At 32.7% G+C, this 57,671-nt stretch carries 54 protein-coding genes and 4 pseudogenes (1 of these 58 running past the window's edge); 41 read left to right on the top strand and 17 right to left on the bottom strand.

Annotated elements, in window-relative coordinates:
- The 17 genes and pseudogenes from AX762_RS02095 to AX762_RS02020 form a co-directional block, all read left to right on the top strand.
- Nucleotides 1–2,221: the 3' portion of a sigma 54-interacting transcriptional regulator gene (locus tag AX762_RS02095; protein WP_071847507.1), read on the top strand. The gene continues 662 nt to the left of window position 1, outside the view; the window shows 2,221 of its 2,883 coding nt (coding positions 663–2,883); the start codon falls outside the window, past its left edge; it ends in the stop codon at nt 2,219–2,221.
- A gap of 54 nt (nt 2,222–2,275) precedes the next feature.
- Nucleotides 2,276–2,896, top strand: coding sequence for a bifunctional 4-hydroxy-2-oxoglutarate aldolase/2-dehydro-3-deoxy-phosphogluconate aldolase (locus tag AX762_RS02090; protein WP_071847506.1), 621 nt, complete (start codon nt 2,276–2,278; stop codon nt 2,894–2,896).
- 41 nt (nt 2,897–2,937) lie between these two features.
- Nucleotides 2,938–3,396 carry a PTS sugar transporter subunit IIA gene (locus AX762_RS02085; protein WP_071847505.1) on the top strand — a complete coding sequence of 153 codons (459 nt, stop codon included), beginning with the start codon at nt 2,938–2,940 and terminating at the stop codon, nt 3,394–3,396.
- A 21-nt stretch (nt 3,397–3,417) separates the two neighbouring features.
- A complete protein-coding gene (locus tag AX762_RS02080; protein ID WP_034549847.1) occupies nt 3,418–3,693 on the top strand; it encodes a PTS sugar transporter subunit IIB in 276 nt (91 codons plus the stop codon).
- 24 nt (nt 3,694–3,717) lie between these two features.
- Nucleotides 3,718–5,121 carry a PTS galactitol transporter subunit IIC gene (locus AX762_RS02075; protein WP_256244354.1) on the top strand — a complete coding sequence of 468 codons (1,404 nt, stop codon included), beginning with the start codon at nt 3,718–3,720 and terminating at the stop codon, nt 5,119–5,121.
- Nucleotides 5,122–5,142: 21 nt separating this feature from the next.
- Entirely contained in the window at nt 5,143–6,288 is a 1,146-nt protein-coding gene (gene dgoD, locus AX762_RS02070; RefSeq protein ID WP_071847504.1) for a galactonate dehydratase, read from the top strand.
- 633 nt (nt 6,289–6,921) lie between these two features.
- Nucleotides 6,922–7,098, top strand: a complete 177-nt coding sequence (locus AX762_RS12935) for a hypothetical protein (protein WP_371261622.1) — start codon at nt 6,922–6,924, stop codon at nt 7,096–7,098.
- Nucleotides 7,099–7,193: 95 nt separating this feature from the next.
- A pseudogene (locus tag AX762_RS12930) lies at nt 7,194–7,604 on the top strand (nucleoside hydrolase); the annotation flags it as partial.
- Between the two features lie 222 nt (nt 7,605–7,826).
- Entirely contained in the window at nt 7,827–8,396 is a 570-nt protein-coding gene (locus AX762_RS02055; RefSeq protein ID WP_071847502.1) for a hypothetical protein, read from the top strand.
- 173 nt (nt 8,397–8,569) lie between these two features.
- Nucleotides 8,570–9,190: a recombinase family protein gene (locus AX762_RS02050; protein ID WP_071847501.1), complete on the top strand. Its 621-nt coding sequence runs from the start codon at nt 8,570–8,572 to the stop codon at nt 9,188–9,190.
- Nucleotides 9,191–9,208: 18 nt separating this feature from the next.
- Nucleotides 9,209–10,831 carry a type I restriction-modification system subunit M gene (locus AX762_RS02045; protein WP_071847500.1) on the top strand — a complete coding sequence of 541 codons (1,623 nt, stop codon included), beginning with the start codon at nt 9,209–9,211 and terminating at the stop codon, nt 10,829–10,831.
- Complete coding sequence (locus tag AX762_RS02040; RefSeq protein ID WP_071847512.1) at nt 10,824–12,059, top strand: restriction endonuclease subunit S; 1,236 nt, start codon at nt 10,824–10,826, stop codon at nt 12,057–12,059. The genes AX762_RS02045 and AX762_RS02040 overlap by 8 nt, the downstream gene beginning before the upstream one ends.
- A gap of 23 nt (nt 12,060–12,082) precedes the next feature.
- The gene (locus AX762_RS02035; RefSeq protein ID WP_071847499.1) at nt 12,083–15,124 is read left to right on the top strand and encodes a type I restriction endonuclease subunit R; all 3,042 of its coding nucleotides are present in this window, start codon (nt 12,083–12,085) and stop codon (nt 15,122–15,124) included.
- A gap of 213 nt (nt 15,125–15,337) precedes the next feature.
- Nucleotides 15,338–16,054 carry a DNA/RNA non-specific endonuclease gene (locus AX762_RS02030; RefSeq protein ID WP_256244353.1) on the top strand — a complete coding sequence of 239 codons (717 nt, stop codon included), beginning with the start codon at nt 15,338–15,340 and terminating at the stop codon, nt 16,052–16,054.
- An 83-nt stretch (nt 16,055–16,137) separates the two neighbouring features.
- Entirely contained in the window at nt 16,138–16,272 is a 135-nt protein-coding gene (locus AX762_RS13055) for a hypothetical protein (protein WP_256244352.1), read from the top strand.
- Between the two features lie 188 nt (nt 16,273–16,460).
- Nucleotides 16,461–16,964 carry a hypothetical protein gene (locus AX762_RS02025; RefSeq protein WP_071847498.1) on the top strand — a complete coding sequence of 168 codons (504 nt, stop codon included), beginning with the start codon at nt 16,461–16,463 and terminating at the stop codon, nt 16,962–16,964.
- 301 nt (nt 16,965–17,265) lie between these two features.
- Nucleotides 17,266–17,598, top strand: a complete 333-nt coding sequence (locus AX762_RS02020) for a type II toxin-antitoxin system Phd/YefM family antitoxin (RefSeq protein ID WP_071847497.1) — start codon at nt 17,266–17,268, stop codon at nt 17,596–17,598.
- Nucleotides 17,599–17,641: 43 nt separating this feature from the next.
- On the opposite strand, the gene AX762_RS02015 is transcribed toward AX762_RS02020, so the two are convergent.
- The 9 genes and pseudogenes from AX762_RS02015 to AX762_RS01970 all read right to left on the bottom strand — a co-directional run bounded on the left by AX762_RS02015 (nt 17,642) and on the right by AX762_RS01970 (nt 26,106).
- Nucleotides 17,642–18,487 (bottom strand): hypothetical protein, encoded by an 846-nt coding sequence (locus tag AX762_RS02015; RefSeq protein WP_083432747.1) that lies wholly within the window; start codon nt 18,485–18,487, stop codon nt 17,642–17,644.
- A 230-nt stretch (nt 18,488–18,717) separates the two neighbouring features.
- Nucleotides 18,718–20,208, bottom strand: a complete 1,491-nt coding sequence (locus tag AX762_RS12515) for a DUF5067 domain-containing protein (RefSeq protein WP_143139258.1) — start codon at nt 20,206–20,208, stop codon at nt 18,718–18,720.
- Nucleotides 20,209–20,372: 164 nt separating this feature from the next.
- Nucleotides 20,373–20,618, bottom strand: a pseudogene (locus tag AX762_RS02005) (transposase); the annotation flags it as partial.
- A 26-nt stretch (nt 20,619–20,644) separates the two neighbouring features.
- A complete protein-coding gene (locus AX762_RS02000) occupies nt 20,645–21,079 on the bottom strand; it encodes a hypothetical protein (protein ID WP_071847496.1) in 435 nt (144 codons plus the stop codon).
- 168 nt (nt 21,080–21,247) lie between these two features.
- Nucleotides 21,248–21,676, bottom strand: a complete 429-nt coding sequence (locus AX762_RS13255) for a recombinase family protein (protein WP_083432746.1) — start codon at nt 21,674–21,676, stop codon at nt 21,248–21,250.
- Nucleotides 21,677–22,430: 754 nt separating this feature from the next.
- A complete protein-coding gene (locus AX762_RS01985) occupies nt 22,431–22,661 on the bottom strand; it encodes a hypothetical protein (protein ID WP_071847494.1) in 231 nt (76 codons plus the stop codon).
- 15 nt (nt 22,662–22,676) lie between these two features.
- Nucleotides 22,677–23,474, bottom strand: coding sequence for a ParA family protein (locus tag AX762_RS01980; protein WP_071847493.1), 798 nt, complete (start codon nt 23,472–23,474; stop codon nt 22,677–22,679).
- 388 nt (nt 23,475–23,862) lie between these two features.
- Nucleotides 23,863–25,020, bottom strand: coding sequence for a RepB family plasmid replication initiator protein (locus AX762_RS01975; protein ID WP_071847492.1), 1,158 nt, complete (start codon nt 25,018–25,020; stop codon nt 23,863–23,865).
- A gap of 798 nt (nt 25,021–25,818) precedes the next feature.
- Complete coding sequence (locus AX762_RS01970; protein ID WP_071847491.1) at nt 25,819–26,106, bottom strand: hypothetical protein; 288 nt, start codon at nt 26,104–26,106, stop codon at nt 25,819–25,821.
- Between the two features lie 1,004 nt (nt 26,107–27,110).
- Here AX762_RS01970 and AX762_RS01960 point away from each other — a divergent pair.
- From AX762_RS01960 to AX762_RS01860, 21 genes are all read left to right on the top strand, one after another.
- Nucleotides 27,111–27,533: a hypothetical protein gene (locus tag AX762_RS01960; RefSeq protein WP_071847489.1), complete on the top strand. Its 423-nt coding sequence runs from the start codon at nt 27,111–27,113 to the stop codon at nt 27,531–27,533.
- Nucleotides 27,534–27,817: 284 nt separating this feature from the next.
- On the top strand, nt 27,818–28,207 hold the full coding sequence (locus AX762_RS01955; RefSeq protein WP_071847488.1) for a hypothetical protein: 390 nt from the start codon (nt 27,818–27,820) through the stop codon (nt 28,205–28,207).
- A gap of 22 nt (nt 28,208–28,229) precedes the next feature.
- Complete coding sequence (locus tag AX762_RS01950) at nt 28,230–28,535, top strand: hypothetical protein (RefSeq protein WP_071847487.1); 306 nt, start codon at nt 28,230–28,232, stop codon at nt 28,533–28,535.
- 21 nt (nt 28,536–28,556) lie between these two features.
- The gene (locus tag AX762_RS01945; protein ID WP_071847486.1) at nt 28,557–28,859 is read left to right on the top strand and encodes a TrbC/VirB2 family protein; all 303 of its coding nucleotides are present in this window, start codon (nt 28,557–28,559) and stop codon (nt 28,857–28,859) included.
- Nucleotides 28,860–28,952: 93 nt separating this feature from the next.
- Nucleotides 28,953–30,977, top strand: a complete 2,025-nt coding sequence (locus AX762_RS01940; protein WP_071847485.1) for a hypothetical protein — start codon at nt 28,953–28,955, stop codon at nt 30,975–30,977.
- Between the two features lie 6 nt (nt 30,978–30,983).
- Nucleotides 30,984–33,953, top strand: a complete 2,970-nt coding sequence (locus AX762_RS01935) for a VirD4-like conjugal transfer protein, CD1115 family (RefSeq protein WP_071847484.1) — start codon at nt 30,984–30,986, stop codon at nt 33,951–33,953.
- 16 nt (nt 33,954–33,969) lie between these two features.
- A complete protein-coding gene (locus tag AX762_RS01930; protein ID WP_071847483.1) occupies nt 33,970–36,330 on the top strand; it encodes a pLS20_p028 family conjugation system transmembrane protein in 2,361 nt (786 codons plus the stop codon).
- A gap of 39 nt (nt 36,331–36,369) precedes the next feature.
- Nucleotides 36,370–36,684, top strand: coding sequence for a DUF5592 family protein (locus AX762_RS01925; protein WP_071847482.1), 315 nt, complete (start codon nt 36,370–36,372; stop codon nt 36,682–36,684).
- A gap of 2 nt (nt 36,685–36,686) precedes the next feature.
- Entirely contained in the window at nt 36,687–37,256 is a 570-nt protein-coding gene (locus tag AX762_RS01920; RefSeq protein WP_071847481.1) for a hypothetical protein, read from the top strand.
- Between the two features lie 17 nt (nt 37,257–37,273).
- Entirely contained in the window at nt 37,274–39,232 is a 1,959-nt protein-coding gene (locus AX762_RS01915; protein ID WP_083432744.1) for a VirB4 family type IV secretion system protein, read from the top strand.
- 17 nt (nt 39,233–39,249) lie between these two features.
- Nucleotides 39,250–40,329 carry a lysozyme family protein gene (locus AX762_RS01910; protein ID WP_071847480.1) on the top strand — a complete coding sequence of 360 codons (1,080 nt, stop codon included), beginning with the start codon at nt 39,250–39,252 and terminating at the stop codon, nt 40,327–40,329.
- 99 nt (nt 40,330–40,428) lie between these two features.
- Nucleotides 40,429–41,070, top strand: coding sequence for a hypothetical protein (locus AX762_RS01905; RefSeq protein WP_071847479.1), 642 nt, complete (start codon nt 40,429–40,431; stop codon nt 41,068–41,070).
- 21 nt (nt 41,071–41,091) lie between these two features.
- Complete coding sequence (locus AX762_RS01900; RefSeq protein ID WP_071847478.1) at nt 41,092–41,997, top strand: hypothetical protein; 906 nt, start codon at nt 41,092–41,094, stop codon at nt 41,995–41,997.
- A gap of 385 nt (nt 41,998–42,382) precedes the next feature.
- On the top strand, nt 42,383–42,643 hold the full coding sequence (locus AX762_RS01895) for a hypothetical protein (protein WP_071847477.1): 261 nt from the start codon (nt 42,383–42,385) through the stop codon (nt 42,641–42,643).
- A gap of 19 nt (nt 42,644–42,662) precedes the next feature.
- The gene (gene mobP2, locus AX762_RS01890) at nt 42,663–43,889 is read left to right on the top strand and encodes a MobP2 family relaxase (protein WP_071847476.1); all 1,227 of its coding nucleotides are present in this window, start codon (nt 42,663–42,665) and stop codon (nt 43,887–43,889) included.
- Nucleotides 43,890–43,902: 13 nt separating this feature from the next.
- Nucleotides 43,903–44,277, top strand: coding sequence for a hypothetical protein (locus AX762_RS01885; protein WP_143139256.1), 375 nt, complete (start codon nt 43,903–43,905; stop codon nt 44,275–44,277).
- A 14-nt stretch (nt 44,278–44,291) separates the two neighbouring features.
- On the top strand, nt 44,292–44,519 hold the full coding sequence (locus AX762_RS01880) for a hypothetical protein (protein ID WP_071847474.1): 228 nt from the start codon (nt 44,292–44,294) through the stop codon (nt 44,517–44,519).
- Nucleotides 44,520–46,166 carry an ArdC-like ssDNA-binding domain-containing protein gene (locus tag AX762_RS01875; RefSeq protein WP_071847473.1) on the top strand — a complete coding sequence of 549 codons (1,647 nt, stop codon included), beginning with the start codon at nt 44,520–44,522 and terminating at the stop codon, nt 46,164–46,166.
- Nucleotides 46,167–46,265: 99 nt separating this feature from the next.
- Entirely contained in the window at nt 46,266–48,395 is a 2,130-nt protein-coding gene (gene topB, locus AX762_RS01870) for a type IA DNA topoisomerase (protein WP_071847472.1), read from the top strand.
- A gap of 25 nt (nt 48,396–48,420) precedes the next feature.
- Complete coding sequence (locus tag AX762_RS13250; RefSeq protein ID WP_071847471.1) at nt 48,421–48,864, top strand: CPBP family intramembrane glutamic endopeptidase; 444 nt, start codon at nt 48,421–48,423, stop codon at nt 48,862–48,864.
- A 123-nt stretch (nt 48,865–48,987) separates the two neighbouring features.
- Nucleotides 48,988–49,188, top strand: a complete 201-nt coding sequence (locus tag AX762_RS01860) for a hypothetical protein (protein ID WP_071847470.1) — start codon at nt 48,988–48,990, stop codon at nt 49,186–49,188.
- Between the two features lie 528 nt (nt 49,189–49,716).
- On the opposite strand, the gene AX762_RS01855 is transcribed toward AX762_RS01860, so the two are convergent.
- The gene (locus AX762_RS01855) at nt 49,717–51,696 is read right to left on the bottom strand and encodes a hypothetical protein (RefSeq protein ID WP_071847469.1); all 1,980 of its coding nucleotides are present in this window, start codon (nt 51,694–51,696) and stop codon (nt 49,717–49,719) included.
- A 427-nt stretch (nt 51,697–52,123) separates the two neighbouring features.
- On the opposite strand from AX762_RS01855, the gene AX762_RS01850 reads away from it, so the two are divergent.
- Both AX762_RS01850 and AX762_RS01845 read left to right on the top strand, forming a co-directional pair.
- Nucleotides 52,124–52,861 carry a hypothetical protein gene (locus AX762_RS01850; protein WP_071847468.1) on the top strand — a complete coding sequence of 246 codons (738 nt, stop codon included), beginning with the start codon at nt 52,124–52,126 and terminating at the stop codon, nt 52,859–52,861.
- 39 nt (nt 52,862–52,900) lie between these two features.
- Nucleotides 52,901–53,137, top strand: coding sequence for a hypothetical protein (locus AX762_RS01845; protein ID WP_071847467.1), 237 nt, complete (start codon nt 52,901–52,903; stop codon nt 53,135–53,137).
- Nucleotides 53,138–53,150: 13 nt separating this feature from the next.
- On the opposite strand, the gene AX762_RS13050 is transcribed toward AX762_RS01845, so the two are convergent.
- The 7 genes and pseudogenes from AX762_RS13050 to spxA form a co-directional block, all read right to left on the bottom strand.
- Nucleotides 53,151–53,438, bottom strand: coding sequence for a hypothetical protein (locus tag AX762_RS13050; RefSeq protein ID WP_071847466.1), 288 nt, complete (start codon nt 53,436–53,438; stop codon nt 53,151–53,153).
- Between the two features lie 91 nt (nt 53,439–53,529).
- Nucleotides 53,530–53,927 (bottom strand): annotated as a pseudogene (locus AX762_RS13045) (tyrosine-type recombinase/integrase).
- Nucleotides 53,928–54,018: 91 nt separating this feature from the next.
- Nucleotides 54,019–54,243 carry a hypothetical protein gene (locus AX762_RS01830; protein ID WP_071847465.1) on the bottom strand — a complete coding sequence of 75 codons (225 nt, stop codon included), beginning with the start codon at nt 54,241–54,243 and terminating at the stop codon, nt 54,019–54,021.
- A 57-nt stretch (nt 54,244–54,300) separates the two neighbouring features.
- Nucleotides 54,301–54,936 carry a hypothetical protein gene (locus tag AX762_RS01825; RefSeq protein WP_071847464.1) on the bottom strand — a complete coding sequence of 212 codons (636 nt, stop codon included), beginning with the start codon at nt 54,934–54,936 and terminating at the stop codon, nt 54,301–54,303.
- A 208-nt stretch (nt 54,937–55,144) separates the two neighbouring features.
- On the bottom strand, nt 55,145–56,128 hold the full coding sequence (locus AX762_RS01820) for an exonuclease domain-containing protein (RefSeq protein ID WP_083432743.1): 984 nt from the start codon (nt 56,126–56,128) through the stop codon (nt 55,145–55,147).
- A 326-nt stretch (nt 56,129–56,454) separates the two neighbouring features.
- Nucleotides 56,455–56,581 (bottom strand): annotated as a pseudogene (locus AX762_RS12690) (integrase); the annotation flags it as partial.
- A gap of 263 nt (nt 56,582–56,844) precedes the next feature.
- Complete coding sequence (gene spxA / locus AX762_RS01810) at nt 56,845–57,243, bottom strand: transcriptional regulator SpxA (RefSeq protein WP_071847462.1); 399 nt, start codon at nt 57,241–57,243, stop codon at nt 56,845–56,847.
- A gap of 222 nt (nt 57,244–57,465) precedes the next feature.
- On the opposite strand from spxA, the gene AX762_RS01805 reads away from it, so the two are divergent.
- Nucleotides 57,466–57,671, top strand: a 206-nt coding sequence (locus AX762_RS01805) for a transposase (RefSeq protein ID WP_177244015.1), incomplete at its 3' end; no start/stop codon positions are given.

The raw sequence follows: 57,671 nt of genomic DNA, 5'->3' as shown, positions 1-57,671 counted from the left end.
TGGAATCTTATTCTTGGATGAAATTCATCGTTTGCCACCTGAAGGACAAGAAATTTTATTTTATCTCTTAGATCAAAATTTATACAGAAGATTAGGAGAAACTGAATTGACAAGAAAAAGTAAGTTGCTTTTAATCGGAGCAACTACAGAAGATCCGGCCAGAACTTTATTGCTAACATTTAGAAGAAGGATCCCTATAAATATAGAAATGCCAAGTTATCACGAGAGAACCATCAGTGAAAAATTCGACTTTATAAAAGTGTTTTTTAAAAATGAAAGTAAGCGTGTAAATAAACCGTTTAGGATAAAAAGGGATGTCATAAAATCTCTGCTATCTTATTCATGTAAAGGAAATATAGGACAGTTAAAAAGTGATATACAAGCAACTTCTGCAAAAGGATTTCTTCATGCAACAATAAATCAACAAAGTAAAATTAGTATCCATTTTCAAGATTTACCTAAGCCAATCATTGAAGAAATCATTGTAAAAAATGATTTTAATGAAGAAGTTTATTCTTTTAGTCAAAACGATTTAATTGTCAATGAGAGTGATAGTAAGAAAAGCGAAGAACTGAAAGTAGCTTCAGCATCGATACAAACTGAGACGATTTATGATTTCATTGAGAACACGTATCAGACAATGAAACTAGAGGATTATGAAGAAAATAAAATAAGCTCCATTTTAAGTGAAAGAATTGAAGGGGAGATGGAACGTCTTTCCACACTGAGCTATAAAAAAGAAAGCGATTATGAAATACTAAAAAACATTATTGGTTCTAGACTCTTAGAAACAACAAAGAAAGGCTTTAAAATTGCAACTGCTTATTTTGAAAATTTAGACAACAAGTTAATTTTCCCACTTTCTATTCACTTAAATTCTGCCATTAATAGATTTCTATCTAATAAAGAAACAATAAACCCAAATTTAGAAAAGATAAAAAATGAGTACAAGGAAGAATTTAAAGTGGGTACCCTTATTAAAGAACTTGTTGATAGAGAATACAATATAAGTTTGCCTCAAGATGAAATCGGGTTTATCGCGATGTATCTTAAGCATTTTAAAGGTCTATTACAAAGTGAAAATATAAAAATAGGCATTGTTGTACTTTCTCACGGAAACGTCGCAAAAGGCATGGTAGAGGTAGCGAATAAATTATTAGGTGTAAATCATGCCGTTGGATTAGAAATGGATTTAACAGATTCTCCGGACTTAATGTTAGAAAAAACAATACCAATAGTGAAAAATGCTGATCAAGGAAAAGGCGTTCTTATATTAGCTGATATGGGATCGTTAATACTATTTGGTGATATTATTGCAGCAAGAACAGGTGTCTCGGTTCGAGTAGTTGGAAGAGTCGATACACTAATGGTAATAGAATCTGTTAGGCGTTCTCTGCTACCTGAAGACACCTTGGATAAATTGGCTAATGAAATTGATTCAAAGCAATTTTTAACTGGAAGTACTATCATTTCGCCGATAGAAAGAGAAAAGATAATCGTAACCTTGTGTTTAACCGGCGAAGGAGCAGCCAAGGTACTGAAAAATTACATTGAAACATCAATTATTAATTATATAGATGAGATTAAGGTTCTTCCCATTGGTTTTTTAACTAAAGAAGAAACCTCTGTAACCTTAGACAAAATTAGGCATTCTAACGAAATTATAGCAATAGTAGGAACGATTAATCCAAATTATAATGATGTGCCTTTTGTATCAGCTGAAGAGCTCCTAAATAAAAGCAATAAGTTGCAACATATTATAAATAATAAAGGAAAAACTTACAGAGAGAACACACTGAAAAAATATATAGAGGTAGATTTAGTTCATATCGAGAATGAGTTTGTTACAAAGAATGACGTTCTTGATAAGATGACAAAAAAATTAATAAAAGAAGGAAAAGTAACAAACGATTATATTCTAAGTATCTACAAAAGAGAAACGATGGGTAACACTTTTTTGGAAGGTGGGGTAGCTATTCCACATGGTGAAAGTAAGTATATTACAAAACCAGCCATCTCAATCACAAAACTAGCCACACCTATTTTATGGGAAAGTAACCAATATGTGACTTTTGTTTTTCTTCTTGCTTTGACTGAAGATAATGGGAAAGAAATAGAAGATTTATACAAAATCCTCTATAAGGACAACGTTTTCCAACTGCTTGAAGAGGCTACTACAAAAGAAGAGGTTCATTCTATTTTAACCGATATAACACTATGAGCCAAAAGTTGGCACGGTACTTGCATGTATATAAGTAACAGAGGAGGCGGAAAAATGGAAAACAACTTTCCAAAAGTTACTATTATCTTACGTGGGTATAATTACGAACAGGTTAAAACGGTTATGGATGTTTTAAAAGGTAAGCATGATCACTATGCACTTGAAATTACATTGAATTCACCAGATGTTCTTACAACAATTAACAAGATATCAAAAGAGTATGGAAATAATTTTTATATAGGTGCTGGGACTGTATTGTCTTTAGAAGATGCAACTAATGCTATAGATGCCGGAGCTCAATTTATATTATCTCCTATCAAACTAAGTAAAGAGATTTTAGAAATGTGCAAACAAAAAAACATTTTAAGTATACCTGGAGCAATGACACCAACAGAAGTAATGGAACTTAAAATGAATGGTGCAGATATTATAAAAATCTTTCCAGCGAACACGGTTGGAAAGAAATTTTTCAACGATATTCAAGCTCCGTTGGGAAAACTTCCTTTAATGGCTGTTGGAGGAGTTACTTTAGATAATACGGTTAGCTTCTTTGAAAATGGTGCTGATTATGTAGGTATAGCTTCAGGGATTTTTAATAAAGAAGATGTTTTAACTCAAAACATTAAAGGACTAAAAGAATCTTTATTGTTATTTGAAAATAAAGTTTTTAAATAACAGCAAATTTTTAGAATTAAAGGAAAGGAGTGGAGGCACAGATGAAATTGAAGCTCGATAAAAATTTAGTCTTTATTGATTTAGACTTTGAAAAAAAAGAAGACATCTTGAATTTTTTGTCGAATAAGTTACTTGAACATGATTATGTTAAACCAGAATATCCAAAAGCCATTATAGAGAGAGAAAAAATATACCCTACTGGCTTGCCTTCCTTAGGTGTAAATATTGCTATTCCTCATGCAGATAATGAGTTAGTTCATAAAACATCTATTGCTATCGGTATGCTAAAAAATTCTGCGAAGTTTTGTTCAATGGAAAATATTGAAAAAGAGTTAGATGTAAAGATTGTTATGATGTTAGCCATAAAAGAAGCACATGGTCAGATAGAAATGTTGCAAAAAGTTGTCTCAATTATTCAAAATGATACATTAACAAGAGAAATTACGAAAATGACAGATAAAAATAAAGTATTAACTATGTTAGAACCATACTTAAATTAAAAATAGCAGGAGGAATTTATTATGAAAAGAGTATTAGTAGCTTGTGGAAACGGAATTGCAACATCAACTGTGGTAGCTTCAAAAATAAGAGATTATGCTGAAAAAGAAGGAGTAGATATTAAAACTGAACAATGTAAATTGATGGAGGTTCCTGGAAAAGGAGATAATTATGATTTAGTTGTAACAACTGGTCAATTTGGCGGACAGGTTAATACACCTGTTGTAGCCGGTTTATCTTTATTAACTGGGATTGGTAAAGAAGAGACTTTAAAAGAAATTATAAGTTATTTAAAATAAAAAATTGATTCAGGAGGAAATACTATGTGGAATGCAGTAATGTCAGGATTTGATTGGCTTATTGGAGCTGGGCCAACAGTAATGTTACCCGTTATTATTACCGTTATTGGGTTATTTTTTGGTTTAAAATTAGGAAAAGCATTTAAATCTGGTTTGACATTAGGAATTGGTTTTGCTGGGATCAGATTACTGCTAGATTACATGGCCGCAAACTTAGGTCCTGCTTCTCAAGCGATGGTAGATAATATTGGAATAAACTTAGATGTATTAGATGTAGGTTGGGGCTCTATTGCGGCTGTTACTTGGTCTTCTCCTATCATTGTGTTTCTTGTACTTTCAATATTTGCAGTTAATATCATTATGCTGTTGACTAAAACAACCAATACATTAGATGTTGATATCTGGAATTATCATCATATGGCAATTGTTGGAATAATGGTTCATTATGTTACAACAAACATTTGGCTTGGTATTGGAGCCTCAGTTGTAATGGCAATTACAACCTTTAAGATAGCAGATTGGTCTCAACCAATGATTGAAAAATTCTTTGGTATACCTGGAGTTTCATTACCAACAGTATCAGCAACTTCAACATTAGTGCTTGCTTGGCCTTTAAATTGGTTGTTAGATAGAATTCCTGGCATAAATAAAATTAATGTCACTCTTAAAGATGTTCAAAAATATCTTGGGTTTTTCGGAGATCAGATGGTTTTAGGTTTAATATTAGGTTCGGCTATTGGATTATTAGGTGGGTACGATATTACCACATCATTGCAATTAGGTGTAAGTATGGCTGCTGTATTGGTTATTATTCCTAAAATGACTTCTTTATTCGTTGAAGGATTAATGCCCATTTCAGAAGCGGCGCAAGACTGGTCTCAGAAGAAATTTAAAGACAGAAAATTATTTATCGGTTTAGATGCAGCGGTTGTAGTAGGAAATCAAGATGTAATTACTACTGCATTAATTTTAATTCCTTTAACTATTGGACTTGCATTTATTCTACCAGGGAATAGAATGTTACCTTTTGCTGACTTAGCGATTATTCCTTTTAGAATTGCTTTAGTCGTTGCTCTTACAAGAGGAAATTTCTTCAAAAATATCATTATTGGATTAACAACTAGTGCAGCTATTTTATATGCAGGTACAATTACAGCCCCTATTCTTACAGAGCTTGCAGGTTCAGTGGGTATTGAGGTAGCGGTTGCAGGTAGCGCTCTATTAATCTCATCATTTTCAGCAACTAGCTTAACGCATAGTTTCTTAGTATTCTTTGCTTTTGTTGGTCCATTACTAGTAACACTGCCTGTCATGATTTTTATCATAGCAATTTTCTGGTATTACTTTGAAGTTATGAAGCCTAACACGAGACAAGCTAGAGAACAGAGAGAAAAAAATGAAATGGAAATAGAAGAACAAGCTATATGATTATTAAATGGAGGGTGAACAATGAAAATTACAGATGTTAAAGTCTACAAAATTAAGCCACGCTGGATTTTTATAAAGATAAGTACAGATGAAGGTATCGAAGGTTGGGGAGAAATGATTTCTGGTACAAAAACAGAAACAGTTGTCTCTGGAGCATATGAAATGGGTAAAAGAATTATTGGTCGTAATCCGTTTGAGATTGAAAGATTGTGGCAAGAACTTCACCGCTCATTTTTTAGAGGCGGACCAATAAATGGAACGATTGTATCTGGTATAGAGATGGCTTTATGGGATATCAAGGGTAAGTATTTTAATGTTCCCGTTTACGAGTTATTAGGTGGGGCTGCACGTGACAACATTAAAGTGTATTCTTGGATCGGTGGCGATAGACCTGAAGATGTAGTTACTGAAGCAATGGATCGTTACGACAGAGGATTTAGAGCTGTGAAAATGAACGCAACTCAAGAATTACATTACATCGATTCATTTAAAGAAGTACAAAAAGTAGTAGATAGGGTTGCTTCAATACGCGAAAAATTAGGATATGAAATGGAAGTTGCTGTGGATTTTCATGGCAGAGTCCATAAAGGAATGGCAAAAGTATTAGCTAAAGAACTTGAACCATTGAAACCTATGTTTTTAGAAGAGGTTGTTTTGCCAGAAAACGAGGAAGCTTTCTCTGAGATTGCACGCCATGTAGCTACACCATTAGCAACTGGAGAACGGTTATATACTAGATGGGCATTTAAAAATATCTTCAAACAAGGAAGTATAGATATTATTCAACCAGATGTTGCTTTAGTTGGTGGTATTTTAGAAACTAAAAAAATAGCAGCAATGGCTGAAGCTTACGATGTAGCTGTTGCACCACATGCACCATATGGGCCGATTGCATTAGCTGCAACGTTACAAGTTGACGCTTGTACGCCAAATGTTTTTATTCAAGAGCAAAGTTTAGGAATTCATTATAATAAAGGATTTGATTTATTAGATTTCGTTCATAACAAAGAAGTTTTTCAATATAAAGATGGCTTCGTTGATCTTCCGTCTAAACCTGGTCTTGGTTTAGAATTAAATGAAGACCTGATTGAAGAAATTTCTCAAGAAGGACTAGTCTGGACAAATCCTCAATGGAAACACTATGATGGTACTATAGCTGAATGGTAGTCTAAAATATTTTAAAAAGAGACTGAGAAGTTTAGATTTCTCGGTCTCTTTTTGTAGATTACATTTATGATAACGCTTGCATAAAGAAGAGTATGATGATATTGTAAATTTTTTCATTGACTAAACTATAACCACATTAAAGACAGAAATGTGTTGAAAAAAATAAAGATCTTTCTAACTTATCAGTAATATCGGTACCTACTTTTCAGAGTTTCAATTTTTTGAAAAAAAGTAGAAAAAGATACCAAAAGATTAAAACAATTATTAAAGAATTAGATTCTCATCTTAATAAATTACATCGTTCTTTCTGTTAGTTACATACGATGCGGAAGATAAAGTGAATAATTCTTTTATATTATGATTTTAGGTAATATTCAAGAAAACCGTTCAAAAAAACAGAATATATAATTAATTTCCTAGAGGTTATAATTGTATGAAAACTATTTTACTAAAATAAGAAAGAGGAAATACATTCGACTTAAAAGCAGATTATTATTGATACCAATTTCACTTCTAATTCATTGCTATATAGCGCTAGCGATTGCGCTATATAGCAATGAATTAGAAGTAAAATTGATTACGACTGTCGCAGGAAATACTGGATTGGACTACGTCACCTAAAATGCGCTAAAGTTGCTTGGATTTTTTGGCAAAGATATTCCTGTGGCCAAGGGCTTAGATGCACCCTTAATTAGAGACATCAAGAATGCCAGTCGTGTTCATGGCGAAACAGGTATGGAAGGATATGATTTTAAAAAACCAACGAATCATTTCTTATTAAAAGAACATGCGAGAAATCATCTTAAATAGCGAAGACCCTATCACAATTGTAGCGATTGGGCCGCTGACCAATATCGCGATGCACTTAAAAATGTGTCCAGAAACGAAATCAAAGAAGTCATTTTTATGGGGGTTCTCTTACTAGAGGAAATAGCGGAATCTTGTCTGAATTCAATATTGGCTTTGATCCGGAAGCGGCCAAAACTATGTTTGATTCAGTTGAGCCGACTGTGATGGTAGGCTTAAAAGTCTTAGTTTACCCAGAAGATAGTCAAAAGATAAAAGCGATGAATAAAGTTGGAGAAATGTTTTATGGTTTATTTAAAAGATATCGAGGAGGGAGCACGGAGACTGGTTTAACTATGTACGACAGTACAGCGATTCATACAAATACAGACAACGTTCATGTTAATGTGGCTACAGTAGAAAAAAATAATACTTGTAAAAGAAAAATTTATCCTGTTTTAAAAAAGAGTAATCCTATAAAGAATCTATTACATTTATGTATATATACTCTTTTTTTACTTTTAAAATAGATTTTAAGAGAATCTATGAATTACCCGGATATTACTAAATATAAAGAGTTTAAACTGACAGTCTTTTATTATAAAATACTGTACGATTAGAGTATGGTTAAATAAAACGATTATAGCGGTTATTCCGACAAGCACGAACGAATACACCTGACGAGCCTTTATGAACTAGAAGTAAAGGAAATAATCTGCATACTTAAAAAAATTACAAAAGGAGAGGTTATTATGACAACATTTAAATTTGGAGCAATGCCTAAGAAGACAATTGATATTGATGAGGATGGCAATGTTAATGTAACGGGCAAAGTTTATGTTAATGGTGAATTCAATATTAGTGAGATTAAGGTTGTTTATGTAAAGAAGGCCAGTATTGCTGAACATGGAAATTGTTTTCTTTCATTCACTGGAGAACCTATAGCTAATCCTGTAATATTTTCAAATGGATTTATTTACACACGTAAACAGGAAGAAGACTTGAATAAATTTCTTGAACTACTTCAAGAAAAAAACGAAGAAATTACAGTTGATACAGTAAGTGGGTTTGGAGTACAGCAAGTACAGCAAGCACAGAAAGTCAAAAAAGAAAAAGTCAATAAACATGCTCTGAAGTGTCCTAAGTGCAAATCAACCAATGTAGTGTTTATGGATAACAACAAAAAAGGCTTCTCAGTTGGTAAAGCGGTTGTAGGTGGAGCCTTAACTGGTGGTATTGGTACACTTGCAGGTTTTGCAGGTAAAAAAGGCAAAGACAGATGGCACTGTAATGATTGCGGAAACGTATTTCAGAAGAAATAAAGGAGGTTAAATCATGATGAAACAAAAGTTACCATAAACTACTGTTATTGGTAACCTGGTTACGGTGTACGATTAGGGTGTACCCATAATCGACACATGACGTGTATTGATTTTACTGTGTTTATAGTGTAGATTATAAGTGTCGATTAAATGATTTCGGAATGAGGGATAATATGAAAGTTGGTTATGCACGAGTATCTACAACGGAACAAAATTTGGACCGACAATTAGAAGCACTAGAAAATGCTGGAGCAGAAAAATTATTTCAAGAAAAAATATCGGGGAAAAATACGATAGACAGAGTAGAGCTAAAAGAAGCGCTACAATTTCTACGAGAAAAAGATATACTAATAGTAGAATCATTGGATCGTTTAGGACGAAATTATGATGATATTATTCAAATAGTTCAAGAACTCGATCAGAAAGAAATTGGATTAATGGTTTTAAACTTACCAATTCTAAATCAAGAATTAGGAGATCCTAATTTACAAAAACTGATTCGCAATATGATTGTCCAGTTACTTTCTTGGACAGCAGAGAACGAGCGAGAAGAGATAAAGCGGAAGCAGCAACAAGGAATCGAAATTGCAAAGAAAAAAGGATATTATAAGGGAAGACCTTTGAAATATTCTGCGAACGCAATTAATCCTAAAGATCGAATGACCTATCAGGTGATTGTAAGTAAATTACAACTTGATGAACCAATTAAAAAAATTGCAGAAGAAACAGGTGTAACACGTGATACAGTCTATCGTATTAAGAAAGAACTGGAAATACAAAAGAAAATAGAGTAAAGAGGAGTAAATTACATAATGGCAGAAAAAATAGAAAAAAATTCGAAAACACTTTACCAAGCACTTTGGAATTCAGCAGATATTTTACGCTCAAAAATGGACGCAAATGAATATAAGAGTTATTTATTAGGATTGGTCTTTTATAAATACCTCTCTGATAATATGCTTCGCTATGTATCTGTTTTATTAGAAGAACCGACAGAAGATTTAGAAATAGCCCAAAATCTATATGTAAAAGCTTGTCAAGATAGTGATATCAAAGAAGATTTGTTAGATGAATTACAAGATGAGTTTTCTTATACGATTGAACCACAATTAACCTTCACGGCTCAAATTACTGCTATCCATGATGGCTCTTTTCAATTAGAGGACCTAGTTCAAGGTTTCCGTGATATTGAACAATCGAGTGAGATATTCGAGAATCTTTTTGAAGATATTGACTTATATTCTAAAAAATTAGGAACAACACCTCAAAAGCAAAATCAAACAATTTCTGATGTTATGAAAGAATTATCTATTTTAAATATGGCAGGACATGCAGGCGATGTATTAGGGGACGCTTATGAGTACTTAATCGGTCAATTTGCTTCTGAATCAGGTAAAAAAGCAGGAGAATTTTATACGCCACAACCGGTTGCAAAACTAATGACTCAAATTGTGCTTCAAGGAAAAGAAAATCAAAAAGGATTTTCTGTTTATGACCCAACAATGGGTTCAGGCTCTTTGTTGTTGAATGCAAAAAAATACTCTATTGAACCAGGTACGATTTCTTACTTTGGCCAAGAATTAAATACGTCTACGTATAACTTAGCTCGTATGAATATGATCCTTCATGGTGTATCAACTGCAAACCAACAATTGCATAATGCAGATACCTTAGATCAAGATTGGCCAACGGAAGAACCAACAAACTTTGACGCCGTTCTAATGAATCCCCCGTATTCTGCAAATTGGTCTGCTGATAAAGGATTCTTAGAAGATGTCCGCTATTCAACTTACGGCGTCTTAGCACCGAAATCAAAAGCAGACTTTGCATTCTTACTACACGGTTTCTATCACTTAAAAGATACAGGTGTCATGACTATTGTTTTACCTCATGGCGTTCTTTTTAGAGGAGGAGCTGAAGGTAAGATTAGAAAAAGTTTACTAGATAATGGTGCTATTGATACGGTCATTGGCTTACCGGCTAATATCTTTTTTAACACATCAATTCCAACTACGGTTATTGTTTTGAAAAAAGATCGTCCAACAAAAGACGTTTTATTTATCGACGCTTCTCAGGGATTTGAGAAAGCAAAAAACCAAAATACGTTAACAGATGAACACATCGATATTATATTAGAAGCTTTCAGTAAACGTGAAAATATAGAAAAGTATGCTTACGTAGCTCAATTTGAAGAGATGGTAGAAAATGACTACAACTTAAATATTCCGAGATACGTTGATACGTTTGAAGAAGAAGAAGAGATTCCATTAGAAACAATTTCTACAAACATTCAACAAACTAAAAAAGATTTAAATAATGCAGAAAATAAATTGCTTGGTATGCTAACAGAATTGCATGGAACAACAGAAGAAGCAGATAAAGAACTGCATGAATTTATTTCGCAATTGGTGAACAGTGGTGATAAAAATGAATAAAGAAAAGTTAACTCCTAATATTAGGTTTGGTGGATTTAATGCGGATTGGAAAAAATGTAATCTAGGAGATGGGGCAGTTAGAATTGGTGACGGACTTCACGGTACTCCTCAATATTCTGAGACAGGTAAGGTAGCATTTATAAACGGGAATAATCTAGTAAATGGAAAGATTATTATCACTAAAAAAACAAAATTTGTACAAGAAGAACAACAATCAAAAAAAGATAAATTATTGAATAATGATACAATATTAATATCAATAAACGGCACTATAGGTAATTTAGCTTATTATGCTGGCGAAAACGTTATGTTAGGAAAGAGTACTTCTTTTTTAGAAGTTACTAAATTTGATAAAAAATTTATGTATCAATTACTACAAACAAACAAAATCAAAAATTATTTTTTTAGTAACCTTACGGGTTCAACTATCAAGAATCTAGGATTGAATACCATAAGAGAAACACCTTGTTTTGTTCCATTATCAGAAGAACAAATAAAGCTAGGATTATTTTTCAGTAAAATGGATAATATTATCACGCTCGAGCAACAACTTCTCAAAGACCATAAGCAACTTAAAAAAGCTATGTTGCAAAAGATGTTTCCACAAAAAGGAGAAACCGTTCCAAGAGTAAGATTTGCTGGATTTACTGATAATTGGGAACAACGTAAGTTAAGTGAACTCGCATCTCATAGAGGTGGAACCGCTATCGAAAAACATTTTTCTGAATCAGGAAAGTACAAAGTGATTTCCATAGGAAGTTATGGAACTGAAAGTAAATATGTAGACCAAGGTATCCGTGTTATGTCAAATGAAGTTACAAGTAAAAGAATTGTTAGAAAAAATGAGCTAACCATGGTTTTAAATGACAAAACGGCAAATGGTACCATTATCGGAAGAAGCTTACTTATTGAATCGGATGATGAATTTATAATTAATCAAAGAACAGAAATAATTTCTCCAAAAAATTTATTTGACCCGAAATTCGCTTATGTAGTTTTAAATCACCCCTTCAGAGAAAAAGTTAAAAAAATTGTTCAAGGTGGTACTCAAATTTATGTAAACTATTCTGCAGTTGAAAATTTAACAATAACAATTCCTTTAAAAGAAGAGCAAGAAAAAATAGGAGATTTCTTCAAACAATTAGATGAGACTATTAATTTGCATCAAAAGAAACTAGAAACCTATCAAGAACTGAAGAAAGCTATGCTACAAAAGATGTTCGTTTAAGACTAAAGAAATGGGGGGAGTGTATGGCTATCACGTTTACTTCTGAATCAGAGTTGGAACAAAATCTCATTAACCAATTGATCAGCGGTGAGTCGCAATGGACCTATCGGAAAGATCTAAACACAGAAGATAAATTATGGGTAAACTTTCGAGAAAAACTCGAACGCAACAACAAAGATATCTTAAATGAAGTGAACCTGACGGAACAAGAATTCCGTCAGGTTCAAAACCAATTGAAATTTGCTAACTTCTACGAAGCGTCTAAATGGTTAGCGGGTGAAAATGGGATTGCAAAAGTCCAAGTGCAACGAGAAGATGCGTCGCTTGGAACGGTTCGTTTAAGAGTCTTAAATCGTGCTGATATTGCTGGAGGAATGTCTTCTTATGAAGTCATTAATCAATTTACAAGCTTTAAACAGAGCACAGATGATCGAGATCGCCGTTTTGATATCACGTTAATGATCAATGGGTTGCCATTGATTCATATTGAACTAAAAAATAGAGCCCATTCTTATATGGAAGCTTTTCGTCAAATTAAGAAATACCTCGTCCAAGGTAAATTTACCGGTATTTTTTCAGTACTTCAAATGTTTATTGTGTCGAACGGCAGTGACACACGCTACATAGCTGCAGCACAAGATACAAAGCTGAATGAACAATTTTTAACGACTTGGGTTGATTCAGAGAATGGGCCAGTCACCAGTTACTTAGAGTTTGCTCAACAGGTTTTATCTATTCCGCAAGCACATAAAATGATTACGCAATATACCGTCATTGACAGCAATAAAAAGGCGTTAATCTTATTAAGACCCTATCAAATTCATGCGATAGAAGCAGTTAAAGCCGCTTCTAAACGACAAGAGTCGGGTTATGTTTGGCATACAACCGGTTCAGGTAAAACATTAACGTCTTACAAGACAGCTCGTAACTTGCTTCAAATTCCTTCATTAGACAAAACGATTTTTGTTGTTGACCGGGTGGATTTGGACCAACAAACGACGTCTTCCTTTACCTCATATGCCGAACACGATGTGATTGAAATCGATGAGACAGACAACGTAAAAGATTTAATCAAGAAATTGCTTTCAGCTGACCGTACGGTTGTAGTCACGACGATCCAAAAATTAAACCACGTCATGAAACGCTTTGAAGGAAAAGAAGACACACCCAGATACAAAAAGTTAAAAAAACTGCGTCTCGCTTTTGTAGTAGATGAATGCCATCGGGCAGTATCGCCACAAAAGAAAAAAGAAATTGAACGCTTTTTCTCTCATCCTCTTTGGTATGGGTATACAGGAACGCCTATTTTTGCTGAAAACGCCAAACAAGCAGTGGGGAACTTAGCTCGTACAACGGAAGAACAATATGGTCACAGACTACATGAATACACGGTTAAAGAAGCCATTCATGATAAAGCGGTCCTTGGATTCCAAATTGAATACAAGAGTACGTTCTCAGACGATGAATTAGATGATATCGTCTTACAAGTAGACCCAGATGCAGAACTATCAGCGCTAACGGAACTAAAAAAGGAAGCTAAAATTCCGAAATCCGTTTATGAAGATGAAAAACATATGCTGGAAGTGATTCATTCTATTCTAAACAAATCTGGACGCAAATTAGGCTTTCAAAATGGTTCAGGGAAAACATATGATGCGATCCTAACCACGTCTTCTATTGCGCAAGCCCAACGGTATTATTCTTTATTTAAAGAAGTTGTTGCTGGAGAAAAAGCGATTAGTATTAGTGAGAAGACCAGAAGTAAACTACCCGACTTTCCAAAAATAGCGATCACCTATTCTATTTCTGAAAACGAGGAAACATCGGTTATCAACCAAGACATGATGGAAGAAGCCATTAAAGATTACAATGCTTTATTTGATACGAATTTCTCAGTTGAAACCATGCGTGCTTACAACAAGAACGTGAATGATCGTCTAGCACGTAAACAAGAAAAGTACCTCTTTAGAAAAGAACAACTGGATCTCGTCATTGTAGTCGATCGTTTATTGACGGGCTTTGACGCACCATGTTTGTCGACTTTATTTATTGACCGTGCACCCATGCAACCACATAATCTGATCCAAGCTTTTTCACGCACGAATCGTTTATTTGACCGTCCCAAACACTTCGGTCAAGTGGTCACGTTCCAAACACCTGCAACCTATGAAGAAAAAGTAACCGATGCCCTTGTCTTGTATTCTAATGGTGGTGAGAACGACTTGTTAGCACCTGTATTTGAAGAGGCTCAAAAGGACTTTAAGCAAGCTTTAGAGGCATTGAGACAATTAGCTGTTCATCCTGAATCAGTTGATGAATTAAATGACGGGCAGAAAAAGAAATTTGCAAAAGCGTATCAGAGTTTGGATAAGGCTTATGCGGCAATCCAGCTCTACACAGAATATGACGATTCTGAATTAGAAACAGACTATCAGATCACACATGATGAAATTGAAGAGTTTCATGGGAAATATATCAATGTCATAGAAGAGATCAAACCTGAGATAATTGAAGATGAGAAAATTGAAATGGATATTGAGTATGAACTAGAATCTGTCAAAACAGAGGATATCAATTACGAGTACATCTTACTCTTAATTCAGGCATTGGTTCCAGATTATATCGAATCAGAAGTTAGTCCAACATTAGAGTCGGATTCAGAAGAAATTGATACTTATATCAATGATTTGAAACGAATCAATCCTAAACTTGCGGAACTAATGGAGCAGTTATGGAACGATATACAAGAAGAACCAGAAAGTTATCGTGGCAAACAAGTCTCTAGTCTATTGGAAGAGATGATTCAAGAAGCCATAGCTTATCAAGTGAACCGCCTTTCAAAAGAGTGGGCTATAGAAGAAAGCTCATTAGCCTTTTACGTTAATCACTATAATATTAAAAAACAAAAACAAAATGGAGAGTCAGAACTGAAGCATACAAGCGATTATGAAAGCTATAAAACCAATACAGAAAACCCAGCCAGACGATTAACGTATTGGAAAGAAACAAAAGAAGCCATCACAGATATGATTCATGAAGATATTTTACCTTTACGTAGATCATAGAGGATGACTTAAGAATATATGAGAGGAACACGTCTGATTACAATTAAGTAAAAGTGTTCCTCAATCAATACAAAAGGTTTTTTAATGACAGAACGGTTGGAAATTTCAAAACTTATAAAGTTTAGGAGTAATAAAATGATATGTTAAAAACAACTGCTCTTCTTTTTACTTTCTACGTCACTATTGTTAGGAGCAGGTAGTTCCCAAACAGACGTGATTGAAACAACAGATACTTCAAGTATAGAGACAATGGCAGAAAGTATTCAGGTAGAAAAAAGTGTTGTATCAGAAGAGATAGAGAGTATAGAAGAAGTAGACTCTTCTACATCCTCCATATTTCCTTCGGAGAAAGCGGAAGAACCCATTGAGGAAGTTGTTCAGACTGAAGATGACAAGACTGATGATTCGATAGACGGTTACAAGATAATTATTGTCGACGGTGGCAGTTTGTCTGGATACAGGGAACCAAACGTACGTGTAAATATTGGTTTTGAAAACCGTGAGTATCGGGGTTTCACTAATGAATATGGACAACTTGTACGTGTTATAGCAGATGAGATTATCCTCCAAGATGATGATACAGAACCTGTTAAGTCCAATGGCCGGTATTACTGTGATGAAGCAAAAGTCCCTGGGGTCGAAAACTCTAATCTTGATGAAGGACACGTTATTGCGGATTCTTTGGGTGGGGTATCCAATGCCTACAATATTACTCCGCAAGATAGCGTGCTAAATAGGCACGGTGATCAAGCTTATAAGGAACGAAATATTCGTCAAGCAGTGGAGCAACAAACTTTGAGGCGATTATTACTTATCCTGACACCGAAACGCAGATACCAAGTAAATACAAATATACGATTCTCGGCAATGACGTTGTTGATGAATACGCGAATGGAAATCCTGATGAGTACAACAAAGAAGAAGGCTTAACAACAAGTAATTCAAACGAAGTTGTAACTTCTCCCGAAAGTTCCGTTGTAGAACCAGAAAAACCCGGTGAAGATCTTTCTGCAGTGGATACAAATAATAATGGAATGGTGACCATCAAAGAAGCCAGAGATGCTGGATTCTCTATGCCTATAAGAAGAGGGCATTGGCTTTATGAATACATGCGTGGCAACGATGGGGACGGAATGATCGGAGAATAATAAACAGATGTTTTTTTCTTAAACTCTGTTTAATAAAGAAAAAGATAGTAATTTTAAGTAACCAAGTAATTTTTTTATAGGCAGGCCTTTTATCCATTTATTAGTGGATAGAAGGCCTGCCTTATTTGTAAAGGTATTTGGTAATGATTTAGGAAATATGTTTTGGTAATATCTAGATAGTTGATTAGATGAGGTTTGTCATCTTACTTATTACATTCAGAAATCATTCCCAAAAACACTTTTTTTTGGGAACCTATTTATTTTTTTGGGTAAAAGGGTTCATTTCTATAGATTCAAGGTTTGTTAAAATTTCTGGAGCAAATACTATCTTAGGTATTATCCCAGCCGGTAGAGATAATCAATCAATACCATTGAAAAATATTAGTTCTGCTAGAATTTCTACGAGTTATGAGATGAAACCTATTCTTGCTGGGATTTTTCTTGGTTTTATCTCTCTTAATATGCTAGTGGATAGCTTTTTTGGAGCCTTAATTTTATTACTTATCAGTGTGGGTATCTTAGGTAGTGGAATATTATCTGTATTAATCATTCAAAGAGCTGGTAGTGATTTTTATATTTCAGTTCCTTTCTTTGATAAAGTTAAATTACTACAAGCTCAAGATATGATTGAAGAAGCGTTATCTAATGATACTGACAAAAGCGATTTAAATATGTTTTTTGATAAAAAATAATATTAGTACTATATTTATTCTTAAAAGTTAAATTAGAAACTAGATACACGGTGAAATATTAAGGCATTTACATAATTAATTTACTTCATCCCTAACGGGTAAGTGAATCAAGACATGATCTGTCAGTAAATAGAAAAACTAAAAAAGAGCGTATTAGAGTTTTAACTAATGCGCTCTTTTTAGTTTTCTTATTCCTTTAATTGTAGAAAAAATAAAAAAAAGAGCTTTATTAAGACTTTAATTAAGCTCTTTTATGTGTTGCAATAAGATAACAAATAACAAAAAAAATGAGGTGCTTCGTATGTTGAAAATGTTAGATGTAAAAACAAAATCGATCACAGAAGCTAAAAAAGACTTTTCAAAAATTATAAAAGACACGAGTAAAACAGGAGAACCAACCTTTATTTTTAACCATAATAAACCTGAAGCCGTTATTCTCAGTAATGCCGTGTATGAAAAATTAGTGAAAGATTACAACGAACTGGAAAACAAACTATTTTATAGTCAATTAAATGATCGAGTAACAGCCGGACCAGGCGAACTCATTTCAGCCACTGAAGTGATCGAATCAAATCAAGAGCACAGCCCATTTGCTGCTTTATCCGATAGGGATCTGCGTATCATTTATGAATGATATTTTTTGTTTAGTGAAAATCTTAAGCAATGCATCCTTTCATTCAATTCTTAGGAAATTTCTTTTTCTTTTTTTGATATACTTTTATCATCTTAGGAAATGTATGAACAAAGTGTAAATCTTGAGGTAAATCCCATTCTTTCAAGAAATGTCGTGTGTATTTTATCCTTTTATTATCATTTGAAATTTCAGCAAACCATTGTGTGTCTTTTATCCTGTTGACTATTAATTCAGCAACTTCAAGGTACTCTGCACTTTTGAAAATAGGCTTATCGAGTATGTTTCCTGGCACTTTATTGTATCCTAATGTAAAAGCCTCGTAAGCTCTTATTGCAATATCCTCTAATTCATTTAAAGATGAGCAATTTGTCTTTTCTAAAGGAATTAGATAGATAGTAAACTTATCTCCAGATGTGTAGTCATTGTACACAAGATTATTTCCTCTATTTTCTCGAAAATGCATAATTGCTCTAACGTATAATTTTTTTGCCTGCCCTACATAATATTTTTCTTTTTTGTGATTATGTATAACATAAATACCACGAATTCCATTTTTTTTACTGGATAGTTTACCCAATCCTTCCGGTGTCAATGGTCCCACTTTTTTTTGTAAGTTATCTAAATAACTTCTATAACATTCTCTATTTGCATCTCGCATATACTCCAATGATTTTTTGTAATAATAAGAAGGCGATACTTCTATTTCGTTAGAAAAAGTATAAGGAATAAGTGTTTTTTTTATAATGCCAAGCTCATTTTTAGTCAGTGTATACGCTCGATCAATTTTTTCAAACTTATTTGAATTTACTATAGATCGCGCTCTTTCTCCATTTATATACTCTATGTATATAAATTTTTCTTTTCTAAATACAATGAATTCTCTGTCCATTAATATGCCCTTCCCCTGTAAATAATTTATTCTATCTTTCCTTATATATAATCCAAGTTTTATCCATAAACATTTTTATTTTTCCTGAATGTGGAATTCCATATGGTTTTACTAAATAGCAATATTGTTTGTATTTTTCTTCTTCAAGTAAATTAACTAAAATCCAGCATGTGGTAAAAAAGACAATTATAAAATACGTGCTATTTCAATTTTTTTAAAATTGTAATCTACTATTGAATATCGTAGTCATGACTTCCTAATTGCTCATTTGTAAACAAGTTGCCAACAGCATTTAGGGTAACAGGAGTCTCCGAATCAGTTAGTTTATATGCTATGGCATTACTTACTGTTCCTCCCGGTCTTATGGTCACAAGTTGAGTATTCAAATAATTACTATCTGGAAGCGAGCTCACACGCAATTCATTTATAAAGTTTTCATCGTTATCCTGTATTGCTTTAAAAGTCATCATCCATGGCATGGTCGGATTATATTCAGTACTGGTAGCGTCTTCTGAAACAGTTATATCATACCAAAATGCAATGACTGAATCGCTCCCATACTCATTTCCTTGTTCACCAGGCTGTAGTACTTTATAGTCGGTAATAGTGATTGTATAATCTTCTTTGACTAAATCTGTACCATCGAAATAAGATTCTTCGGCTTCTTTTTCAGTGACTGCTTCTGATTCATCCGATATGGGACTATCAGAGTATACTATAGAGTTAAGTATGTTTTCAAAAACACTACTATAGTCTTCATCAGATTCAACAAATTCAACAAAAATCAACTCATGAAAAATAAATAATCCCTCAGAATCATTGAAAAGAACTAATGTAGATTCAATTTCATTGCCAGAATGTATTTGTTTCAAATCAAAACTATATGCATCTCTGCCATTAATTGTTATTTCTGATTCGGAAAGTACTTCGTATGATCCAGAGTCGGAGTGATATGCTTCTAAAAATACCTCTCTTGCTTCACTATCAAAAAGGTCTATATTATCATCTGTGAAATGAACCCTAAGCACACCGTAATCAGAATAGTATGATTTTAAATTTTCTCGAGAGACTTCTTTTCTCCAATCTTCAGGAACTTCATACTCAATACCAATCATAAAACTAGATTCAGTTACAATTGTATTGTCGCTTATTTCAGGTGTTTGAGAATCTATTTCCTCATCAGATACCACACTGTCAGAGATTACTATAGAATTAAGTGTTTCTTCAAAGTCGTTGGTATAATCCTTATTAGAATTCAGGTGATTCGCCATACTAAAAGTTATAAAACCTTCTGAAGTATTCATAAGAACCGCGTGAACTTCATATCGCTCGCCTAATATTATCTGTCTAGTTTGAAAAGTAAATGCTCTATTATCATTAATCATTGTTTCTGATTGAGATAGTAGCTCAGCATCTTCTGCTTCCTCAAACCACCCCTCAAGAAATTCCTCTTGTCTTTCGACTTCAAGAATGTCACCCGTAGTTTCTTCAAGAGAAACCATTAACATCGCATCTTCAGGGTAGTAATATTTTAAATTCTCATGGGCGACTTCCTTTGCCCAACTATCAGGAACTTCATATTGAACATTGTCCATAAAATTCGATTCAGTAACAATTGTATTGTCGCTTATCTCTGATGCTAAGGAATCTGCGTCTTCTGAAGAGCAAGCGCCCAGTACCAAGAAACTTCCAAACAATAAACCAATCATACTTTTTTTCATGACTATCCTCTTTTCCTAAAAGTATTTTTTTATTTTTTTTAGTTTGTCAAGTAAAGCTAGTCTACAGTTATTAGAATTTCTATTCACCGTTTTTCGCACATAATATATATTTTTACTTATAAAAAATCGATTCTTTTCAAATTCATTATATACCATTTAGTTTGTCAAATTAAGCTAGACGATTTCCAATCTGGTACATTTTCCAAAAATACTTCAATTGGCGTTCTGTAGTTTAAAGATTTTCTAGGGATTTTGTTTCTTTTAATAGCGATGGATGAAACGAACGCCTGGTTAATGGTGTTAAAATCCATTTGCTTATACAAACCATCTCGTCGAAGCAAACCATTAGATTGTTCATTCAGTCCACGCTGAGAAGGACAGCCAGGATCCGCAAAAAATATAGAAACGTCATATTTGTCAAGCTTAATTTTACAATTCAAGCCATTAATAAACCGCTAACAACATGTATTGTGATTATAATACAATTGTACCGTTTCAGACAAAACGAGAGAGTCAACAGCTTTTTATCGGCTGTTGACTCTCTCGTTTTGTGTTCGTTTAACCTATCTACAACTGACTGATTAAACGTCATGTAAATCATATAATCATCCTTTGAGTCTTTATCAAATGTAATTCGATCGACAAAGCTTTTCAAAATAGCTTTCACAATTGCTTTAGGTGTTGTGTCTTTGACTATACTATTTACTAGAAGTAGCACTTGAGTTGCATCTTTTTTACTTATTTTGTAACCTTCTGTGTCTAGTATTTGCATCAACTCTTGGTTCCGTTGGTTAAGTTCACTGTGTTCAATTTCTAATTTGTTTATCCTCTCTTTTAAGTCACTAGCTAGCTCCGGTGTCGTTTCTATCAAGCTCCTTCACTTCCATTTCCCAAGGCTTTCTTTGGATTTGAATTTGCTTATTAAGTTCATCAATTATTTCAGTTAGGTGCCCGGAGAACAGGATAACTTCTCGTAAACAATCTAGGATGAACTTTTCAGCATTATCTGCCCGGACACTGTTTGCATGACATACGCTGGCTACTTTATTCCGAAAGTTAGCACAACTGTAGTAGCGGATCTTCTTCTTAGTGCCATTTTTAGAACATTAGTCGTATTTGAGGCTGCCATAGAACCACCACATTCAGGACAACGTAGCAAGCCAGTTTCCCCCCGGTTATTTCTTTTCGGGTACTTACTTTCTACCTTTAATCGGTCCCTAACCTTCTCGTAAAGTTCTTCATCAATAATCGAATCATGGGAACCCTCCACCATGATATATTTTGGATTGTACCTTTTTCTCCGCTTCGTGTCCCATTCTTCGTAGCGATTGTAACGGAGAAATCCTGCATACGTAGGATTATATAAAATATCCTTCACCGTTTTCGTACTAAGGCTGTTTCCTCTAACTGTTTCCTTTCCTAGTTTGTTAAGGGAGTTGGCAATAGCCCGATAGCCATTGCTAGCCAGATACTATATAAAAATAAGCTTAACCACCTCAGCTTCTTTTGGTTCTACTAAAAGTATCTTTTTCCCTTCGTCATTCTTCCCGCTAAAATAGCTCAGCAAACAGTCTCTGATTTTTTACGAGAAAATGAATGTGACCTTCCTTTTGAGCTAACTACGATGGCCGGATCTGAAGCGTAAATAATAATGTTAAAAAAATTACTATTATAGCACCAAATAATATAACTTTATATTTTCCCTTCAATCTCTGCAATTTCTTCCTCTTTATATTATTAATTAAAGGATAGATCCCTCCGTATAATAAGTTTGTTGTTAATAAACTTAAATCTCGTTATTTATATGTATCATCAAAATAATATGTATGCCCATTAACACCTTAACAACATGTTAGTAAGTAATTATTGTCAAACCGGTAATGAAAGCCTTTCAAAAATCACTCATATTTCACTAAATACTTAATCTTTTTAAAAATTCAAATAAATGTAAAATTCCAACCACTTATTGACAAAATATAAATATAGAAAAAAGCATACTTCCATCTTTAGCAGATGACCTATCTGTTAAGGATGGAAGTGTGCTTTTTTTATACTTTTTTCAGAATTTTAGTTCGGTTTTTCAAGATATATGTTGCTTTCCTTTTTTTATCTTTTACACACTTGCAAGTGCACTTGTACTTGCACTTGCACTTGTACTTGCACTTGCACTTGTACTTGCACTTGCACTTGTACTTGTACTTGCACTTGTATTTAATTTCTATTTAACTGCTGTTTTCTATCCAATAAGCAATTAATTCAGAAGCGCTCATACCAGCGTTATCAGCAATTGCTCTTAATTGAATCTTGTTAGCAGGGGTTAAGACGATTGACATTTGTTCTTTTCTTTCTTTAATTTTTTTTTGAGGATTATTGAATTTCGTTTGCTTTTTTCTACTATTATTATGCTCTTCTTGGATTTTATCAAAACTATTTACCTTCATATTATTTTTCATTTTATTATCTCCTTTCTATGTTCGATCAGCTTTTTCTAAGATAGTATCAAAAACACTACTTATATTGTTAAAGAATGATTCGTGTTTCTCTTTTTCTTTTACTGACATTTTATTTTCTCTTTCAAAAATACTAATATCGTCTATTAAACTCTTAGCTAACATTTCTTTTTTTTGAATTATACCGATAAAGTTATTTTGTTTTTCAGCTACTTCTAAGAAATCCTTACTGCTGTTACCTATATGATCAACACGATTGCCTAAAAGATAAGGTTCAGCATTTACATATGTTTCTCTAGTTTTCAATTCTATTAATTCAGATTTCAAGTAGTTTATGGTGTCTTCTAGTTCTAACCATGCTCTAAGTCCGTTTCTAGATGGTTCTGAAACGCCTAAAACAATATCAGCTACCGCTAAGAAATTTGAAGTTACCAAACTATCGTCATTATGAGTATCAATAATCATGTAGTCGTAATCTTCTATTCTTTTGTAGTTATCTGAAATCCACATATACATTATCATACAATTATTCTGTTTAGATTTTAGGTCTAGCGAATGATCTTCTAATAATTCAGAGCCTTTTATAAATCCAAGATTTTTACTGACTGGATATATTTCTAATGGTTTTCTATCGAATATATCAACAATTGTGGATTTTCCTAAATTATCAAATGAATAACTTAAATTACATGAACGGTCTCCATCTACAAGCAGCACCTTCTGGTCTTTTTTTTCGCTTATATATTTAGCTAAGTTATATGATATAGTCGACTTCCCCGTACCACCTTTATTTATGTTAACCGTAATAATTTTCATATAATTTGTTCCTCCTTGTTATTTGCTAATTTTATAATAGCACAAGTACAAGTGCACTTGCAAGTGCACTTGTACTTGTGCTTGTAAGTGCACTTGTACTTGCAAGTGCACTTGTAACTCATTCGGAAATTCAATAGTAATTACATATAATTTTCCGATTTTCAAGCTTTTTTTGTATGTCTGTCTTTCGCCATTTTACGACCTATAATGAGGGATATCATCTGTAAAGAGCAAGTTACATTTATCATTTACTGGTCGTAGAATTTATGATAAAAATAGCTAAGAGAAAGTTGGAAATTAATTTTTTTGAGCTGTTTAGAAATATTTTCACTACAAAACAGAGAGTAAGCAGCAATCAAAAGATTGCTGCTTACTCTCTGTTAACTATTTATTTTATGTCGTTTATCTTTAAAAATCTGATGTATTCTTCTGCTGATTTTTTTAAATACCTAATAATATTTTTCTTATCTTCTTCATAATCAATCATATGTTCTTTAACGTAGGATATATGTGTTCCTACACCCTTTAATCCTTTTAAGTCTTTAATATCATCATATAAAGGAAAGACAAGTGTTGCTAATCTAACCATAAAAGTTGGGTCTAAGATATTTACAGATAGAATTAAATTATTATGGACTAGTTCTTTGGTATATTTACTGTTTAAAGCATTGTTGTAAATTTTTTTATTTTCATTTTGTTTTTGTTCTATGCTTTCGTTTGCTTTTTGACTACTTTCTTTATAAGGGAGACTGGCCTTTGCTAAATCTTTAGTAATATAGAATTGTATGCCTGCAATCGAACGTCCACTTTTTATTTTTTCATAAGTAACGTCAAAATGAGTATGTTCTGTAACTTCGTTAATTGCTGTTTGTAATACTCTTTTCTCGAAATTGGCGAATCGATCATATTCTTTTAATGTATTTGTCATTCTTCTAAGTTCCTGTAAATCAATGTATGGATTTTTCAATTGTTCTAATTGATCTTTTCTACGTTGTCCGTTTTCTTTATAATTTTCATATTGATTAAAGTTCATCGATAACCATTTGTATAAAATAATACTATATTTGCTGTTTAGATTCATTAAGTCTGTAATTAAGTATTGTGTAAAGTTTTTTCTTAAATTGATTAAATAGGGCATTATAGAATTTGTGAATTTAATTTTCACAGAATCATCGGAACTACTCCATTCTGTAGTTTCTAAAGGAGAGATAATTTTAAATTTCATTTTTCCTTTTTCGTCTTCTTCTCTAACTTCAAAAATTGATTGCTGATGAAGGGTAGTTAATGAATTTTTGAAACGACTATGTTTATTGTTGTCTTCTACGTTAAAAAAAGAAAATAATATTGTTTTAGAGAGATAGACAGTATTATCTTCTGGTGGATTTTCGGTATCAATACAAGAAACAGCTAATTCAAATATTTTTAAGGGTATTTTATCCATTTTTGCTACGCTGGTAATTAAATCATTATGTTCAACTGCTCTCAGGAAATATACATCCTTCATATCTAATACCTTTCGTGGTATTATAGGGTAAGAATCTGACATAGAGTAAACCACCTTTTCTTTTATTTAGAGAAAGTATTCCTGCCGAATAGGTTTCTCCATGTTTATTTTAACACTTATATGACTACATAACAACTTTAAATGTAGTCATATACATAGTTTTTTGTAGTCATATCCATTTAAAGCCATGAGCAATGATCAACGTAATAATCTGAATATTTATATAATAAAATCCACATAGGTAAATAATAACTGATTTATAAACTTATTACATGGGTTATTAAGTTTATTTTAATACAGCTACACTTATTCCATACTTGTAGCTGTATGCATAGTTTTTTGTAGTCATATCAACATGTCTACATTGGAGATTTTTTGTAGTTGACTACATAGTTTTTTGTAGTCGTGTACATAGTTTTTTGTAGTTCTATAAATAGTTTTTTGTAGTCTTATATACTTAAAAATGCATGGTAATACTGATTTTGTTGGTTCGCAAAGGTTTAAAAGATTAAAGTATTAAAGTATAATAATAAATAAGGTTTACACTTATCTGTAAACTTTTTTTAAAAGATAAAATCAAGAAAATTCAAAAGATTAAAAACAAGAACAGAACATAAATCTGAATAATAACACATCGCCTATGAGCTAAAAATAACTATTCTAACCTTTTTTAAATTTCTTTAGTAGGTTTTACCGTTTTATTTATAAAAGACGCTCTAAAGTGATATTTGACAGGTGAAAAGAACCTTTATAACAAACAGAGGTGTTTTATAAGAGGTCTTAAAGAATAACTATATTATTCCAGCTCTTTACCTCACTTTCATGTTTTATAGATATAACTTAAATCTTTTTATAAATAACGGGGAATAAATCATCTTCTCCCATTTGCATTGGAACAAGAAAAGTAGATAGTTCTTGTAACCATATTTTATCTGGAACGGAATCTAAAAAGTAACCAATCGTTGTTAAAACTATTTCGTCAAAAGCATTTACTAATGTTAGTTTATCAATAGGGGAAACACTAGCAACTAAGTTAGCAATGATTTTTGTCTGTTCCTCTATTTTTCCAACAAAGACCCCGTTTTTATATACATTAAGATACTTTTTTTCTTCTCTTTTTTTTGTCATTTTAATTTCTCCTTTTCGTTTTATTAAGCCAAGAGTGTTAGCTCAAAAGCTGAATTTTTTCTGTTTTCTTGGCTAGCCTATAATCATGAGGTTAAAAGGAAATCAAGAAATTAGGAGATTCTTTTGCGTTAGCAAGTAGAATTCCTTTAGAAAAAAGTTTTTTTAATGAAAAGGAGAGGAATGTGGAAAAAGTTTTTCCGGTTCTTGAATTTCTTTTCTGTTCTTGGATATAAACGGTTGGGACTGAAAGCAGGCTCACGAGCGTTTATTGCCATAGAACAGCCTGTTATGATGAAGCCCTGCGTCAACTTCGTTGAGGCGTTCAGGGCGTTTGGCTTCAGAAAACGAAAAAAATCTTTATCAATGCAACTAAAAGAATTTCGGGAAATTCATCTGATGAAATAGGAAAAAACGACTGACTAATAGGCGTTCTTTCTTGCCTACGCTATTACTTTTCACTATATTTGAATATAAAAAAGCAAGCAGCTAAAGAGAATTACCTTTAGCTGCTTGCTTACGTTTAAAAATAAGAGGTTTATAAAGAAATTAAAAAGATAAATAAAGCAAAAATTGTATAAAGTGAAATTACACCGATCAACATATAAACAATCCATTTTATAGACTTTAATGCAATAATGAACAGAATAGAGAGTACTAGAAGCACCAACATGCTATTCATTGAAAATAATAAAAGATCTAATAATATATTTTGAAGTAAAAATAAGAAGGCAAATGTTAGAAAAGTAAGTAAAACTAGTTTATATTTTTTGGAAAAAAGCTTATTTCTTGAACTATAATTAGTTCGGTCCATATAAATGTCCCTTTCAGTAGTAATACTTGTGGCCTTAATTATACCATAAGTAATCAAACAACAAGTCAAACATCAAACTAAAGTTATTAGCAAATTAGAGTAAAAATACAGGAATTGTTTTATATATATATACTAAAACTATGTGGAATAATGTATGATAAAGAGAGTAGATAAAACAGAAGGGGTGTAAATTGTGCCATTAAATTTAGAAAATCATATGTCATTAGTGGTGATCTTAAATATATTACAAGAAGCAAATGTATCTAGTGAACGTATAGAAGAAACAATGAAAAAAAGAATTGCAAACGATTATGATTTTTCGCAACCTTTGACTAGTGAAAACATAATAAACTTTTTAAAAGAAGAAAAAATTAGTGAGAACATAATAGAAAAAATTGTTTTGAAAGTATTGTTAGAAAAGAAAGTTCTTTCAGCCAGTCAGGTTAGAGATGAATTGAAACTTACTACAGGAGCGTATCATTCACTATTGAAAGCTTCAAATCACTTGAATCCTTTTTACACGTTTTCCGCCTCTAACAATAGAAAGACCATGCTGTTTTTAAAAGAAGATGTTGAAGAATTAAAAAAAATAAGAAATAAAAAAAATAAGAAATAAGAAAAGAAGTCATAATATCAATAGAAATAACACCCTTAACATTTATTTAATGTTAAGGGTGTTGTTTTTTTATAACTAAACTTTAATGTAAACTTCAACTAGATGTTTGATTACAAACATTGCTAATAGTTTTGACTTACTGTATGGTATTAAATGTAGCAATGATGCATATTTTTTTAATTTGTATATCTCATAATTATGTATTCGAACTAATAATTATGAATGCTTACACCTTGTTCTTTTAGAGTATAAGGATGCTTATATACATAGGAATGGAGGAAATTATGAAGAAAAACAAGGTGTTACTCACGTGTTTTTTATTAATAGTATTGGCAGGTTGTTCTGAAAAAGCGATTAGTTTAAGTGAAAAAAATTATTTCGTGGAAGAAGGTCATAACAAGGGCGTAGCGGAATTTTCTGAAGACGGTCAGGCTACTTTAAGCTTAAATAATCAAACAAGTGTCACGGATTATGAAGTGTTTCCTGATCAGTATGAAGGGTACGACGGCATTGTTATTGATGGAGGATATTATTTAGCAGAACAACAAGATGATGTTATATATCTATGGGGCGTAACAGAAAACTTTTCGATTGATGGAGAAGACGATTATTTTTTCAAACAAGTAGGAAATTTTGAAGAAGTCGATATGAAGTTGACACTGACAAAAGATTAATAGAAATGGAGATTAGTTATATATGTTGAATCAACTAGAGTTAGATAAATTATCAAAAGCAATCTTAATAGAACAAGGAATTAAAGAAAATTTATGGAAGAAACAAATTATAAGGGAAGCAAAGGAAACATTGTTTATTTCTGAAAACACTGGAAAAGGAACGCCTTATTCCGAACTTACCACACTGATTATCAATGCTGAAAAAGAAAAATTAGTGAATAAAGCACTCGAAAACATTTACGGAAAAGAGAACTCTAAAACAAAAGAAGTACAAGAAAAAAGTACAGACACAGTAACTCATAATCCCGAAAATAAGCAATCATATTAATAAGCATGAAGGAGAATACTAATGATTAAAGAGAATTTAATGGCCATAAAAACTACAGCTGAACAAGAGGTTTTTAATCTGTATGCTAACAACTTAGAAAACAATTTAAATAGTGCTACAGGCGATATACTTTCTATATTACAAGGTGTAGGAGTAGGCGTTATTGCAATATTTGTTGTCATTATCGGATATAAAATCATTACTGGTGGACGTGAAGGGTTACGAGAAGCAAAATCGTCTGTGATGGGCCTAATTATTGGAGCTATTTTACTATTTGGTGCATTAGCAGTATCAGAATGGTTAAAAACAACCGCTTCTTTTTAACGAAAAATAATAATTTAAACTATTAAAGCTACAAAATAATGGCGTCATAACATTGCGTTATGACGCCATTATTTTGTAGATGGAGGAAAATATATGTTACAGATATCGTTTGATAATCTATCTAAGAAACAAAAAATCCTTGAAGAAGATACGCTTTACTCTTTATATCAAGCAAATCAGAAATACGAAGAACTAAAAAAACATATAGCTGCATTAAGTGAAAGAGAAAAAATAGAGTTACCAGATATCACTTTAGCAGATGAACATAATATAGGTTTGTTAGAAATAACTGATTTAACAAAAGAGTCTCTAACTGATAGTTTAGCTTCACTCTTAACAAGAGCGATCGTACTTGGAAATCAATTGGAAGAAGATAAAGAAAAAAGAGTAGCGTTTGAAAAACGTGTGACAACGGAGATTAATCATGAAGTTATAGATAAGGAAACAGGGATACCCGAACGTAAAGAGCGTAAAGAAACGGTCCTTAACAAAACTGCAAGAACCACTGGGAAAGGTAAAAAGTGGGTATTGGATATTTTTAATAAAGAAAAGATAACGCCAAAACTTCCAGAAGTAATAAATAATGAAAATAAGTCCAACATGGATACTGGAGATAGTAGTGGGGAAATAACTGAATCCACAATAGGCAGATTGTTAATTGAAGATGATCCGAATAATAACGCATTAGAAAAAGAGGATAACGCTTCTCAGGACGATATAAAAATAGTTTTAGAACCGAAAGACACAAGAGCGATAACGAGTGCTGCAACAAATGGACCGGAGGCTACTCAAACGGGCAATAGAGAAAAAGTAAGTAAAAATGAACGCGAGGATACTGTTACTTTAACTGAAAACAGAGCAGAACCAATTGTTGAAGATATGTTTGTTAGGAGTATTCGTGATTCATTAAGAGGTTTAAAAACAGCTTTAGAAAATTCTAATTTAACTACGACAGAAAGAGAATTGATATTATACAAAATAGATAAATTTAATTCATTGTCTATTGAATCTCAAACATTAGTAGCTAAACAGAGCGAGCATTACAACACAACATATACAGAAAAAGAAGCGGACATAGAGAAGAAATTAAAAGAAAAACTAAGCAAAATGTTAGAGACGCATAGTGATGAAAAAGCAGAACGAGAAAAAATAACTAATGAAAAGTATATTGAAATTGAAAAGAACGAAAAAAGTGAATACCTGAGTAGTAATCCTGAAAAAGAAGCTCAAATAATATCAGAAGAACAGTATGATCAAAAAGTAAGAGAAGCTAAAGAAGCTAAGGATAGACAAAATCAAATACGGACAAACGCTTTTTTTAGTGATATAAAAAATTCAGTTAAGGAAAGAAAGAAGACAGAACTAGAAAATATTCATTCTCACTATGAAAATCTCGTATCAGAAAAGAGCATAGGACTTAGAAATAAGTACGAAGCAAAATTCAATGCTGACATGGACAAATTGAACTTAGATATGCTCACTGAAAAGAAAGAGTTTTTAATAACAGAATTAAAAGGTATTGAAGATACTGTGTTAACTAATCTTTCCAACTGGCACGAACTGGCTACTAAAGAACTAAATGATAAGCACACTAACCTCATTTTAGAAAAAGAAAAAATAGAATTAGAAATTGAGAGAAGTCAATCTGTATTAAGAAACCAAAAAGAAAAAGAAGGCTATCAATTAGAAATCGTCAAATTAAAAAAAGAAATAGAAGAGAAAAGCTTGAAAGAAGCTCGATACGTCGCTAACGAAGAAACGCGGCTACAGCAAAACCAAGTCAGTCTTGATCTTCAAAATAAAATGATAGAAGAACTCGAAAATAAAAAATCCTTTATGTATGAAGTAGAGGTAAAAGTTGAAGAGAGAATAAATAAATCACTTCACGAAGAAAAAACAAAAAATGAAAAACTGAAATATGTTTTGTATTCAACGATCGGCTTAGCAATCGTAAGTTTAGGGTTAGCAGTTTACGGTTTATCTGATAGAGGATCAGCAGCGCTAAGCCTCCCCGTACAAGACCAATCCGTTGGGGAAATCGAGGTGCTTTCTACTGTAGAGGAAGATACAGAAAATGATGATGACGTGAATAAAGTTGAAGAACTATCAAAGGAGTAAATGCACATGGTATCTAATAATATGCGATTAAAATTAAGTCATAAATTGCAATTAAAATCTATGAAAAAGGAAACACAATCCTCAAAGTTTGCATTTCTAAGTTCGTGGTTTATATTCGTACTCAATGTAATGATTATCGTGCTACCTCTTTCTCTCTTATTTAACTACTTTATCAATGTAATACGTTCGTTTATTGAAAATGGGTTTGGGATAGGCTCGCTACTTCAAGGTAGAACGGGCTTTGAAAGTTATGAATTTGGTCTAAATCAACTAACAAACGTAAACGATTTAACACTTTTTCATATCATTTCCTTACTTGGAACAGTCGTTTTTTCGATAGTTTTTGCATTCAAAATTAGAAAAAAGTTCTTACCTTTAAATGTAACGGAACAAAAAGGAGATTCTCGATTTTCAACACTAAGTGAGATTCAACAAGCCTACAAAGAAGTAGACCAATTAAAATCTAAAATTAAAGGTCATGGGGGCATTCCGGTAGCGAGGTACAAAGATAAGCTCTACCTTGACGATCAACCGGTGAATACAGTCATTATAGGGACTTCCCGTTCAGGTAAAGGAGAAACCTTTGTCTTTCCTACTATAGATGTGACGTCAAGGGCAGAAGAACAATCTAGTTTAGTTATCAATGATCCTAAAGGGGAACTTTATACAGGGTCGTATGAGACGTTAAGGAAACGTGGGTATGATATTGAAGTGATAAATATGATTAGTCCCGAAAATTCACTATCATATAATCCTTTAGCTTTAATTATAGAAGCCTACACCAATGGAGATATGGAAACAGCCCAACAATTAACTGAAAGCTTGACCTTCTCGTTGTATATGACAGGAGATCCGGAAGCTGATTTTTGGAACTCGCTAGCTTCCTCTTTAGTGGGCGCCTCAATCTTAGCTTTATGCGGTATTTATTTAAGAGAAGATACATATAAACCCGAAAAAGTGACTATGAGAAATGTTCAAACCTTTATCACGACATTAGGAAAAGAAAAAACAGAAATTGACGGAGTAGAAAAAACTAAATTAGATTTATTTTTCAACTCATTAGATCACTCGGACGTTGCAAAAATGCAATTTTCTGCAACAGAGTTTGCAGAGGGCAAAACGAGGTCTTCAATATTCGTATCGGCCCTAGAAAAATTAAAATTATTCAATGCAGATTCTATGGCACGAATGACAAGTAAAAATACAATTGATTTCTCCTTGGTAGGCTTCCCAAAACAAATTAGATTGTTTACTGATTACAAATTAGTAGGGCAATCGGTTAAAGCAGAATTTTATAAGAAAAATGTAGATAGCCCTTTTGGAGAAGATGTCGGACAAGTGAAGCGATTGATTAAAAATAAAGAACCCTATGGTAGTTTGAAAATTTGTTTTAACGAGAAACTAGCAGATGGGGATATTATCCACTTGGTAGATGATGAAAATATTGATCTGTGGTATTCATTTAAGCGAATAGCCCAAAATGCGTTAAGTCCCATTAATGACTATGGTTTTATTGAATACAAAGAACAAGCAAGTACAAAAATCTTGAAAAATAAAGAGCAACAGGGTCTGGAACTTGTTCAATCTATGGAAACCTATTACATTGACAAACCTAAAGCAATCTTCTTGTTAGTCCCAGATTATGATAGAAGCAGAGCCATGTTGTCTAGTATTTTTATTAAACAGATGTACCAGACAATGGCTACCATGTGTCAAGACGTGCGAGGGAATAAGCTGCACCGCAGATTGAAATTCTTACTAGATGAATTCGGAAATATGACACCTATAAAAGAAATGGATTCTATTATGACTGTGTGCTTAGGACGTAACATACTATTTGACCTGGTCGTACAAGGCTACAATCAAATAACCGCACTCTATGGCGATGAGAAGGGTCAGTCAATTAAAGATAACTGTCAGAATCACTTATATATCCTATCCACTTCTTCAACGACCGCAAAAGAAATATCAGAGAAATTAGGTTACAGAACCATTGAATTAAATTCTAATTCAGGAGATTCAACAGAATTAGAACAAAAAAACTCTAAAAATATAGATAAACAACCCTTGATTGAACCCTTTAACTTATTAAGATTTGAAGAGGGAGAAATGCTGGTCTTAAGGTCTTTGAAACGTCAAACAAATAAACAAGAAAAAATAAAAGCATACCCTATTTATAATTCGGGGAAAAAAAGAAGAATGAAATACCGTTACGAATACCTATCAGAGTATTTCTTTACAGGAAAATCTACAGCTGATTTCCCGATAAAGTCTATTCATAAATATATGGATTTAGACTTAATTGCTCTCGATTTCCAAGAAATAGACAATGTAATGCATTTGAATGTACGTGATAAAGAACTAGAACCAGAAGCAAAAACAGAAGAAAAAAAGACTGCTTACGATAAATTTAATTCTATAGAATTGGCTAGCATTAACGAGGTATTAAGTAATGTCTTTACAACTATGACTACGGAAAACCTAAAGGAATTTGATTTTGAGAGTAGTAATGAAGACATTTGTAATCAGTTAATTAAACGAGTCACTGATCCCAAAGAATCAAAGGTCACTTATTCGTTGGTTACACATCAGTATAAAGATATGGCTTCAATTAAGTTTAGAAACCAATTCAAAAAAAGGTTTCATGACATATTTGTAGAAAAAGATACAGAAGAAATGAGTGCTGCAACAAGTGAAACGGTTGCTACACGAAGGGACGAACCTATCGAAATAGAAACTGAAAATGTAGAAGAAGCTAACGATTCAATCTTTTATATTACAACGGCTATTTTAGAAACGCGTTACTTCTCTAATTTCTTGAAGACATATAACTTATCTCTTGATCAAATCTTTTCAGGAAAAGAAAGATTAGAAGAAGCTGAAATGATTGAAGCTATTAGGAAGAATAAACCTCATTTAGTTAAATCTTTTGAGAACAACCTTATTGTCTACAAACAAAGTATCAACACAAAATGAATGTGTGGTGTAACGAATGTCAACACAAGATATATTAATCAGGTTTCAAGATTACTTCTCTATAAAAGAAATATTCAACGTGCCGTTTACCTATTTAGGGGAATTGCTACTCCGTTTGATTTATAGCATAGCTACTGTGGCTGAAAATTTGGTGACACAAGTTTATAGAGTAAGCGATTTTTATTCAACGGGACAAGTTGAAGAATTTTACACTGTCATTTTAGCAGTTAGTTGGGGATTCTTAGCAATTATAGTGGCCTGGATTGGGATAAAGAAAATTAGTGGGATCCCCGTTCCTAATCAGACTATTTTCAGAAATTTAGTGTTAGCTTTACTTTTTGTGATTATTCTACCAGATATGATGGTGAAATTTGACGATCTAGCGACTATAGGTAAAGACGGAGCTAGTGAAATTGCTGCTAATGAATCAGAATCAGATTCATTAGCCATGCTGGCTATATCTGATAACGTAACAGATTTGTTGATCCTAGATAATAACAATTTTGAAGGCACTGCTTCTGATACCTATGGAGTCAATAACATTACAGTTGATAACTTTAAATATACAAACTTTCAGGAAGCAATTGAAGCAAATCAAGAAGGTATAAATAATAATGAAGTCTTTGAAAACAGAATAACTGTGACAGAAAATGGAGATACAGAAGTAGAAGAACTGGAATCAGGGTGGTTATCTTGGAATCAAACCTATTATCGTTATTCGATTGATTATGTAACGGTAATTATTCAGCTTCTCATTTTATCCGTGGTATATATTTTCTTCGCTTTTAAAATAATACAAATATCATTTGAATTAGCAGTGACTAAAATCATTTCTCCGATACTAATATTTACAGATATTGGAACGGGACAAAAAGTGAAACAGATATTCAAAGAGGTAGTTAATGGGTTTGCAACTTTGGCTATTATCTTCTTCTTACTAAGACTGTATCAAATATTTGTCACTTGGATTAGTACCCCCAATGTAATTGTACCAGGGGAAATGAACCCGCTACTAAAAGCTCTCATATTAGTAATACTAGGTTTAGTCGTAATAGATGGAACGTCTGTCATTACCCGCTTGTTAGGTTTTGACGTTGGAGTAAAAGATGGGTTTAAAACAATGGCAGGTATGTATGCAGGATCTAAAGGAATCAGCGCGATTAGTAAAAGCGTAGGGAGTAGTGTAGGAAACGGAGTAAGTGCGATTAGTTCCAAAATGAAACCCGATTCTAAACCAAATGAAGAAAACGGTATAAGTGGTGTGGGTACGACTGATAAAGGGGCAGAAGCGACGACTAATTCGACAGGTGATACGAGTAATGCAGTCGGAATTGGTGGAGTAGCAGGAAGCTCTACAGGTGCTAGTGCAGGGAGTGCAATAGGCGCTAATTCCGGTGGAAAGAACGGATTGGGTGTTGCTGAAACAGGAGGAGAAAGTTCTGCAATGGACAGTGAACGTTCCGTTGATCAGAATCCAGTAACTGGACAACAAGGGGATATTGAATCAAGCGGTTCTAATAGCCCTATTAAGCCCGATACAGGAACGTCTGGTAACGTACAGTTAGATGAATCGACAAGCTCTATGGAGGGGTTAGAATCGCCACAATCAGGTGATTTAGAGGGTGGTAATGGAGACGGTTCTCAAACACCTTTAGCAGGTCAACAAATCAACGCTGACTCTAGTGAAAGTGGCACAATGACCGAACAACAAAACCAAGTATCTGGAACAGCAACGAAACAACAAGGCGTTAATCAAACGACTACAGAGAACATATCAACTGATAATAAAGGACAAATGAATCAAGGGTCTTCAAACGTTAATACCGAAAAAGGGTCAAGCATAAGCGGTTCGTCTACGTCCATTCCAGTGAATACTGCTAGTTTGGAAAATAGTGCAGACTCGAATGAATCAACTAGTCAAGATCAATCTTCCAGCTTACAAAGTAATGGGAATCGAGAAAATACAGTTACGGGATCGAATACAGAAACACAAAATATTAATGAATCGACAAATGGGAATATAAGAAATGACGTCAGAATAAATACTGGAAATGGCGTAACTAGCGTAAGCTCAATTGATTCATTTAGTGAGAGTGGTTCTTCCTCAAGAGAAATGCCGAAACCTGCAAGTTCTGATTACAGTTCAGGGAGTAACGCAGGGGAAACAACAACTTTCAATACTAATGAAACGAGTACTAGTCACTCAACCAATAATGTAGTAGGAACAAATAATAAAGAGCAATTTGAGAATGTTGATACGAATTATTCAGTATCTAATCAAACCACTAATAAGCTAAATGAAACAATGAAGGAATTTAGCTCAAATATAAATAGTCAGCATTCAAAACCAAAAACAAGCAAGAGACCCACTTTATAAAAGTGTTTAAAAGTGGATAGGTATGTAAAGGAGAATACTATGCAAAATAACTATCGAATACCTAGAGAAATGAAAGCCGATATAAAATTATGGTTTATTTATTTATCTGATATTCCTTTTATCGCAGGAATGATAATTTTCACCATGTTTACAGCCCCCATCCTAGCAGAAACAGGCACCACATTAAGATTTGCATATTATATTTTCAATGTCGTGTTTACATTTATCTTTATTGCAAAACCAATCCCTCAAAAATCGGTATTTAATCTTATGGTTCAATCACTTAGACAAGATTTGAAAAAATATCGGAGTGTGGATTTCCAAAAATATCACGTCAAAAAAGAGGTTGACTAAGTATGTTTAAGAGTAAAAAAGAGAAGAAGGATAAAAAAGCAGTGGTCGATCATTCTGTTGTTGAAGTAATTCCGTATGAGCGTATTTCAGAAGAGGGTTACCTTGTAATGAAAAATGGAGAGTATCAAGAGTGGCTAAAATGCAGAAGCGTTGATCTGAATTCCGTTAATAGCAAAGATTCGGATTCATTGATTGGTAATTTTTCTACTTTCTTTAGAGTTGTCCTTTTCGATATAAAATTTATTTCCCTTAGATACAAAGTAAGTACCAAAAAACAACAACAATATTGGCTAAAGAAATACCAGACTGTAGATACGTTACAGTTATCCGATATTCATAAAGAAAAGCAAAAAAGGTCAATATTAGGCGAAATAGAAACATTACAAATAGCTGAAAATAATATAACGAATCAAGAATACTATCTTGTTGTAAATGCTAAAAGTAAGAAAGAGTTAGCCAGTCGGATCAAAGATATAAAGATTTTTGGAGAACAGGCTTTTAGCCCGACAAATATCACTGTAGAAAAGAAAAGAGGAATTTTAGCAAAAATTTTGAATATAAATAGTCTGTAAGAAAAGAGGGTCATATAATGTTTGGAAAAAAGAAAAAGAATGAAATAAAAAGAAATTTAAAAGTAGAAAGTCCAAGCACACTTGATTATGAATTTATTTCTGATATACAACCACAAGGGGGGATGGTTTTTAAAGATAAATCGATTCAAAAAGGCGATGGATATGAAGCTTGTCTAGATGTTTACAATTATCCAACGACACAACCCCCTTTTTGGCAGAATAGATTAATGCAGGTAGAAGGCCATATAACAACCTTAGATGTATCCACACAAGATAAAGAGAGAACAATGAGAGAGTTGAACCGCTCCATAGACGAGCAATACGCACGTATTTTAGAAGATAAAAACAATATTGTTAAGCAGGAAGCTAGTGCGAATATTCAGCAATTAACCGAAATTGTAAATGAAATCAGTCAACAAGGAGAAGTCATTAAAGTTATTCGTAATCGTTCTTATACTGGTGGGGCGACGGAAAAAGAATTAGAAGAAAAAATAGACAAACAAAAAAAATCTTTATACGGAAATGGCATTCAATCGCAAGTAATGATTTTAGAACAAGAAGAAGAATGGAAAAGTATTTTTTATGATTATTCGGAACAACAAAAATGGGCTTATAAGAGAACGGGAACACCACTACCTGCTTCTTCACTGGGAGGGAGCTACTTCTTCCACCATACGTCATTAGAAGATCCTAGAGGGTTCTTTTTAGGCGAGACGTCTACAAACGGCGCAGTGATTTATGATCGCTTTTATAATGATGGGAAAAGAAGGAAATATTCTCATGCTTTTGTATTTGGGAATATGCGGATGGGTAAATCAACGTTACTGAAATTACAAATGGAGGATGATATTAAACGAAATTACTTTGTACGTGGTTTTGATAAAGCGGGGGATTTCAAACAACTAGTATCTGAAAATGACGGGAAGTATATTGATCTATCAGGTAAAGATGGACGGATTAATTGGCTTCAAGTATATGCCACTCAAACAAAATCAGATGATAACTTGGCCGTAGATGAAGTGGCAAGTTTTAATCAACATTTAAATAAATGTCGCATTCAAATGACCTATATTAATGCAGAGCTATCGAGTACCGATCTTGATGAATTTTCGTCAATGTTATACAGCTTGTATTGTCATAAAGGTATTTGGGAAAAGAGTATCGATAATCAACATTTAAATGCTACCTACAAGATAACGTCTCTAGAAAATAACGAATATCCGACTTTAACTGAACTCATCGACTTTCTGAAAACAGAGTATATAGCGTTAGTTAAATTAGATAATCCTACAGAGCAACGTATTTATAGAATTGAAACAATCAGGAACACGTTAGAGCATATGCTAATGGTATATGGGTCGATTTTTAATGGGTACACGACAGTGGAAAATATTGAAAATGAACAAATTGTATTCTTTGATATTGAATCCATTTCTAATTTGGCTCAACCCGTTTTTCGTTGTCAATTATTCACTGCCTTAACCATGATTTGGAATCAAGCTTTGAGAAATGGTCGAGATATGAAGCAAAAATACGAGACGGGCGAAATTGGAATTGAAGATGTAAGAGCGTTCTCTGTTTATATTGATGAGTGCCAAAATATTTTAAACTCTGATAATTATGAAGCGGTACGGTACATGGTAAATTTCCAAAAAGAAATGCCAAAGTTCTTCGGTGGTGTCATTTATGCTACACAAAGTCCTCTGGAAATTCTTTCTTCAAGTGCCAATACAGCCGTTGTAGAACAGCTTAGACAAATCTTTGAACTCTGTATTTATAAATTCTTTTTCAACCTAGATCACTCAGTTTTACAAGATATTAGAACGGTTTTGGGAGATTCTTTAACCGACAGCCAATATGAACGGATTCCAAAATTAACACAAGGACAAACGATAATGGCCATCGGTAATGAATCTATGCAAGTCAATGTTTACGCTAGTCCAGAACAAATTAAACGGTTTACAGGTGGTATTTAAAAAGGGTGTGATTAATAGTGAAAACATTGCTTGATCTCTTTAAAAAGTATAAAAAATTAAAATGGGTCTTTGGAACGTTCAGTTTTCTAATACTAATCGTAGGACTTATTCTAGTATTCTCTATCATATTCATGTCATTCAATGATAATTCTACTACTAATAATAGCGATTTTTCAGGTAACGTTGGGTTGTCTGAAAATGTTTTAGCTTGGGAAGAAACAGTGAGCGTTTATGCAAATAAATATGAAATAGCCGATCAAGTCCCTCTGATTCTGGCTTTGATACAAGTTGAATCAGGCGGTGTTGGAAAAGATATTATGCAATCGTCTGAATCATTAGGGTTACCAGTAAACACGTTAGATCCTATAGATTCAATCGATCAAGGCGTTAAATATTTATCACAACAACTGATAAGTTCAAAAGCATTAGGTGTCGATACATGGACAGCCATTCAAGGTTATAATTTTGGATCTGCTTATATGAATCACGTTGCTGAAAATGGTGGCAAACACACAATAGAAATAGCCATGAAGTATTCAAAAAATGTCGTTGCTCCTTCACTTGGAAACACTACTGGCCAAACATATGCATATAACAATGCAGTAGCAAATAATCATGGCAACTTTTTATATGCGAATGGAGGGAACTTTTTCTATGTTAATCTCGTGCAACAATTTCTTTCTACTGGCGGAACAGGTGATGAAGAATTGAAGTTTCCGGTGGACGATACAAACGTTACTTCTCCATTTGGATTTCGTATTCACCCGATATTTGGCATGGGGAAATTACACGGGGGGATAGATTTTGCACCCCTTTCAGGAGGGAATCCACCTATTTATGCGTCATTAGATGGAACCGTTGTGACAGCTGCGTATCATTCTAGTTATGGGAATTATATTCAATTGGATCATGGTAATGGACTACAGACCTTATACGCTCATTTGTCCACTATGCACGTCAAAAAAGAAACGACAGTCACGACTGGTCAACAAATTGGAACAATGGGAACCACTGGATCTTCGACAGGTGTTCACTTACATTATGAAGTACAAGTAGACGGGCAAAGGAAAGATCCCGCTATTTATTTAGGGCTATAAAAGGAGTGTTTGTAAGAGCGATTCTATGCTCGTTTCAGTTCGTTTGACGGATAAGGTACCACTAAAGAGATTTAAAACAGCGCTGAAAGAGGTCGGAAAATGGATAAAATAGTTCAAATGAAAATAATCTTTAGTATCGCTTTACTCACAACATTTTTATCAGTATTTCTAATCTATAGATCATTAAATCAAACCACAGAAATAAGAAATAATGAAGTGGAGCTAGAAAGGTTACATGACTATGTACAGGAAAAAGAGATAGAAATTACAGAACTAAGAGAAAAGGTTGTTCTGATTGCGACTGAAAATACTGAAACAAGCACAGAACCAATTGAAAATAATAAGGAACAGAAAGAGATAACAGAGGGAGCAAACGAAACAAATACACAAGCAATCGCTTTAATAAAAACGTTTATTGAAAAGGAATATAACTATAATACAGACACTTATATATCAAGATTAGAGGACATAAAAACATATATGTCACAAGAAGCATACGAAAGTTTACATGGTCAATATAAGTTAGATGAACTAGAAGTAGACATAAAAAGCACGTTGAAATCCATACAAATTTTTGAATCAATGGATAATAAAAAGTCATTTATTGCTTTAGCTGAAAGCAGTTATGAAACTGACGGAAATACAATTGATCTGGGACAAGATGTTTTCATTTTAAACGTAGAATCTCAAGATGGAAATCCGTTAATAACGAGTGCTACTATTCCGACAAGCATAGAGTGATCAAGAAAGGAGCAGATGTTTTTGGGAGTGAAAAATAATGAAATTCCAGAAATTGGGAAAAAAATAAATAGATTTGTTGATACGCTAAAAAGAAATCCCTCTAAAATATACTTCTCACTATTTTTTCTTTATTTTCTCGGTTTATGTACGTTTTTATTTATAAATCTAACAAGTGAAGCAAGTATTAATGTAGAGGGAAATGCAATTAATCAACCAATTAATTTGAATAATAATGCCATAACACTAGTTAGTAGAACGGTGAATAATGAAACCAATTTAGTGAAATTAGTCTTTTTTTACACTAACAAGTCTCGTTCAGAACTACAGGATATAAATTTAAATTTTGAAACGATCCCCTATTCTAATACGGATTACTTACTAGAATCAGAGGTAATCAAAGCAACCGATAATTATTATGTGGTCTTTATAAAGAATATTCCAGCAGACTTTAAGGCATTATCTACAACGATAAGTGAAGATAGAACCTATTTAAATACTACGATATCTAGTGAAGATTCTGGGAATGAGTCAGTTGATATGAGTAATGCAGGGATGAATATAAGAGTAAGAGGATTAGAAGAAAGTTTTGACGTAGACAATGATTTAATAATTGAAGATAAACTCTATTATGCTAGAGAAAGTGTTGAATACGAGATCGAAATAAATGAAGAAATAATAAAAAAACATGAAGATGAAATTATATCTTTAACAGATAACGACATAGATATAGATACTGAAATCGAAAAAATAAATAGCGAAACACCTTATGAATTAGATGAAAACATACCCGGATTAGAACGGGAAATCATTTCTTTTGAAGAGAAAAAGATAGAAAACAGAACGGAAACAAAAAAAATAAACGATAAAATAGAAAAAATTAACAAACAAAACAGATTACTTCAAACAAAAAAAGAAGACATGCAATAAGTTGGGAAAACTACTAAAACCGTACACATAATGTGTACATAATGTACACATACGTACACTAATGTACACATTTGTGTACATTAGCAGCTTGTAACCCTTGATGTATATAGGATTTTGATTTGAAATTTAAATCTCTTTTTTTAAAATCTGGCGCCAGATTTAAGATTTCAGATTCGTCAGGCACAGCCTGACACGTCAACGTTTTAGAGCAACGCTCAAAAACGGTTGGCGCCAGAATCTCTTTATGCTCTTACTAAAACAAGCTACTATTTCTTGTCCTCTATTACGTCAATAATTTAGTTTTAGAAATCGAGATATATTTTAGTTTTACGGCACTATAAATATTCAATTAAACTCATGTTAAAAACAAAAAAGGAGAATAACTGTGGCACGAATAGATAACAAAGTTGTTCCTAAAAGTCTAAAAGATGCACTAGATAAAGAAGCCGTGACCAGAAACATTTCACTCAATCAATTGACAACAGAAATACTAGAAAATTATATAGAGAAGAAATATAGTTTTGAAAGTGAGAAGAGATTTACAGATTCAATGAACAATGTTTCTATTGCAATAAATAAGAATACAGAAATACTAGAAAAATATATTGAAGCCAATAATAAAATGTTAAATATCTTATTAGAATAATTAGAACGGAGTTAAAGATATGCCCGCAGTCATTCTGAAATCGCGATTTGTTTTACCTAATAAAGTTTCTTTTTCTAGTTATGTAGATTATATGGCAAGAAGCAATGCTGTTTATAAAGAAGGCGATTATGATTACCTACAGTATAAAGAATTTAATGAGTATATGGACGATTCAAATAAGACCACAGGTTTATTTACAAAATACAATGATTTTCTAGATAGTAAAGAAAAAAAAGAGTTACAAGAAGAATTTAATAAAGCGCAAAGGAATGATTCGGTATTATGGCAAGATGTCTTTTCGTTTGATAATAAGTGGTTAAAAGAAAATGATTTTTTAGATGAGCATAACAATCCTAATGTTCAGTTAATTCAAGAAGCGACTAGAAAATCAATGGATCAATTATTTAAAGAAGAGAAACTGGAATCCTCAGGAATATGGAGTGCTGCTATCCATATAAATACAGATAATATTCACGTCCATGTTGCTACCGTTGAAAAAAATAACACAAGGGAAAGAAGACTATATCCTAATAAAGATGGGGAAGAAGTGTTAGGTTATAAGGCTGTAAGAAAACCTCTAACATTGGATCATATGAAATCGTCATTTATAAATACCTTTACAGATAGGGATAAGACATTAGAAAAGATTTCGTCTCTACGAAATGACTTATATTCTGAATTTACTCTTTCAGAAAAGCTAAACAAGAAAAGTAAAGAGAATGATTTCTACTTAAAACAATCTAAAAATGTACTAAAGGAACTTCCAAAAGATAAAAGAGAATGGCATTATAAAAACATTTCTCCAGAAGCTAAAAAAGAAATACAAAAAGTTATTAGTCATTACAAAAGTAACAATCCAAAATATAACATGTACACGAGTTATGTTAATCAAGAAAGTCAGTTCATGAAAAGCTTGTATGGAAAGACACATAGAGATTCAAAAGACTATGCGAAGAACAAAGAAGAAGATTTAAATTATAGATTAGGAAATAGATACTTAAAAGAGTTGAAAGCAAATACAAAAGAACTGCAATTAGTAAAACAATTAGTAAAACCAATTAGAGAGGATAAAAATACTACTGTTTCAAATAAAGTTAGTACTAAATTATATATTTCAAAAAAATCCATACAACAAATAAAAGAGGCTTTAGGTTCAGAATTGAGAGATCAAACAGACTTAATGAAATATAAAATAGTGCAAAGAGAACAAGAAGCAACAAACAAAAATCAAGAAATGGAAAGGTAGAGTGATTGTAAAAATGGTACGAGAAGAAAACTATGCTAAAACATATCGGTTATCAACTACTGTCATTAAAGAGATCGACAAATTAATAAAAGAAAACGGTATACGAACGACTAATGATTTGTTTGAGCAGCTTATTTCATCTTATAAAGAAGTCCAAACGACGTCCTATAAAAAGACAAAAAAAGAATCTGATTTATTATCTAAAGACCTATCAATTATAAAAAAAGATTTAGCTGCTTTACTTTACTTAAATGGAAACATGGGTGAGTTTTTATCCCTTTCAGAAATCAATGATATAGATCATAACAGCTTAATTAATCAATCAAAAGATAAAGTGAAACGAGATATTGAAAAGAACCAAGTGAAAAAAGCGTTCGATACTAAATAGTGAGGAGTTTTCCTATGACAAATGTTTTTGTTATCCCTTTTGAAATTAAAGATAATAACACAGCAGTATTTAAAATTATTGAAGGCAAAGAAAAAGATCAGTTCGTTTCTATAGAATTAAATGACATAGATTTTCATTTTGTAACTGAGTTATTTAAAGAAGCAGAAGCTGATATCGAAATCGACACGCCCGTGCTAAAGTTAGATCCCGTTAACCGAACTATAGTAAACGAGGTTGTCTAAATGGCTTATAAAAAATACAAAGGCACTTCAAAAGACAAGAGTACCGCACAAGATAAAGCGACAAAATTAATCGAAAAAACTAATGAAAAAATTAAAACGTTTAAACATAACCCTGAAAATGTCATTGAGTATCTAAATTTTATTTCTCAGTTCAATCAGTATTCAGCAAGAAATAACATGTTGATTCAGAATCAAAGAGAAGGTGCCGTAGCCGTTGCTACCTTTCCAAAATTTAAAGAATTAGGCTATGCTGTCAATCGTGGAGAAAAATCTATGCAGATACTTCGTCCAAACATTTATGAGTATTTCAAGAAACCAGATACTGAAAAAATAGAATCTGTTAGTAAAGCTAATGCAAACGAGAAGAAATTGATTGCAGATAAAAAAATACCCGTATTTACCAAAAGAACGTTTAGTCAAATGAATGTTTTTGACGTCACACAAACAAATATGCCTAAAGAAGATTATCCTAAAATATATCCAAATGCTCATGTAGATTTTATGTTTAACGGTAACGATATTGAAAATTTCAATGCAGCATTACAAGGTTATTGTAATAATGATATGAAAATACCTGTAACTATTGAACACTATGATGACCTTGCAAAAGGGAAATATTATCCTTTAGAAAACAGAATTTCTCTTAATGATAAAAATACTTCTACAGAAAATGCGCACACATTAATACATGAACTAGCACATTCCAAAATGCACAACTGGAAAGACATTGATAGTAAAGATAACGCACTAAGTTCAACTAACGTAAAAGAGTATCAAGCTGAAATGACAACGTATGTTGTAGCTAAACATTTTGGTCTTGATACAGAAGAACATTCAATCACTTATATTTCTAGTTGGACTGATAATTTGAATCAAATAGAAGATGAAAATCTATTTGATATATATTCAGAAGTTAGTAATACCTCCAAAGAAATGGTTACGGAAATATCTAAAACGATTGAAGAACTAGGCTTAGAAAACGGAACTAGTGAAATGAGTGATCAGACTAATCTTTATCCAGAAGAGACTGATGAGGTAACGTATTGTAATTTGACTGGTAAACCTATAGGACAAAAAGAACCCGTGCATTATTGTGAAGGAGATCTTACTTATTACAAAGAAGAGGAAATAAGAAAAGTTCTTTCTGAAAGAGAATTAGAGCAATTATACGAGTTAGATTTAATATACTATACCGATAATTACTACGATAATGAGGAAGTATTAGTTCCTACCATTCCTGAGAATATTCCACCTAGAGAAACACATGAAGAGTTGAGAAATGGCATTAATAAAATCTTCTTGCAGGAATATACAACTAATCGAATCGGATTAAGTACATCTGGGAATCTGAAAGAACCTTTGATTGAAATTGCTGAACCTACTAATTCTTTCAAAAAAGGAGAATGTTTTTCTTCAAGTGAATTAAAAGAGAGAGTAAAAACTGATATAGAAAAAGAACCTGAACTAGCAAATAGTCCACTTGCTTTTATTGTTAAAACGAATAACATTAAACAGTCAGAAGGAAAAGATGTTATTACAAATACAACGTACAAAGACAGTATCAATGTTTTAGAAAAAGAAGAGATAAATTTAAAAACGAAAAATAATGCGACTGATCTAAAAGCAGATATAGGAAACGAACGTTAAAGATATACAAGATATAAACTTCAAATCAAACTATAGGTTATTAAAAGGCCTCGTTAGTTTATGCTTTCGTTCTCTTTTTAAAGGAAAGGAAATCGTATAATGAATAAAATAGTCATATTGGCAGAAAAACCCTCACAAGCACAAGCCTATGCTAATGCTTTGGGGAAACAAGAGAAAAAAAACGGTTATATTGAGATAAAAGATACTGACTATGTAGTAACTTGGGGATTTGGACATTTGGTAGAATTAGCTCCGCCTGAAGTCTACAATAAAAGCTTCAAATACTGGAGCATCTCCGATTTACCTATTACCCCTCAGAAATACATTTTTCAAGTAGGGAAAGATAAAAACAAACAATTCAATATTATAAAGAAACTACTAAAAGAAGCAGATGAAATAATAGTCGCAACAGATAGTGATCGAGAGGGAGAACATATCGCAAGGTCGATTATTAAACAAGCAGGGTGTGAGAGTAAACCGACTAAACGATTATGGATTAACTCTTTAGAAAAAGATGAAATTCTAAAAGGCTTTGATAATTTAAAAAATGGAAAAGACTACTATCCTTCTTATATTGAAGCTCAAACCAGACAAATATCAGACTGGTTAGTTGGGATTAACCTTTCAAGAGTCTATACGCTAAACTTAAAAAAGAAAGGGATCAGTGAAGGTGTTTTTTCGGTTGGTAGAGTCCAAACGCCTACGCTTTATATGATTTATAAACGTCAACAAGAGGTTGAAAATTTTGTATCTAAACCTTTTTATGAATTATTTGCAGACGTGACCGTTGAGAAGGGTACTTTTGAAGCTAAACTAAACAAAAAATTTGCTACTAAAGAAGAAATTCAAAAAGTTTATAATGAACAGGGGCTTTTAGCTGAAAATACTGGTTTAATTCAAAAATTAGAAACAAAAAGAATCAAAAAAAGATCCCCACAACTTTTCTCATTAAGTGATTTACAGTCATTTATCAATAAACTATATAAGGTCAGTCCATCTGACACGCTAAAAACGGTCCAATCGTTGTATGAGAAGAAACTTTTAAGTTACCCTCGTACAGATTGCCGATTTATTACTGATAGTGAATTTAACTACCTTTCTGATCGTTTAAAAGACTATCTGGGAATACTCGGTTACACCATTAAAAAACCGCAGAAAGAGCCAAATAAGCGCTATGTAGATGGCTCTAAAGTACAAGAACATTATGCTATTGTACCGACAAAAACAATTCCTACAGAATCCATTCTTAAAGCTTTAAAGCCTTTAGAAAAGAAAATATATAATGCGGTTATGAAGCGTACTATTGCTATGTTTGAAGAACAAAATGAATATGATGAAACGACAGTAGAAGTATTAGTAAAAGAACTTGTCTTTAAAGCAAAAGGAAAAACCATGATCAATGAGGGGTGGGAAAAGTTATTAAAAGAGAATGCTGCAACAAGTGAAACGGGTGTTAAACGAAAGGCAAACTCAAATTTACCTCTTATTACTCAAAATGAGCCTTGTACAGCACTTATAAATACCAAAGAAGGTAAAACTACACCTCCTAGTCTTTATACAGAAGGGACGCTGATTACAGCTATGAAAAACAGTGGGAAAGAGTTAGCAGAGTCCGAAAAAGAGATTATGAAAGAAGTAGAAGGGATCGGTACAGAGGCAACACGAGCAAACGTACTGGAAACCCTAAAAAGACAAACCTATATTAAAGTAGAAAAGAACATAATCACTGTTAATCCGAAAGGAATTATCCTTTGTAAATCCGTTGAAGGGACCCTGCTTAGTAGTCCGGAAATGACAGCTAAATGGGAAACCTATCTAAAGAAAATCAATTCAGGAGAAGGAACACAACAAGCTTTTTTAACTACAATTGAGAAGTTCATAGGAAAAACGATTGCAGATAATTCTGATTCGATAAATAATAGTGATCTAACGCAGGAAATTAGTCAACTCACTAAAAAAGAAGATTCTTTTGGATTATGTCCTAAATGTAAGGAAACCATTGTAGATAAGGGTAAATTTTACGGCTGTTCTGGTTATAGTGAAGGGTGTCGGTTTACTATTCAAAAGGAATTGGCCAGTAAAAAAATAACCAAAACAATGGTTAAAGATTTGCTGTCAAAAAAAGAAACAAAGAAATTAAAAGGGTTTAAGAATAAAAGTGGTAAGTCTTTTGAAGCTATTCTAATACTAGATTGTAATAACAAAGTGACTTTTAAACCATTTAAGTAATCTATCTTTATAAGGCTGTGACTACATGATGGAACTACAAGATAATAACAAAATTAATTTATTTTCTTTTTCTTTTTTTAAATTTTTTTTAGCAGGTATCGTGAGTATTATAGTGTTTACTAGTTTATACAATTTTCTGTTGAATCCATTTTCTCAAAACAATCAAAACATGACTGTGATTCATCTATCCACTTTCAAGCTATTAAGAGCAATTTTTTTAGTTCCCTTTATCGAGGAAATTATTTTCAGGTGGGGTATACAAAACTTATTTAAACGCTTATCAAACAGCAACACAGTGGCCATACTCTTTACTTCTTTGATCTTTGCATACGTTCATAAGGATACTCTGTTTCTTCCTTATTTTTTTAATAGTCTTGTTTATGGCTTTATGTACATGAAAACAGGCAAGTCTCTTAAAATGCCTGTTTTTCTGCATATGACGAATAATTTGCTTTCATTTTTAGGTTAATAAAGCAGAAGTGAGTGAGGTATATCTATAAAAAAATGGTTTATTCTAATGAAAAAGAAGGTAATCCTAAAGTAGTCAGGACAAATCAATTAATTCTTATTTAAATTGAGAGGGGTAAACATAATGCTAATTAAGCATGGTTTATTTGAGGAGAAAGAAGGAACCGTAATTGTGTGGCATGAAGACAGTACTCAGGTAGGGAACTATATATTAACTGTTCAAACTGAAACAGGATCAATTATTTCGGCTTTAAAAAAAAGATTAACGCCAAAACAAATAAACGAATTAAAAGATACTGTGCCAAAAGACGAAACAGGAATTTGATATATTTTTAAAATTTACAATTGATTTATTTACTGGGATTGAATGGAATAATTTTTAAAAAAAGATCGTTTATTAGCGGATAAAAATTTCTTTTCTCTTGTTGAGCATAGAACCAACTTAAAACGTAATAATATCAACTATTAAAACCAGCAATTAACAAAACCTACACTCTTGTGCGGTGGATTTAATTGAAAGTAATCAATAGCGATATTTATGGGATCAATCGGTATATTCAAGTATAAGTCAAATGAACGACGGGGCCCCCTCGCGTCACGTCCCCATCGGTAAAGGGCTAGTCAGCCCTTTACAATCCATTGCAGGAATATGTTGAAGTCATTTTTCTTTAATAGCTTTATTTCCTCTTAACGTTATATTCTTTATATTTCCTAAATACTCACTAAGAGTTCTTAAATGTTTATCTTGTATGGACTTTTAAACTCTACTACTTCAAAAGGCCGCTCAGGGAAATGTTTAGCCTTAGCCACTCTGGGGAAGACTGTAGAGATAGTAATGACTTTAACTTTCTGCTTACTCATCTACTAATTTAAATATTTTTTTCTGATATCCGTTATTATTTTTGTTGAGTATTTCTCGATAATCAAATCCATGTTCCTTGAAATAATCAATAAATAGACTTCTAATTGCAGTGTCTTCCCAATTGTTGTTTATCAAAATTTTTATGGGATCAGTTATCTTTTTATCTTTACTAACTCTTCCAATTGTAATAGGAAAGATTCCCAAATATTCTTTCAGAGCTTTAATAAATTTTTCGCCGTCTGTTACTAGTGCTTTTTTAATTTTTATTGTTTTTTCGACATATTCCTCGGTGAATTCAACTTCAGGAAGCCATTTTTTCAAATCAGCGATAATGGGTTTTATTTTAGTAGCTATGTAGATTTGGATAGGAATATCTGTATCTCTATTAATATTTCTAATCGCACTTCTATGAATAATTTGATACAGTTCACTTAATAAATCTTCTTTATATATTGTTTCTAACCGATCATCAGCAAACCATTGGGCTTTTGTTTCTTTAACAGAATTATTACTAGTTAACAGGAGAGTTTTAAGTTCTTCTTTAGAGTAGTGACTGATAGCTGATATCTTATACGAGAGCGCGGCACGTGTGGGCAGAGCGGTTAAATAAATAGCTGCAGCCGATTCTAAATCATTTTTACCAGTAGTATTTAATAAATTCAGTGGTCGAATATCCTCGTCCAAATTTTTATAGTATCTGTCCGTATGTTCTTCTTTAGATACCACTCCGATACGATAATAATGACGCTCATCACTTTTAGGATATATTTTATTTAAAGACATATCATTCCCAGCTGTCAGATTTTCAATATCAGCCGCTACATAGTTGAGTGATGTATAGGCGGGACCAGATCGGCTTGTTGCAGTTGTATTGATTATTCTATGGTGTATTGTGACGTTTGAATAGTCTATATAGGACGTTAATTCCTCAACATCATAGGTTTCATATGCTTTTTTAGAGATATGAGCTGATCCATCTAAGATCATAATAGGGCAATCTAATTTCTGATAATCAATTAATTGGGAACAGATAATTTTATTAAAGTCATGATAGCTATTTTCAAAAAAGCCTGAATCGATATGTCCATTATAAGTGCCTTTATATAATTTTTCGAACCATAAAAATTTTGATACCACATCTCCTGACTCGACATATTTAACATAATGATTGGCTAATTCAAGAAATCTCTTAAGTATATTTTCATGCTCCTTTACTAAGGGGATACGATTTAATGGTTCGCTAAATAAAGGAATAGGTTTATCCATATCGTAGTCATGCCATTTATACAGTTCCATAGCAAATAACATAGAAATAGTACTACGAATAATAACTTTTTCTTGAGGCGCTAAGGATTCTTTGTTTCTCGTTATCACTTTGAAAAATGCGTTTACCCAACTTAAATTGTCATCTAAATCAAATGTAGCACTGTAATCAAATCGAGGTTGTTCATCAACAAATATGAATCGCCTTTTTCCCTCCCATTCTAACTGCCCGGGTTGTATCTCCATTTTTTCTAGCCTGTTAACTCCCATTTTTCGAAACCTTTCATGAGAGATAATTAAAAAACGTGTATTATACATATGTTTTTTTACTTCTTTGTAATTGCTAGATGAAATAAAGCGCACATCATTTTTCTTTTCAGTGAATTTTTTTATAAAATTTTCCATTTCCTTCACCTGATCGACTTCTCTTAAAACAATGAGGCAACCAAAGTCGTTGTGCAGTAGCATATCTTCCTGATTTTTATCCTTATTATTGAGAATGCTTCCCAAAAAAAGTTTTAAGGCCGTAGTTTTTCCGTGTCCTGGTTTTACATTTAAAACACCATATGTAGGCTGTCCAGTGTGTAAGTAGTCTGTAACCTTTACTTCAAAGTAATTTAATATTTCTGATAAAGCTGCTTCGTGAATATTTGCATAGTGATTATCAGGTAATTTGTCTAGAGCTTCTTTATACTTCGTTAAAAGCATATATATCAACCTTTCTTCAGTTTTTTAAATTAGTATAACATTTTTTTATTTTTTTAAATGATAAAAGTGAATTAATTGCTCTATATATAAATAGTATACTATTTACTTTTAATACTATAATCTGAAAAAACCTGAATAAGTGTAGCGAGGCGCTTCCAGCGCGGGTTCCTGGGATATGTGTTGAAAAAAACGAGGACCAATCAAAAATTGAGGCGCGTCCCGCGCGTGCTCCTGGGATATGTGTTGAAAAAACGAGGACCAATCAAAAATTGAGGCGCGTCCCGCGCGTGCTCCTGGGATATGTGTTGAAAAAACGAGGACCAATCAAAAATTGAGGCGCGTCCCGCGCGTGCTCCTATGATTAACAAAAAAAGCTTCCGATTAATTTCGGGGGCTTTTTTTATACAAAATTTCAGGAGGAATTACTATGTTAAAAATTGAAGAGTACAGAGCAAAATTTTCAGAACACTTACAAATAGCAGAATCGTTATCAGACGTTTTATCAGATAGATCATACATTGTCTGTCGTCGTAAACTAATAGAGCATAACGGACCATATATCAAAGAAGGCCGAGAATTTACTTTTTGTACATTCCATTCATTAGCCTACAGCGTTTTACCTAAAGAAACCATAGAGAAGCCGAATATGAAAAACACCATGCATATGTTTAATTTAGTTAAAGAAGCTCACAAAGCTGCTTTAGGGTATGTAGAAAATGATTTAACAGTTATAGGGTATCACTATAAGGCAATTAGACTGTATGAAAACACGTTAGACAAGGAAAGATGTTTTGATAAGTTGTTTGCTGGAATAGAGGTTTATCAAGAATATAAAAAACTTCTAAAGGGTAAACTTGACTGGGAAAACAGCATTCAACTGGCCAAATATTATTTAGAGGATAACCTAATAGACAGTATTCGTAGTGAAGCAAGCAATTTAATTATTATAGGTTCTGAATCTGTATCGAATGACAGCAATAGCAATATCAAAGAATTCCTAAAGCAGTTCGGCCAATGGCATTTAAGAAATCATAAAGACTTAAACATTTTTCTGCTCAAAAACAACAAAGACCTTATTTCAATCGTTAACGGTATTGAGTTACCAACGGTAAATGTTTTTGAAGCGATAAATCAATTTAGTGATCTAAACGGAGACCTTTTTTAAAGGCTCCGTTTTTTTATTATTTTAGGAGGAATAATTATTATGATACTTACTAAACACGCAATAGAACGATTCAAAGAAAGAATACACAATTCATCATATGATGATATTTATAAGTTTATTACCGAAGACATCAAAAAATGCGAGTTATTGTATAGCATCAACGGAATTGAAAAATGGAGAAATAATCAGATAACATATGTAGTGGCTAAAAAAAAAAAACGGATGAAAATCATCACGATTTATTCGTATCAAGGTAAAGAAAAAGGTCGGTTATAAACCAACCTTTAATTCAAAAGTTTTTTTTGACTTTTAATGAGAGTCCACTACTTTTATAGGCTTCATTTATTTCTTCCAACTGGCTTAGTGTAAACTCACCCCACTCATCTGCAAATCCAAAACCTTCAATATATCCAAAAAACAGTATATCATCACCCTCTTTTTCAGCTTCAACGATTTGCCATTTAGCTTTAATGTTATCCGCATAATATACTAATTTGAATTCTTTATCCTCTAATTCAGTATCTTCTGTTTCAAGCATTTTCGGAATTTTATGTAGCCATTCTTTTTTGAAAAGCATTTTTTCATCTCCTCGGAGTATATTATATTCAGTATATATTACTTTGCCTATATAGTAATTATGATATTTATTCTCAAACACCTTAAACTCATTATAATATACCTCCTTCGTTATTATAACGCTTGGTGATTTTTCCACTGCTATGACCGAATATTTCCATGAGTGTGGCCACGTCTTTCGTTTTCTTGTAATAGTGATAGCCGCAGGTATTGCGCAGCGCGTGCCGATATTGTCTCTGCCTACTTTTGAAACATCTGGTAGACTGTATTGACTTCCAAATGCCCCACCTTTGGTGCTGGGAAATAAATAATCTTCTGGTTCTAGATATTTGGTGTACTCATGGATCAGATCCTGCAGACTCCCTAAATACACTATACGTGTTTTCCCCGTCTTTTGTTCCACAATTCGGGGGTTTTTTGCCATTAATAGGTCTTGTTTCTTCAATTTAACGATATCGGACATGCGTAAGCCACTATTAATGCCGATCAAGAATAGAAAAATATCGCGTTCGGCGTGCTGATTGCGCCGTAACCCAAATAAAAGTCTTAAAGTTTATACCTACATGGAACACCTGATTTAGTCATAACATTGTGACTAAATCAGGTGTTCCGTTTATGATGTAATTAAAGGCATCTCCTCCTACAATAGCATTTATTCCACCGGTTACATCTCCGTACATATCTTCTTCTAAAGGTGTATACACCCATGATTTAAGTAGCCCAACAAAACCAAATATAGCAGCCAGTGTATATGATAAAAAAGCTTTTCTTTCTTTCTTTTCTTTATTTAGTTTAATATTCTCCAAGTTTATAACCTCCTTTAGCAATTTTTTTGTGTCAATAGCACAAATTCAAGGAAAAGATCATTCTACTGGAGCAAAGGTCAATGGGACGGATGCACTTATTTTATCTCCATCTTTTATATTTAAAACATATTCTTCTGCACCATAGCTTTCATCCTTACTAAAAAATACTGCTGTTGCATAATCGTTTATAATAAGTTCTCCTTCAAATTTATCAGTAGGATAGACCTTGTACCTACCAGCATCAATATCTTTTCCTGTAACAAATTCACCAGATATCAATGTTCTCGGTTCAGCTTCTTTTAACACGATACCTTCTTCTAATTTTTTCAACTTTTTCTCACTGTCAGAAATATTGGTATTTAATGTTTCCGTGTCTTTATTTAACGATTCTTTATTAGTCGACAAAGACTTAATTTCATTTTCTAGGGATGTTTTTTCTTCAATTAATTTTTTTACTTCTTCATGTTCTTTAGATATTTTATTTAGTTCATCTTCATTATCTTTAATTTTTACATCTAAAGAATTAATGTTATCTCGCTTAACGTCAATCTCTTCGTCTATGCTCGCCACAGTATATGTTTTACTGTCTATTGTGTTAACTGCAGTAGTATTTCCTATGAAGTATCCTCCTATTCCTGTTAGGGTTGCTAATAAAACTATTCCTAATATTGAAAAAATAACATTTTTTTTCATTTTAAAATACTCCTTTTTTTATATTATTAGCTTAAATAAAAATTTTTAACTGGTTAGTGAATACCTGTTATATTTCTATTTATTTAAGCGTTTTTATAATTATAGCATTTCGCTAGTTATTTTTTTAGTTAATAAGTCGTATATACATGACAATAAATAGCTTTAATTTTAATGAAATGGTGTATAGTAATCACAATCACTCATTAGCCTAAGGTAACATGTCATAAAATACAGTTTCGGATAAAACTTCTATCCCTTGACCCTTTAATTTAAGTTTTTCAGCATTTTTCTGTTTACTAGTAGAATTACCTTTAATATTTACGCTATAAGTTAGATCGCCTAAAACAAGATAATCTGTTTGGCTAGTAACATTGTTTTGAGGAATACCACCTAAATCTTTCACCAGTTGCATAGCTTCTGCTCGTACCATTTCCAACTTACCTGTAAAAACTATATATTTACCATAGCAAAGATTGTCTTCGTCAAATTTAGTATTTTCAGTAACAACTTCATTAGCAGAAATCTTTTTACCATGATATTTCACTGTTTTTCTAAAATCTTCTAAACCTACTGTATCTTTTATGTCCTTTTTCAAATGATTAAATATAGTATCCGTAATATAACAATCTTCCTTAGCTCTATGTTGATTATCAGAAGATAGGCTGTAATGTTCCATTAGGTCTTCTAGTCTATGATGTTTTAGTTCTTTTAACTGTCTCCTTGCAATTCGTAGAACATCGATAAATGAATTAACCATAGGCATATCTAATTGCTCAATGAAAGAATCATAAAGAAAGTTAATATCAAAATTAGCATTATGTCCAACCAAGATATCTTCTTTAATAAAGTTATTAAACAGTTTCATTGCTTCAAATTCAGGAATACCATCTTGTTCAATCATATCATTACTAATACCTGTCAGGTCAGTGATAAATGAACTAATATAACCTGACTTCTTGGTACGATCAGGTTTGATTAATGTACTGAAACTATCAACAATTTTATTATTTCTAACCTTAATAGCTCCTATTTCTATAATTGAATCAAATATAGGATCTAATCCAGTAGTTTCTGTATCTATTACGGTATAATCTTCAGGAAAATCTATTAAACTCTGACCTTTTTGTTCTCTAATAGTTTTTTCTCTTCTCGCATTTTTAATGAGAGTCATGCCTTCTGTCCCTATTTCCATTATGTATGCGCATCCTAAACATATCTAAGTATAACACTACATATATAATTATGAAAGTATGCACCAATATCTTTTATAGACTGTTATACTATGTTCATTGAAATTCACTGAAAAAGTCTTATGGTATTAAGTCAAATTAGAAACCCGAGAAATTACACGGGGCTTTTCGAAAAAACTATGCATCAAACAAACCTATTATAGAGAACTCCAGTTCTCTATAATAGGTACCAAGAATCTGCGTCATTCGAATTAAGAATACTCTATCACGCTCATTGGAGGCGTATAGAGTTGTTGGTCTCGTAGTAGTTTATCCACCAAACGCACAAATTTACCGCTATTAATCCCGATTAAAAAGAGAAAAACGTCTCGTTTGGCATTTTTATTGCGCCGTAACCTAAATAAAAAGTCGTTTATTTTGTGCTGCGTTCGTAATGGTTGCACATTGTAGCTCATTGAAAAGCCCTCTCCTCTCACAAAAGCGATACATGATTTCGTTCAGCATAGCATGTAATCGTGTATTATGGACCCCTAAAGAAAAAGAACCCCGTTTTAAAAGGATTCTTGATACACGATTTTATCCAATTTCATGTATAGAGGTAACTAGTTGAATAATCAGACAACTGCTTATTATAATTATCTAAGCAAAAAGATTACACCATCAGAAGTAAGTACATACTTTACTATGAAAATATTTTGAAGAACGTTATCATTTATTTTTAGTATCCAACAAACTTATGAGCTCGTGTTAATTTAAGGGCACGGACTTCTCTTGGTAAGAAACAGCCAATTTCATCTTCGTTATACCCAACTTGCAATCTTTTATCGTCTATCATGATTGGACGACGTAATAGCCCTGGGTTTTCTTGGAGCAAAATAATTAAATCCTTAAGTGGCAATTCTTCTAAATTAGTACCTAATTCTTGAAACGCCTTAGATCTTGTAGAGATGATTTCGTCTGTACCATCTTCTGTCATTCGTAAAATTGATTTTATTTCAGAAGCCTCCAAAGGCTCTAAAAATATATTTCGTTCTTTATAAGTAATGTTATTTTCTTCAAGCCAAGCACGTGCTTTACGACAAGAAGCACAACTGGGTGCTATGTATATTGTAACCATAATTTACACTCTCCCTTTTTAGATTAGATTGATTCAGTTAAGGAAAACATTAAGATCATTTTTAATTCCTGGATAATTCATACTATTGTTTGAATCTGGTAAAAACCGCTTAACGGCAGGTTTTATTAATTACGCCGTTTTCACCTGTTAAGTGATGAAAAAAGAACCCCTTTCTGCTATGGTTAAAGTGTCTAAACCAACCAAAAGAAAGGAGTTCTCTTAATGGTTAGCTTACACAAAAACCAAGTTAATTTCAATTCAAACATCACCATTTCTCACACTGGGGGTCAAATATCGAGTGACTCGGGTCTCGTTTTAGTCAAAGAACTAATGAACACCTTCGGTTTTTCTGATACAGCGGACCGACTGCTCCATATCAAGGATAATCGAGCTTATCATACGCATGATAATTTAGACATACTCGAACA

Origin of the sequence: Alkalibacterium sp. 20 (genome assembly GCF_001885615.1) — a bacterium.
Lineage (GTDB): Bacteria > Bacillota > Bacilli > Lactobacillales > Carnobacteriaceae_A > Alkalibacterium.
Note: the sequence above shows the minus strand (reverse complement) of the source record. Positions and strands in the feature narration are given on the sequence as shown.

What these genes read in the sequence shown, in the direction of transcription:
- AX762_RS02090 (WP_071847506.1), top strand. Translation starts at nt 2,276, where the DNA reads ATGGAAAACAACTTTCCAAAAGTTACTATTATCTTACGTGGGTATAAT.
- AX762_RS02085 (WP_071847505.1), top strand. Translation starts at nt 2,938, where the DNA reads ATGAAATTGAAGCTCGATAAAAATTTAGTCTTTATTGATTTAGACTTT.
- AX762_RS02080 (WP_034549847.1), top strand. Translation starts at nt 3,418, where the DNA reads ATGAAAAGAGTATTAGTAGCTTGTGGAAACGGAATTGCAACATCAACT.
- AX762_RS02075 (WP_256244354.1), top strand. Translation starts at nt 3,718, where the DNA reads ATGTGGAATGCAGTAATGTCAGGATTTGATTGGCTTATTGGAGCTGGG.
- dgoD (WP_071847504.1), top strand. Translation starts at nt 5,143, where the DNA reads ATGAAAATTACAGATGTTAAAGTCTACAAAATTAAGCCACGCTGGATT.
- AX762_RS02055 (WP_071847502.1), top strand. Translation starts at nt 7,827, where the DNA reads ATGACAACATTTAAATTTGGAGCAATGCCTAAGAAGACAATTGATATT.
- AX762_RS02050 (WP_071847501.1), top strand. Translation starts at nt 8,570, where the DNA reads ATGAAAGTTGGTTATGCACGAGTATCTACAACGGAACAAAATTTGGAC.
- AX762_RS02045 (WP_071847500.1), top strand. Translation starts at nt 9,209, where the DNA reads ATGGCAGAAAAAATAGAAAAAAATTCGAAAACACTTTACCAAGCACTT.
- AX762_RS02040 (WP_071847512.1), top strand. Translation starts at nt 10,824, where the DNA reads ATGAATAAAGAAAAGTTAACTCCTAATATTAGGTTTGGTGGATTTAAT.
- AX762_RS02035 (WP_071847499.1), top strand. Translation starts at nt 12,083, where the DNA reads ATGGCTATCACGTTTACTTCTGAATCAGAGTTGGAACAAAATCTCATT.
- AX762_RS02025 (WP_071847498.1), top strand. Translation starts at nt 16,461, where the DNA reads ATGAGGTTTGTCATCTTACTTATTACATTCAGAAATCATTCCCAAAAA.
- AX762_RS02020 (WP_071847497.1), top strand. Translation starts at nt 17,266, where the DNA reads ATGTTGAAAATGTTAGATGTAAAAACAAAATCGATCACAGAAGCTAAA.
- AX762_RS02015 (WP_083432747.1), bottom strand. Translation starts at nt 18,487, where the DNA reads ATGGACAGAGAATTCATTGTATTTAGAAAAGAAAAATTTATATACATA.
- AX762_RS12515 (WP_143139258.1), bottom strand. Translation starts at nt 20,208, where the DNA reads ATGAAAAAAAGTATGATTGGTTTATTGTTTGGAAGTTTCTTGGTACTG.
- AX762_RS01985 (WP_071847494.1), bottom strand. Translation starts at nt 22,661, where the DNA reads ATGAAAAATAATATGAAGGTAAATAGTTTTGATAAAATCCAAGAAGAG.
- AX762_RS01980 (WP_071847493.1), bottom strand. Translation starts at nt 23,474, where the DNA reads ATGAAAATTATTACGGTTAACATAAATAAAGGTGGTACGGGGAAGTCG.
- AX762_RS01975 (WP_071847492.1), bottom strand. Translation starts at nt 25,020, where the DNA reads ATGTCAGATTCTTACCCTATAATACCACGAAAGGTATTAGATATGAAG.
- AX762_RS01970 (WP_071847491.1), bottom strand. Translation starts at nt 26,106, where the DNA reads ATGACAAAAAAAAGAGAAGAAAAAAAGTATCTTAATGTATATAAAAAC.
- AX762_RS01955 (WP_071847488.1), top strand. Translation starts at nt 27,818, where the DNA reads ATGAAGAAAAACAAGGTGTTACTCACGTGTTTTTTATTAATAGTATTG.
- AX762_RS01950 (WP_071847487.1), top strand. Translation starts at nt 28,230, where the DNA reads ATGTTGAATCAACTAGAGTTAGATAAATTATCAAAAGCAATCTTAATA.
- AX762_RS01945 (WP_071847486.1), top strand. Translation starts at nt 28,557, where the DNA reads ATGATTAAAGAGAATTTAATGGCCATAAAAACTACAGCTGAACAAGAG.
- AX762_RS01940 (WP_071847485.1), top strand. Translation starts at nt 28,953, where the DNA reads ATGTTACAGATATCGTTTGATAATCTATCTAAGAAACAAAAAATCCTT.
- AX762_RS01935 (WP_071847484.1), top strand. Translation starts at nt 30,984, where the DNA reads ATGGTATCTAATAATATGCGATTAAAATTAAGTCATAAATTGCAATTA.
- AX762_RS01930 (WP_071847483.1), top strand. Translation starts at nt 33,970, where the DNA reads ATGTCAACACAAGATATATTAATCAGGTTTCAAGATTACTTCTCTATA.
- AX762_RS01925 (WP_071847482.1), top strand. Translation starts at nt 36,370, where the DNA reads ATGCAAAATAACTATCGAATACCTAGAGAAATGAAAGCCGATATAAAA.
- AX762_RS01920 (WP_071847481.1), top strand. Translation starts at nt 36,687, where the DNA reads ATGTTTAAGAGTAAAAAAGAGAAGAAGGATAAAAAAGCAGTGGTCGAT.
- AX762_RS01915 (WP_083432744.1), top strand. Translation starts at nt 37,274, where the DNA reads ATGTTTGGAAAAAAGAAAAAGAATGAAATAAAAAGAAATTTAAAAGTA.
- AX762_RS01905 (WP_071847479.1), top strand. Translation starts at nt 40,429, where the DNA reads ATGGATAAAATAGTTCAAATGAAAATAATCTTTAGTATCGCTTTACTC.
- mobP2 (WP_071847476.1), top strand. Translation starts at nt 42,663, where the DNA reads ATGCCCGCAGTCATTCTGAAATCGCGATTTGTTTTACCTAATAAAGTT.
- AX762_RS01885 (WP_143139256.1), top strand. Translation starts at nt 43,903, where the DNA reads ATGGTACGAGAAGAAAACTATGCTAAAACATATCGGTTATCAACTACT.
- AX762_RS01880 (WP_071847474.1), top strand. Translation starts at nt 44,292, where the DNA reads ATGACAAATGTTTTTGTTATCCCTTTTGAAATTAAAGATAATAACACA.
- AX762_RS01875 (WP_071847473.1), top strand. Translation starts at nt 44,520, where the DNA reads ATGGCTTATAAAAAATACAAAGGCACTTCAAAAGACAAGAGTACCGCA.
- topB (WP_071847472.1), top strand. Translation starts at nt 46,266, where the DNA reads ATGAATAAAATAGTCATATTGGCAGAAAAACCCTCACAAGCACAAGCC.
- AX762_RS13250 (WP_071847471.1), top strand. Translation starts at nt 48,421, where the DNA reads ATGATGGAACTACAAGATAATAACAAAATTAATTTATTTTCTTTTTCT.
- AX762_RS01860 (WP_071847470.1), top strand. Translation starts at nt 48,988, where the DNA reads ATGCTAATTAAGCATGGTTTATTTGAGGAGAAAGAAGGAACCGTAATT.
- AX762_RS01855 (WP_071847469.1), bottom strand. Translation starts at nt 51,696, where the DNA reads ATGCTTTTAACGAAGTATAAAGAAGCTCTAGACAAATTACCTGATAAT.
- AX762_RS01850 (WP_071847468.1), top strand. Translation starts at nt 52,124, where the DNA reads ATGTTAAAAATTGAAGAGTACAGAGCAAAATTTTCAGAACACTTACAA.
- AX762_RS01845 (WP_071847467.1), top strand. Translation starts at nt 52,901, where the DNA reads ATGATACTTACTAAACACGCAATAGAACGATTCAAAGAAAGAATACAC.
- AX762_RS13050 (WP_071847466.1), bottom strand. Translation starts at nt 53,438, where the DNA reads ATGCTTTTCAAAAAAGAATGGCTACATAAAATTCCGAAAATGCTTGAA.
- AX762_RS01825 (WP_071847464.1), bottom strand. Translation starts at nt 54,936, where the DNA reads ATGAAAAAAAATGTTATTTTTTCAATATTAGGAATAGTTTTATTAGCA.
- AX762_RS01820 (WP_083432743.1), bottom strand. Translation starts at nt 56,128, where the DNA reads ATGGAAATAGGGACAGAAGGCATGACTCTCATTAAAAATGCGAGAAGA.
- spxA (WP_071847462.1), bottom strand. Translation starts at nt 57,243, where the DNA reads ATGGTTACAATATACATAGCACCCAGTTGTGCTTCTTGTCGTAAAGCA.